Here is a 41,597-nt window from a genome sequence, read left to right as displayed (position 1 = left end):
CGCACACCCCGCGCGACCGCCGCTCCCTCCTGCCGATCTGCCCGGACGTGCGCCAGGGGGCGCACGGCTCCCACGACCCGGGCCACGGCGGGCAGGACGAGCTGCCGGACGGCGTGCCCCCGGCGTCGGGTCCGCGGGTGCTGCGGCGGCGCCTCGGCGGCGGCCCGGTCGCGCCGCTGAAGCTGGCGTCCGGCTGCGACCGGCGCTGCACGTTCTGCGCGATCCCCGCGTTCCGCGGCGCGTACGTGTCGCGCCCGCCCGCGGAGGTGCTGGAGGAGGCGCGCTGGCTCGCCGACCACGGCGTCCGCGAGCTGGTCCTCGTCAGCGAGAACTCCACGTCCTACGGCAAGGACCTCGGCGACCTGCGGGCGCTGGAGAAGCTGCTGCCGGAGCTCGCCGCCGTCGACGGCGTCGAGCGGGTGCGGGTCAGCTACCTGCAGCCCGCCGAGACGCGCCCCGGCCTCATCGAGGCGATCTGCGGCACGCCCGGCGTCGCGCCGTACTTCGACATGTCCTTCCAGCACGCGAGCGGCCCGGTGCTGCGCTCCATGCGCCGGTTCGGCGACCGGGAGCGGTTCCTCGGGCTGCTGGACCAGATCCGGGCGCTGGCGCCGGAGGCGGGCGTGCGCTCCAACTTCATCGTCGGCTTCCCCGGCGAGACCGACGACGACTTCGAGGAGCTGGTGGAGTTCCTGTCCGCAGCCCGGCTCGACGCCGTCGGCGTGTTCGGCTACTCCGACGAGGAGGGTACGGAGGCCGCGAACCTGGACGGCAAGCTCGACCCGGCCGACGTCGCCGCCCGCGTGGAGGAGCTGTCCGGCCTCGCCGAGGAGCTGACCGCGCAGCGCGCCGAGGACCGCGTCGGCTCCGTGGTCCGCGTCCTGCTGGAGGACAAGGCCGACCAGGCCGGGGACGGGGCGCGGGACGGCGGCTTCGAGGGCCGCGCCGAGCACCAGGCGCCCGAGGTGGACGGGACGGTCCTGGTGCGCGGCGAGGGGCTCGCGCTGGGCGACATCGTGGAGGCCCGGGTCGTGGGCAGCGACGGGGTGGACCTCGTCGCGGACGTCTCGTGATCGCCGGCACGCCCGAGCCGGTCGCGGGCACGCCGGATCCGCCACAGGCCGGCGTGTGGAACATCGCCAACGCGCTCACGCTCCTGCGGATCGCGCTGGTGCCGCTCTTCGTCTGGCTGTTCTTCCTGGACGGCACCGGCTGGCGGTTCGCCGCCTTCGCCGTGTTCGCGGTCGCCTCGATCACCGACAAGATCGACGGCGACATCGCCCGGGCGCGCGGCCTCGTCACCGACTTCGGCAAGATCGCCGACCCGATCGCGGACAAGGCGCTCACCGGGGCGGCGCTGATCAGCCTGTCGGCGATGGGCGAGCTGTGGTGGTGGGTGACCGCCGCCATCCTCGTCCGCGAGATCGGCATCACGGTGATGCGGTTCGTCGTCATCCGCCGCGGCGTGATCCCGGCGAGCAAGGGCGGCAAGCTGAAGACGACGCTCCAGGTCTTCGCCATCGGCTTCTACATCCTGCCGGGCCCCCTGGACTACCTGCGCTGGGTCACGATGGGCGCGGCGCTCGTCGTCACGGTCGTCACCGGGATCGACTACGTCGTCCAGGCCTGGCGCATGCGCCGCACGTCCGACGAGACCTCCTGAGCGCCGGCGCGTCGCGAGCCGTCAGGAGGCGGTGAGCTCCTCGCCGACGCGGAGGGCGCCGAGCGCGCGCAGCACGCCGAGCCTTCCGAACATGATCTCGCGGGCGCCGTCGAAGCGCTCCGCGCGGTACCGGGCGAGAGCGCGCAGCGGCTCGGGAGACCGCCGGGCGGTGTCCTGGTCGGTGTTGACGATGACGCACCGGCCGCACGGCCTCACGAGCTCGATGTCCACCTGGTCGCCGCGCAGCCGGGTGACGGAGTCCTCGCCGTAGGGGCCGAGCCCGCGCAGGACGATGTTGGGACGGAAGCGCGCCATCGGGAGGCGGGCGCCCATCCGCCGGTTCAGGTCGTCGAGCGACTCCTCCGACAGCACCGAGACGGGGTAGCCGTCGGCGTACGTCAGGGTGCCGCCGCCGAGCGCGGTGGGGCGCGTCCCGCTGAAGCGGACGAGCCGGCAGGGGAGTCCCAGGGTCTCGGAGAACCAGCCGGCCGCCTCGTCGCCCTGGTCCACTCCCCGGCACGGACGGCGGTGCACGGTGACGTCGCGGGCGGGGCCGTCCACCGCCACGCAGATCAGGGGCGCGGGTGCGAGCGCGGTGTGGACGACGAGCTTCACACCGTCGAACGCGGGATGGAGCAGCGCCAGTTCGGGGACTTCTCGCTGCGACAGATGCCGCCCGTCAGGACGGACGAGCATGAACTCCCGGTCGTGGCGCAGCCCGTCCGGCGAGAGCTCGGCCTCGGCGGCCGGGACCGCCCCCGCGCTCTTGACCGGGAAGACGTTCAGGGCGGCGACAACGGCGATCATGCGTCGGACGTTACGGACCGGCCGGCCGGGCGGCCAGGCGTACGGGCGATACTTGACGCGGATACGTCAGCTTGGAGGCCGAGGGCATGACCGCGCAGGACTTCACCTACCCGGAGGTCGGCGCGACGCGTGACGCCGAACGCCCGGCCGGGTACCGGCACATGCGGCAGCGGACGCTCGTCGGGCGGGGTCCCGCGTCCTTCCGGAACGCCGCGGACGCGGTCATGGAGTTCTGGATGCACCGGGCGCTGCCGGTCCGGGTGGAGGCGTCGGCGCCGCGCGCCGCACCCGGGGTGAGCGTCGTGATCGGGCTGGGCGCCGGGCCGCTGCGCCTGAAGGCGCCCTGCCGGATCGTGTGGACGCGGGAGGAGGAGCGCTACGCCGGATGGGCGTACGGCACGCTTCCGGGCCACCCGGAGTCGGGGGAGGAGTCGTTCGTCGTGCACCTGGACGACGAGGGCGACGTGTGGCTGACGGTCACGGCCTTCAGCCGTCCGGCGACGGCGGCCGCGAGGCTGGCCGGCCCGCTCGGGCGCGTGTTCCAGCGGGCCTATGCCCGCCGCTGCGGAACCGTGCTGCGCCGGCTGGCGCGGGATTAGGTGGGCCGCGGGACCACGCCCACCCCGGTCGTGGCCCCGCGGCCCCGCTTTAGGGGCGCCCCCGCGCTATTCGATTATCCCTGCCGGCGTCCCCGTGCACGAATCGGCGGAATGAGTTTTGACTCACAATGTGACCTGCGCTTCTCGCCATTGTCGGCGGCCGGGGCCGATGACGTGCTGCGACGATGCGCGTCCCGGGCGGCGTCCCGGCCGCGCGCAGCGTCCGGCGCGGTCCGGGCTCGGCGGACATAAACGCGGCCGTCTCTTTTCGCGACGACGGAAAAGCGTTATGCCGGTGGGGCGGGTGTGAAGGCGGGGATCCGGCGGCGTCCTCATTCGGTCGGTTTTTCCGGTGAACCGGCGATCCGCCGGGCCCGTCGCGGGCCCTCGCCGGTAGATTCGGGGATGCTCGCGCGAGGCGGCGGATCCCGCGCGGCGGGGACGGATGGGGACGCGATGCGGGTCGAACTGCTCACCGTGGGGGACGAACTGCTCCTCGGCGACACGATCAACGGGAACGCCGCGTGGCTCGGCCGCCGGCTCGCCGACCACGGCGTCGAGGTCACCCGCAGCGTGGTCGTCGGCGACGAGCTCGACGTGATCGTCGCGGCGGTCGAGTCCGCGCTCGACCGGGCCGACGCGGTCATCACGACCGGCGGGCTCGGCCCCACCTACGACGACGTGACGCGCGACGCCCTCGCCAAGGCGGCGGGCGTCGCCCTGGTCCGCGACCCGGAGCTGGAGCGGCGGCTGCGAGAGCGGGTCGCGCGGGCCGGCCGCGAGCTGCAGCCGATGGCGCTGCGCATGGCGGACGTCCCCGAGGGCGCGCGGCTGCTGGCCAACTCCGCCGGCTCGGCTCCCGGCCTGCGCGTCGAGCTGCCCGGCGGGGTCGCCTACGCGCTGCCGGGCGTGCCGTTCGAGATGCGCACGATCATGGACGAGGTCGTCCTGCCGGAGCTCGCGGAGGTCGCCGGGCTGCCGTCCGTCGCGCGCCGCACGCTGCGCACCGCCCGGCTGTGGGAGTCGGTCATCGCGACCCGCCTGGCCGAGGTGGAGGCGATGGACGGGGTGAAGCTCGCCTACCTGCCCGACCCCGCCGAGGTGAAGATCCGGATCACCGTGGCCGGCCGGGACGCCGCCGGGCGGCTGTTGGACGTGGAGTCGCGCGTCCGGGAGCTGCTCGGCCCGTCGGTCTACGGGGTCGACGACGAGTCACTCGGCCTGGTCGTGCACCGGCTGCTCCTGGAGCGGGGCGAGACCGTCGCCACGGCCGAGTCGCTGACCGGCGGCCTCATCGGCGCCGAGCTGACCGCGACGCCGGGGTCGTCCGGCACCTACGCGGGCGGCATGGTGACCTATGCGACCGACCTGAAGCAGAGGCTGCTCGGCGTGCCGGGCGACCTGCTCGCCGAGCACGGGGCCGTCCACCCGGACGTGGCCGCCGGGATGGCCGCGGGCGTCCGGGACGCGGTCGGGGCGACGTACGGGCTCGCGGTCACGGGCGTCGCCGGCCCCGATCCGCAGGACGGCCGTCCCGTGGGAACGGTCTATATCGGCCTGGCCGGACCTGGAGACTCGCTGACGGTGGTCGGACCGAAACTCCCGGTGCCCGGGACGGGGCCGGAGATCCGTGCGGTGATCCGCCGGATGACCGTCGTGCACGCGCTTGAGCTGCTGAGACGCCGGCTGCTGGGACTTGACGTCGCCGACGTGAGCGGAGAGGCTCGGGCAGATCGGGAAGATCGGGGCTGATTACAGCGTTACGTTGCGAGCGAACACGAAATCAACGGTCTGCCACCGCCGCCGCCAAGGCGGGTACGGTGGAACCGGCAGATGGTCCGAACTGAGGGAGGGAGCGAGACGATGGTCCTGCTTCGCCAGCTGCTCGGTGACGTACTGCGGCAGCTGCGGCTGCGCCAGGGACGCACCCTCCGTGAGGTGTCCGCGGCAGCGCGGGTGTCACTCGGCTACCTCTCCGAGGTCGAGCGGGGTCAGAAAGAGGCCTCTTCGGAGTTGCTGTCCTCTATCTGCAAGGCCCTGGGCGTCCCGCTGTCGCATGTGCTGAGGGAAGTCGCGGATCAGCTTGCCCTCGCCGAGCTGCAGCACGAGCCCGTCATGGCGGGTGCGCCGGAGCACGAGCGCATCTCCGCCGAGAGCATTCCGGAGACCCCGGAGGAGATCACCGGCGAGCTTCGCGCCGACATGGTCGCCGCCTGACCGTTTCCGGCGCGTTCATGCCCCGACCCGGGGTCGCGGGTGTGCGCGGCCTCACGGCATGAACTCGGCATTCCCGGGGAGCTTCCCGTGTTGTAACGGATAACCGTAACGATGCGGAAGGAGCCCGTTCATGGCGTCGGTCAAGAGCCCGCTCAACGACGCGGCACTGAAGGCCGCCGGGGACGCTTTGCAGGGCGCTCTCATCGATCTGATCGATCTCGCTCTGGTCGCCAAGCAGGCGCACTGGAACCTCACCGGACGCAACTTCAAGGTCGTCCACGAGCACCTCGACGAGATCGTCGCGCTGGCCCGCAGCGGCCAGGACGACGTCGCCGAGCGCGCCGTGGCGATCGGGGCGAACCCCGACGGCCGCGTGCGCACGGTCGCCGACCGTACGACGATCCCGCAGCTGGAGGCCGGCTACCTCGCCGACGACAAGGTCGTCGCCGCGATCACCGACATCCTCGCGCAGATCATCGCGCGGTTCCGGGAGCGCATCGAGGCGACCGACGAGCCGGACCCGGTGACGCAGGACCTGCTCATCAGCATCACCGCCGAGCTCGAGAAGCAGCACTGGATGTTCCAGGCGCAGACCTGACCCACCGGCGAAGACCCCGGCCCGCCGCCCGGCGAGGACCGGGGTTTTCTGCGTTCCGCCCCGATTTGATCCGCGATCTGCGGATTATGAGGGATGCACGCACTCTCCCGAGCCCTGCCGCTCGCCGCCGCCCTGCTCGCGCTGGCCGCCTGCGGCTCCGGAAGCGACGGCGCGGGCCGTCCCTGCACGATGATCGGATCCGAGGCCGGCGTGAACCTGGTCGTCCCCGACGGCTCGCGCGTCGCCGCCGCCTCCCTGCGGGCGTGCTGGAACGGGACGTGCCAGGACCCCCGGATCGAGCTGGCGCCGACCTCGAAGGCCGTCTCGACCGGCTGCGACGGCGACGGCCCCGACGCCGTCTGTGGCGCCTCCGCGTCGCCGGACGGCGGCAAGTCGGGCTTCGCGCGGCTCCCCGGCCTCCCCAAGGAGCCCGTCGACATCACCCTCAAGCTGCGCGACGCGAAGGGCCGGACCTCTCTCACCCAGCGCCTCGACGTCACACCGAAAGCCACGTTCCCCAACGGCCCCCACTGCGGCGAAGGCCCCCCGCAGGTGGTGCTGACCGTGGCGAACGGGCGGGTGACCGTCCGCTGATCAGAGATGCGCCAGGACGGTCTCGGCGAACTCGACGGCGAGCGGGCTCAGGGCGTCCCAGCGGCGCGCCGCCCATCCGGCGGTGAGCGGCGGCAGCTCCGGGATCGGAACCAGCCGGACGTCTCCCGGCCCCGCTCCCCATCCGGGCAGCGCGGGCAGGATCGCCTGGCCGAGGTCCAGTTCGGCCAGCAGGAGCGCGGTGTCCCAGTCGGCGACGCTCGTGGTGGACGCGAGCCGCACTCCGTGGCGTTCCAGATGCATCTCCAGATGGACGCGGGACGTCGAGTGCGCGGGCAGTTCGATGTAGCGGATCGCGGCCAGTTCGCCCAGCGCCACGGACGCCCGCGAGGCGAGCGGATCGTCCGCGTGCACGGCGAGCACCCACGGCAGCTCGCACGACGCCCGCTGCTCGACGCCCTCCAGCGCCGGCCCGATCGTCACCCACGCCAGATCCGCCGTGTGCGACCGGACCGCCTCCAGGCACCGGCGGCTCGACCCGGCGGTCTCGAACTGGAGCGCCGCGTCGGGGTGCCGATCCCGGAACTCCGCCACCCCCGCCGCCATGAAATGCCGCACGGTCGTGGCCCCGGTCGCGACCCGGACGGTGCCCCCCACCCCCCGCCGAAGATCGTCGAGCTGGCGCAGCGCGGCGTCCAGCCCGGCGATCCCCTCCCGCGCCGCCTCGTGAAGGACGCGTCCCGCGCGGGTCGGAGCCACCCCGCGCGGCCGCCGCTCCAGCAGCACGAGCCCGGTCTCGCGTTCGAGCCGCTTGACGTGCTGGCTGACGGCCGACTGGCTGCACGACAGCTCCCGCGCCACCGCGCTCAGGTTCCCCGCCGCACAGACCGCTACGAACACACGGAGATCGTCCAAAGTCACCCACCCAAGCTAGACCTTGGAGAGGCCCAACAAAACCCGAGAATTGACTTGGAACACGGACCGGCGCAGGCTCTGCGCAAGGGCGCAGGATCCGGCGACCCGGAAAGGCGGCGACCCGCCCTGGGCTCTCAGGGGGCAGGGCGGGCGCCGACCGGCTGGCAGTGCGGGCACCAGAAGGTCGCCCGCTCATCCTGCTCCGCCCGCTCGATCCGCGTTCCGCACCTGCGGCACGGACGTCCGGCGCGCCCGTACACCCAGTGCTCCCGGCCGCGCCCCAGCTCACCGGTCGTGATGTGGCCGTGCCGCTCCTTGTTGGCCTCCAGAAGGCGGTGAGAGAGCTGCACAAGCCCCAAGATGTCGGGAATGTTCCGCACGGCGGTCCACGGGTTCACGCCCCGCAGGAACAGAACCTCGGCCTTGTAGACGTTGCCGATTCCCGCGACCCTCGTCTGGTCGAGCAGCGCCTCCCCGATCGCCCGCTCCGGCTCCTCCGCCAGCCGCGCGACGGACTCGGCCGCCAGCTCCGGCCCCCACGCCGGATCGAGGAGGTCCGGCCCGAGGTGCCCGACCGCCGCGGCCTCATCGTCGGTGCGCAGCAACTCGACCACCCCCAGCGAGTACCCGACCGCCTGCCACTCCGCGTTCGCCAGCACGAGCCGCACCCGGTGGTCGCGCGGCGGAGGCCCGGCCCTGCGGATCTGCCAGCGCCCCTCCATCTTCAGGTGGGTGTGGACGGTCAGCCCGCCTTCCACCCGCACCAGGAGATGCTTGCCGCGCGAGACCGCGTCCAGGACGGTCCGTCCGCGCAGGTCGACCGTCGCGTACCTCGGCACACGGAAATCCGAGCGCGTCAGCACCCGCCCCTTCAGCGCCTCGCGCAGGCGCCGGGCGGTCAGCCAGACGACGTCGCCCTCGGGCATGTCAGATCAGGGAGGGGCTTTCCCAGGCGGACGGGTCCTCGGTCAGTTTCTGGACGGACGGCGGGAGCTCGCCGGCGGCGATGTGCGCGAGCGTGACCTGCTCCAGGATCGACCGCTCGCTGGCGCGCAGCGCGATCCACACCTCCTGCAGGGACCGCGCGGGCCCCTCGTACCCCACGTGCTCGGGCCGCTCGCCCCGCACGCCGAGCAGCGGCCCGTCGATGGCGCGGATGATGTCGGCCATCGAGATCCGCTCGGCCGGACGCGCCAGCCAGTAGCCGCCCTCGGGCCCCCGCTGGCTTCGTACGAGCCCAGACCGCCGCAGCTGGCCGAGGATGTTCTCCAGGAATTTGGGCGGTATCTGCTGGGCCTCGGCGAGCTGGACCGCGGTCACCGGATGGCTCCCGGCGACCGCCAGCTCGGCGGAGGCGCGTAGCGCGTAGTCGACCCGGGCGGACAATCGCATATTCGCATTATCCCTTGCCGATAGGACCACTTCGGTTCCCGGCGCCCCTCCCGCCAACCCCGAAGCACGGCGCACCGCCGGAACCGGGCTCTTGTCCGGCGATGCGCCGTGGTCTAGAAGGCCACGCGGTCACCCCACACCCCCCGCGCGCCCCAGCACCCCCAACTGCACCAACCTCAACCACCACCGCAACCACGCAACAACCTCAGCCGCCACCGCAAACCCCGCAACGACTTCAGCCGCCACCGCAAACCCCGCAACGACTTCAGCCACCACCGCAACTACGCCAACAACCTCAGCCGCCACCGCAACCCCGCAACAACCTCACTGGTTGCGATCGCGTCCGAAGGCAGGTTCGAGCGAAGCGAGAACCTGATCGCGAAGCGAGCCGCCAAGGCGAGTCGGAGCGATGCAGCGATCGCCCGCATTTTTCGACGATGGAGGGCCGTCAAGGCCCGAAGGAGGAGAAAAGGCAATCAACACAGTCCCAGTAGTTCGGCGGCTGCTTGGGCGTTGGCGGCGGCGGCGCCGTAGGTGGCCATGTAGACGGCGGAGCGGGGGCGCCAGACGGGGAGGCCCATCTCGACGACGACGGTGTCGGGGCGGGCGGTGAGGAGGGCGGTGGTGAGGGCGCGCTGGCCGGCGTGCCGGTGGGCGTCGCGGAGGACGATGACGAGACCGCGCCCCTTGGCACGGTCCAAGACACGTTCCGCCGTCCCGTCCGCGCCGTCGGCCTGGACGGCGTCGGGCGCCCACGGGCGCAGGCCCCAGGGCGTCGGGCCGACCGCGATGTTGCCCGTCGACTCGGTCTCGACGACCAGGGGCGCCGCGGTCCAGCCGGGCAGCGCGCCCGTGACGCGGACGGCGCGGCGGGCGGCCTCCAGGCCGGCGGGCCGGTCGACGGCGGCGGGGCTGTGCCCGGCGAGCCATTCCCTGAGCAGGCGGGTGCGCTCGGCCGCGTCGGCCAGCCTGGCGAGGGGGAGGCGCCCGGCGCGGACGGCCTCGTCGATCGCGGCGAGGGTGGCCTCGACGGTCTCGGCGTGCTCGCGGGGGCCGAGGCACAGCAGGTCGGCGCCCGCGACGAGGGCCCGCACGGATGCCTCCGGGATGCCGATGGCGCCGCTAGCGCCCTGCATGTCGAGCGCGTCGGTGACGATCACGCCCTGGTAGCCGAGCCGCTCGCGGAGCAGGCCGGTGATCGCCTCCGGGGAGAGGGTGGCCGGCGCCCCGTGGGTGATGGCGGGCAGGTTGAGGTGCCCGGTCATCACCGCGCGGGTGCCGGCCGCGATCGCCGCCCGGAACGGGACGAGCTCGCGGCGGTCCAGCAGGTCCAGGTCGGCGTCGACGAGCGGGATCCCGAGGTGGGAGTCGTCCACGGTCGCGCCGTGGCCGGGGAAGTGCTTGGCGCAGGCGGCGACGCCCGCCTCCTGCGTGCCGGTGACGGCGGCGGCGGCGTGCCGCGCGACCAGCGCGGGGTCCGAGCCGAACGAGCGGGTGCCGATGACGGGGTTGTCGTCGGCGGTGTTGACGTCGACCGACGGCGCGAAGTTGAAGTTGACGCCGACCTCGGCCAGTTCGGCGCCGAGCGACCGGTAGATGCGGCGGGTCAGTTCGGGGTCGTCGACGGCGCCGAGCGCGGCGTTGCCCGGGTAGGGGCTGCCGGTCGTGTGGCCGCCGAGGCGGGTGACGTCGCCGCCCTCCTCGTCGATCGTGATGAAGGGGTCGCCGGCCTTGCGCATCTGCGCGGTGAGCGCGGCCAGCGCCTCCGGGCTCGGGACGTTGCCGGTGAGCGCGAAGAGCGTGACGCCGCCGAGGCCGGCCTCCAGCTCGTCCAGGACCCAGTGGGGCGCGGTCGCGCCGGGGAAGGACGGGAGCAGCGTGCCGCGGGCGAGCCGGGCGATCTCGGCCGTGGTCGCGATGTCGTCGGTCGTCACCCCTTCACCGCCCCGGCGGTGAGCCCGGACACCATGCGGCGCTGGACGATCAGGAAGAAGGCGATGACGGGAATGGTGAGCAGCGTGGACGCTGCCATGATGGGCCCCCAGGCGTTGCCGCTGCGGCCGAAGAAGAACTGCAGCATGATCGGCAGGGTGTACTTGGTCTGGTCGTCCAGGAACGTGAACGCGAAGATGAACTCGTTCCAGGCGGTGATGAAGGAGAAGATGCTGGTCGCCACCAGGCCGGGCGCGACGAGCGGGAGCATGACGCGCAGGAACGTCCGGACGGGGCCCGCGCCGTCGATGGCGGCGGCCTCCTCCAGCTCGCGGGGCACCGCGGCGACGAAGCCGCGCAGCATCCAGATCGCGAACGGGACGGCGAACCCGATGTAGACGATGACGAGGCCGGCCAGGCTGTTCAGCAGGTCCAGCTGCTTCAGGTCCAGGAACAGGGGGATGACCAGCGCCTCGCACGGGACCATCTGCACCACCAGCAGCATGATCAGGAAGGTGGTGCGGAAGCGGAACCGGAAGCGGGCGACGGCGATCGCGGCCATCAGCGAGAGCAGCCCCGACACCAGGACGGTGACGAGCGCCAGGATCGCGCTGTTGCGGAAGTACTCCCAGAAGGAGACCTCGGCGATGCCGCCGTTCAGTACCAGGTCGAAGTGCTCCAGCGTCGGATGGGACGGCAGCGGCTTCGGCGTCGTGCTGAAGATCTCGGTGTTGGGCTTGAACGCGGTGGAGGCCATCCAGAAGACGGGGAACACCGCGATCGCGAAGACCAGCAGGCCCGTCCCGTTCAGCAGCAGCTTGCGCGGCAGGCGCCTCATCGGGTCTCCCCCTGACGGACCATGACCCGCACGTAGAGGGCGGTGACGACGAGCAGGATGAGCGTGAGCACGAGCGCGATCGCCGAGCCCATGCCGAGTTTCGGATTCAGCGAGCCGAACGCCTCGGAGTAGCCGTACAGCGACAGGTTGAACGCGTCGCGGTTGGCCATCCCGGCCATGATGAACAGCTGCGTGAAGACCTTGAAGTCCCAGATGATCGACATGACGACCAGCACGAGGAAGATCGGCTTGAGCATCGGGTAGGTGAGGCTCCAGAACGTCCGCCACGGTCCGGAGCCGTCGACCCGGGCCGCCTCGTACAGCTCGCCCGGGACGCTCTTCAGCCCGGCCAGCACGGACACCGCGACGAACGGGCACGCCTGCCAGACGACGCACACGGTGAGGACGGTGTAGGTGGACAGCGGCGTGGCGAACCAGTTGTAGTCGCTCCAGCCGCCGCCGACCAGGAAGTTCGGCAGCAGGTCCAGGCACCAGTTGACCAGGCCGCCGGTGGTGCCGAACAGCCAGCTGAAGATGATCGCGGCGGTGACCGGCGGGGTCGCCCAGGCGACCATGACGCCGCCGGCGACGAAGCTCGACATCCGCTTGCCGAGCTTGTTGAGCAGCAGCCCCACCAGCGTCCCGACGACCAGGGTCAGGGACACCGCGACGACGGCGAACAGCACGGTGTGCCGCAGGGTCTGCCAGAAGAACGGGTCGTTGAAGATCTTGTCGAAGTTCTCGGTCCCCACCGTCTCGGCCGGCTCGCCGCGCAGCTGGCGGTTGCCGACCTTCTGGAACGACATGACCCCGATCTGGATCATGGGCCAGAACATCAGGACGGCGATCACGAGCACGGTGGGCGCGATCAGCAGGTAGGGCCCGAAGCGGGGCCTGCGGCGGGGGCGCGCCCGGCCGGACGTTCTCCGGCCGGGCGCTCTCCGCACCGCGGGAGCGGTGTCGAGCATGGACGTTCCGATCAGCCGGGTACTACGGGTTCAGCAGCGTGTTGGCCTGCTCGTTCGCCTTCTTCATCTCCTCCTCGGCGGACTTGCCCTGCATGATCGCCTTGACGGCGTTCGGCAGCACCTTCTTGGCCTGCTCGAACTCGCCCCAGCCGGCGCTGATCGGCGGGAACTTGGTGTTGCCGGCGATCGAGGTGAAGACCTCCAGCTTGGGGTCGGAGAACTTCACGTCCGACCGCATGGAGGAGAAGCCGCTGTAGTCCGCCCAGATCTTGGCGTTCTTGGCGTCGTTCAGCAGCGTGATGTAGTCGAAGGCCGCGCTCTTGGCCTTGCTGTCCTTCCAGACCGCGAGGTCGGAGCCGCCCGCCATGACCGGGGCGTTGCCGCCGGTCTTGCTCGGGATCGGGAAGACGCCCCACTTGTCGGCGTTCTTCTCGGAGATCTTCTTCATCTCCTTGAGCGCCCAGCTGCCGTCGACGTACATGCCGAGCTTGCCGAGCGCGAAGTCGCGCTGCGGGCCCTCCAGCTCGTTCTTGCCGACGTACTTGGCGGGCGCGACCTTCTCGGTGGTGACGAGCCCGGCGTAGTACTTGACCGCCTCGACCGCCTGCGGCTGGTCGAGCTGGCCCTTGAAGCCGCCCTTGCCGTCGTCGACGGCGACCTCGCCGCCGTTGCCCCACACGAAGCTGAGCAGCGCGTTGGTCTGGTCGCTCGGGATGCCGATGCCGGGGACCTTCTTGGCCTCCTGCACCTTCTTCGCGGCGGCGGTGAGGTCCGCCCACGTCTTCGGCGGCTGGATGCCGAGCTCCTGGAACCAGTCCGTCCGGTACCAGACGCCGCGGACGCCGCCGTACCACGGCACCGCGTAGGTCTTGCCGTCCGCGGTGTCGTTGCCGAGCGCGGTCTTGTTCAGCGTCTTGCCGTCGGCCCAGCCCTTGAACTCGTCGGTGATGTCGGCGAGGCTGCCCTGCTCGATGTGGGACTGGACGTCGGTGTTGCCGAGCTCGGTGACGTCGGGGCCCTCGCCGCCGGCCGCCGCCTTCTGGAAGGTGGTGGCGACCTGCGGCCACGGCACGTACTTGACCTGGACGTCGGTGTTCGGGTGCTTCTTCTTGAACTCGGCCTCGACGCCGTCGAGGATCTTGGTCTGCTCGGGCGTGCCGTCGCCCATCATCCAGACCTTGAGCTGCGCCGGGTCCTTGCCGTCGCCCGCGTCGCCGTCCTTGCCGTCGCCGCCGCAGGCCGTGGCGGCCAGGGCGATCGCGGCCGTCACGGCCGCAACCTTGATGTACTTCACTGGGGGTTCCTTTCCGGCATCGCCTCGCGCGGCCTTGTGGCCTGCGGTGCGAGTGGAGACGGCGCGGACCCTTTAGGGTCCCAGCCATGCCCCTCTCGCGTTCGCATCGCTCGCGGGCGCCCTGCTCGCCAGTCCGCGCTCTGCGAGCGCCCCCGACCCGGGGTACCGTGCCGGTCGGCGCTTGGGCGTAAACTAACAAGAAACTTTCCTAAACAAAACTGCTCGTTAGCGGATTGAGACATCAGGGGTCGCAATGGCAAGACGCCCGGGAACGCCGAGGCTGCTGCGTGAGCTGAACGACCGCGCGGCGCTGGACCTGCTCGTCGAGCAGGGCCCGCTCACCCGCGCGCAGATCGGCGAGCACACCGGGCTGTCGAAGGTGACCGCGTCCCAGCTGCTGTCACGGCTGGAGGAGCGCGGGCTCGTCTCGGTGGTGGGGGAGCAGGCCGGGGGGCGGGGCCCCAACGCCGCACTCTATGCGGTCGTCCCGTCCAGCGCGTACGTCGCGGGCCTGGAGGTCGGGCCCGACGGGGTGACGGCCGGCGTCGCCGACATCACCGGCCACATCGTCGCCCAGGTGACCGTGGACCCCAACGGCGCCGACGACCCCGTCAAGATGGTGCACAGCGCCGTCGTCAAGGCGTGCCGCTCGGCCAAGGTCGCGGTGTCGAAGCTGAGCGCGTTCGTCATCGGGACGCCCGGCGTCGTCGACCCGCGCTCCGGCGACGTCCAGTTCTCCTTCGACCTGCCCGCCTGGCACGAGGGCGTCCTCGCCGCGCTGCGCACCGACCTGCGCCGCCCCGTGACCATCGAGAACGACGTGAACCTCGCCGCGATCGCCGAGCGGGCCTACGGGGCCGCCCGCGACGCCGACGACTTCGCGCTCATGTGGCTCGACCGCGGCATGGGCCTGTCGGTGATGCTGGGCGGACGGCTGCACCGCGGCCGGTGGGGCGGCGCGGGGGAGATCGGCTACCTTCCCGTCCCCGGGGCGCCGCTGCCGGTCGGAGCCGCCCGGCGCGCCACGCAGGACGAGGGGGTCACCGAGTCGACGACCTGGGGGATCCCGACCCTTGCCGGCGGCTACGGGGCCCTGGTGGGCGCCGACGCGGTCCGAGCCCTCGCCCACCAGCACGGCATCGCCGAGCCGACCGCCGTGGACTGCGTCCGCGCGGCCGCCGCCGACGAGGACCGCGGCGGGCCGTTCCTCGACGAGCTCGCCGACCGCATCTCCTACGGCGTGACCTCGGTCAACATCGTCCTGGACCCGGGGCTCATGGTGCTGTCGGGCAGCCTCGGCCGGGCCGGGGGGCGGCCGCTGGCCACCCGCATCGAGTCGATCGTCGGCCGGATCAGCCCGACCCGCCCCGCCGTCGCCGTCACCGGCGTGAAGGGCAACCCCGTCCTGCGAGGCGCCCTGCACGCGGCGCTGGAGCAGGCCCGCGACGACGTCTTCTCGGCCGCGGGGGCATCGTAGGAAGGCGCGTCGGCGAAGCGGGAAGCGCCCGCGCCCGGCGGGCGCGGGCGCTTCCCGATCGCGCGGTGGACCGTTCCCCTACTTGGCGGACGCCGCCGCGACGGCGACCTCCGGATGACGCCGAGGGTCGTTCAGCGCGCGGTCGATGACGGTCTGGCTGATGATCTGACGCTTGCGCCGGAGAGCGGCGGCCTTGCGTGCCGTAGGTGTCATGCCGAAACCCCGTTCCGCGGTGGCGCTTTCCCCTGGGCCACCGCAAACCCCGTGATGCGGCCATGCTCTCAAACGAAAGGGCCGGGGGGTATCCGCCCGAGGAATGAATTCGAGGTCAGACCAACAGCGGAGGCCCGCCCTGGACAGTCCCGGGCCCGGCGCGCTGAGATCATGGGGAACGCCGACTTCTACCCGCCCGTTGGGGGAACCGTGAGCGACGAACCGAGGGGACTTCATGGCGCTGCGTGACCGTCTGCGGCGCCTCGTCCAGAAGCCGGGAAGCGTCGATCTCGCGCCGCTGCGCGCCCTGGTGGACGAGGCGGCGGCGCGCGAGTCCCGCGTCCGGGAGCTGCCGGACGCGGAGCTGACCGCCGCCGCGTCCGCCCTCCGCCGGAAGGAGGACCTCGCGGAGCTGTGCGCCCTCGGCCGGGAGGCCGCCCGGCGGACCCTGGGGGAGCGGCCCTTCGACGTGCAGCTCCTCGGAACGCTCGCGATGCTGTCGGGGCACGTCGCCGAGATGGCCACCGGCGAGGGCAAGACCCTGGCGGGCGCCCTGGCGGCGGCCGGGCACGCGCTGCGCGGCCACCGGGTCCACGTGATGTCGGTCAACGACTACCTGGCGCGGCGCGACGCCGAGTGGATGGGCCCGCTCTACGCGATGCTGGGCGTCACCGTCGCCTGGGTCGGCCAGTCGTCCACCCCCGCCGAGCGGCGCGAGGCCTACCGGGCGGACGTGACGTACGCGCCGGTCAGCGAGGTCGGGTTCGACCTGCTCCGGGACCGGCTCGCCACCGGCGCCGCCGACCTCGTGCTGCCCGAGCCGTCCGTCGCGCTGATCGACGAGGCCGACTCGGTGCTGGTGGACGAGGCCATGGTGCCGCTCGTGCTCGCGGGCGCCGCCGACCTCGACGCCGCGGATCCGCGGCACGCCGACCTGGTCCGGCGGCTGCGCCCCGGGCTGCACTACGCCACCGACGACGAGGCGCGCAACGTCCAGCTCACGGCGGCCGGGGCGCGCGAGGTGGAGCGCGCCCTCGGGCTCGACCTCTACGCGCCGGAGAACCTCGCCGCGCTCACCGCCGTGAACGTGGCGCTGCACGCGGAGGTCCTGCTGCACCGCGACGTGGACTACATCGTCCGCGACGGCGCGGTGAAGCTGGTCAGCGAGTCGCGGGGCCGGGTCGCCCTGCTGCAGCGCTGGCCGGACGGCCTGCAGGCGGCGGTCGAGGCGAAGGAGGCCCTGGACGCCTCCCCGAGCGGGGAGATCCTCGACTCGATCACCGTGCAGGAGCTGATCGGGCGCTATCCCGTCCGGTGCGGCATGACGGGCACCGCGATGGCCGTCGCCGGGCAGCTGACCGAGTTCTACTCGCTGCCGATCGCGGTCGTCCCGCCGAACCGGCCGTGCGTCCGCGAGGACGAGCCGGACCGCCTCTACGCGACCGCCGCCGACAAGGAGGTCGCGATCGTCGAGGAGATCGCCGCCGCGCACGCCGAGGGGCGTCCGGTGCTGGTCGGGACGGGCGACGTCGCCGAGTCCGAGCGGCTGGCCCGCCGGCTGGCCCGCGCCGGGCTCGACCGGGTCGTCCTCAACGCCAAGAACGACGCCGAGGAGGCCGCGATCATCGCGGAGGCGGGCGCGTACGGCGCGATCACCGTCTCCACCCAGATGGCCGGCCGGGGCACCGACATCCGGCTGGGCGGCAGCCCCTCGCCGTCCGCCCCGGGCACGGCCCCGGCCGAGCGGGACGGCGCCGACCACGACCGGGTCGCGCGCGCCGGCGGCCTGCTGGTCATCGGGACGGGCCGCTACCACAGCAGCCGCCTGGACGACCAGCTCAGGGGCCGGGCCGGACGGCAGGGCGACCCCGGCGGCTCGGTGTTCTTCACCAGCCTCCAGGACGACCTCGTCACCCGCTACGCGCCGGACGAGGAGTCGACGGCGCCCGCCGGAGACGACGGGCTCATCACCGACAAGGGCGCGCACTGGATCGTCGGCCACGCCCAGCGCGTCGCGGAGGGCGTCGACCTGGAGCTGCACCGCAACACGTGGCGGTACAACCATCTGATCGGGCTCCAGCGGCGGGAGGTGCTCGCCGAGCGCGACGCCGTCCTGCACGGCGACGCCGCCGACAAGGCCATGGCGGCCGACGCCCCGGACCGGCACGCCGAGCTCACCGCGATCGCGGGCGCGGAGGCGGTGGCCGGCGCCGCGCGGCAGATCGTCCTGTACCAGCTGGACCGCTGCTGGGCCGAGCACCTGGCTTTCCTCGCCGACCTGCGCGAGGGCATCCACCTGCGGTCGCTCGGCCGCGGCCTGGACCCGCTGGTCGAGTTCAACCGGGAGGCCGTCCCGGCGGGCAAGCGGCTCCTGTCCGACGCGCGGAAGCGGTCCGTGGCCGCCTTCGAGGCCCTCACCGCCTCCGAGGACGGCGTCGACCTCGACTCCGCGGGGCTGAAGCGGCCGTCGGCGACCTGGACCTACCTCGTCCACGACAACCCGTTCGGGTCCCTGGACGAGCGGGCCCTGCGCGGGCTGATCAACATGTTCAGGGGGCGGCGGCGCTGAGCTCCCGGGGCACGATCGCCTCGGCGGCGGCGCGGGCGAGGGCCGCCGCGTCGCGGACGCCGGCCACGCTGAAGGCCACGATCGCGCCCTCGTGCAGGATGAGCAGCTGGTCGGCCAGCACGCCGTCGCCCACCAGGCCGGCGTAGAGGGCGCGCACCCACGCCTTCTGCTCGGCGGCCGCCCCGTGGACCGGGTGGGACGGGTCGGGCAGCTCGGCGCAGGCGTTCACCATCGAGCATCCGCGCCCGCACTCGGCGGCCATCCACTCGCCGAGGGCGTCGAAGGTGGCGAGCACCCGCTCGCGGGCGCCGCCGGCCTCGGCGATCCGGCCGGTCGTGAAGGCGCGCCACCGCTCGTCGCGGGCCCGCAGGTAGGCCAGGATCAGCGCGTCCTTCGAGCCGAACCGGTCGTAGACGGTCTTCTTCGTGACGCCCGCCTCGGCGGCGATCAGCTCCATGCCGACCGAGCCGATGCCGCGCTCGTAGAACAGCTCGCTCGCGGCCTGGAGGACCCGCCGGGCGGCGGGGGTGAGCGGCCGGTCGTGCGCGGACATCTCGGCTCCTTCCTCCGGGGGTGACTCGGAGTATACATACCGGTATGGCTACGTTGTAGGTATACCGGTATGTATACCTCGGGAGGGCCAGTGGACATCCGCCGATCGGACGCCCTGCTGGGCGCCGCGTTCGTCGTCATGTGGAGCTCCGGGTTCGTCGGCGCCGAGCTCGGCACCCGCAGCGCGCCCGCGAGCGCGCTGCTGGCCTGGCGGTTCGTCATCGGCGCGGGCGCGCTCGGCATCTGGCTGCTGTGGCGCCGCCGCCGGATCCCGCCCCGGGACCTGGCCCTGCACGCCCTGATCGGGACGCTGGGGCAGGTCGGCTACCTCTCCGGCGTGTTCCTCGCCGCCGAGCACGGCGTCGTGGAGGGCGTCAACAGCCTGATCACGGCATTGCAGCCGCTCGTCGCGGTCGCGCTCGCCGCGCCCCTGCTCGGCGAACCGGTCGGCCGCCGGCAACTCGCCGGGTTCGCCGCCGGTCTCGGCGGCGTCGCCCTCGTCGTCGGCGGCGACCTGAGCGCGGACGCCCCGGCCTGGGCGTACGCGCTTCCCTTCGCCGCCATGCTCTCCCTCGTCGGCGCCACCCTCGTCGAACGCCGCACGCGCCCCTCGCTGGAGCTCCCGGAGGCGCTGGCCGTCCAGGCCGGCGTGAGCGCCGTGGTGTTCTCGGGCTTCGCCGGCGTGGACGGCTCACTGGTTCCGCCGGCCGACCCCGCGTTCTGGACCGCCATCGCCATCCTCGTCGTGCTGGCGATGTTCGGCGGGTACGGGCTGTACTGGGTCAACGTCCGGCGCACAGGGGTCGCGCGCGTGTCCGCCCTGCTCTACCTGACACCGCCCACGACGATGCTGTGGGGATGGCTGATGTTCGGCAGCACGCTCACCCTGCCGTCACTCCTGGGCGTGCTCGTATGCGCCGCCGCCGTGACCGTCGCGCTTCGGGGCTCGGGCGGTCAGGAGCGCAGCCGCAGCCCGCGAGGCGTGGGATGGAACCCGGCCGACTCGAGCGCGGCGGCCAGCGGGGAGTCGCCGATCGCCTCGCCGTCGGCGCGCTCCACGGTCAGCTTGCCGAGCGCCCCCTCGCGGACGGCCAGGGCGAGCGCGTCGACGGCCGGCTGCAGGACGCCGGGATCGTCGTCCCAGGTCAGGAGCGTCCGCCCGCCGCGCTCGACGTAGAGGACGAGGCGCCCCTCGACCAGGACGACGAGCGCGCCGGCCTTGCGGCCCGGCTTGTGGCCGCTGGCGACCTCGTCGGCGCGCTCCGGCCAGGGCAGCGCCGCGCCGTACGGGTTGGCGGGATCGGCCGCCGCGAGCACGAGCGCGCGGACCGCGGGTTTGCCGGGCGTCTCCCAGAGGGCGGAGATGTCGTCCGGTGCGGCGGCCGCCGCCGGGCGGAGCGCCCGGAGCCGGTCGACGGCGCCCGGCAGCGCGAACTGGGCGGCCCCCAGGCCCTCGACGAAGTAGCCGCGCCGGCAGCGCCCCGTCTCCTCGAACGCGCGCAGGACCGGGTAGACGGCGGAGAAGCCGCCGGGGGTGCGTTCGGCGGCGACGGCGCCGCGGATGACGATGCCGTACCGCTCCAGGAGCGCCTCGGCGAGCGCGTGGGAGCGCAGGGTCGCGGCGGCCTCGCTCTCGGGGAGCGGCCACCAGCGTCCGGCGACCGTGGGCGGACCCGTCCGGGACGGCAGGACGGGACGTCCGCGGCGCGTCGTCCGGGAACGGTGCGTCGGACGGCCCGACCCGAGCGCGGACCGCAGCGGGGCCAGCGTGTCGTTGGTGAGGTGGCCCGCCCAGACGAGGTCCCACACGGCGGTGACGAGGTCGGCGTCGTTGGCGGTGGCCTGCTTGTTCACGCGGTCGGACAGCGTCCGGAAGAACAGCGCGCCGCCGTCGCCGAGGGCGTCGAGGACGGCCTGGTGCACCGGCGTGAGCGTGATCTCGGCCGGGGCCGGCATGAGCAGCGGGGCGGTGTCGGCCAGGTACAGCGCCACCCAGCCGTCGCCGCCCGGCAGCCCTCCCTGGCCCGCCCACACGACCTCGCCGGCCGAGGTCAGCTCGTCGAGCATGGCCGGGGTGTAGCCGGGCACCCGCGACGGCAGGACCAGCGACTCCAGCGCGGAGGCGGGGACCGCCGCGCCCTGCAGCTGCTCGATCGCCTGGACGAGCGCGTCGATGCCCCGCAGCCGCGACCCGCCCGAGATGCCGTGCCAGACCGGCAGGAACCGGCCGAGCGCCTCCGGCGGGGACGGCTCGACCTCGGCGCGCAGGCGCGCCAGGGAACGCCGCCGGAGCATCCGCAGCACGCCGCTGTCGCACCACTCGGTCGTCAGCGGGCCTGTCACGGAACCGACCGGGAGGAACTCCCCCTCGACGACCCGGCCCGCGCCCGACAGCCGCCGCAGCGTCTCGACGACCACGGCGACGCCCAGCCCGAAGCGCGCGGCGGCCTCGGCCGCCCGGAACGGCCCGTGCGTGCGCGCGTACCGGGAGACCAGGTCGCCGAGCGGGTCGTCGACCGGTTCGAGGAACGCCTCCGGCACCCCCACCGGCAGCGGCGCGCCGAGCGCGTCCCGGAGCCGGGCGGCGTCCTCGATGGCGGCCCAGCGCTCCTCCCCGGCGATCCGCACGCGGATCGCCCGCCGTGTCGCCTCGAGCTCCGCCAGCCACCGCGACACCTGGACCAGCACCCCGCCCGGGACGGGCTCGCTGACCGCGGCGGTCTCTTCGTCACCCGCCGTGGCCGCGGTCTCGTCCGGTGGGGCGCCGAGGCTCGCGGGCAGTGTGCGCTCGGCCGCTTCGGCCGTGCTGAGGGGGCCGAGCGTGCGGAGGAGGTCGGCGACGCCCTCCATGTCACGGGCCCGGCGGTCGGAGGCGAGGCGCTGGAGTTCGCGTTCGGTCTCGGCGACGGCGTCGGGATCGAGCAGCTCGCGCAGATCGGCCTGGCCGAGCAGTTCGGCGAGGAGCGCCGAGTCGAGCGCGAGAGCCTGCGCGCGGCGCTCCGCGAGGGGCGAGTCGCCCTCGTACATGAACGCGCCGACGTAGTGGAACAGCAGGGAACGCGCGTAGGGGGACGGCTCGGAGGTCTCCACCTCCACCATGCGGACCTTGCGTCCGGACAGGTCGCGCATGAGCTGCACCAGGCCCGGGACGTCGAACACGTCCTGCAGGCACTCGCGCATGGTCTCCAGCACGATCGGGAACGACGGGTACTTGCTCGCCACGGCCAGGAGCTGCGCGGCGCGCTGGCGCTGCTGCCACAGGGGCATGCGCTTGTCGGGACGGCGGCGGGGGAGCAGCAGCGAGCGCGCCGCGCACTCGCGGAACCGGGCGGCGAACAGCGCCGACCCGCCCAGCTCGTCGACGACGATGCGCTCGATGTCGTCGGCGTCGAAGACGGCGAGGTCGAGGCCGGGGGGCTCGTCCATGTCCGGGATGCGGATGACGATGCCGTCGTCGGCGTGCATGGCCTGAGCGTCGACGCCGTACCGCTCGCGCAGGCGGCCGGCTATGGCGAGCGCCCAGGGAGCGTGCACACGAGCGCCCAGCGGCGAGTGGACGACCATGCGCCAGTCGCCGAGCTCGTCGCGGAACCGTTCGACGACCATCGTGCGGTCGTCGGGTACGTGACCGGTGGCCTCACGCTGCTCGGTCAGGTAGGAGACGAGGTTGGCGGAAGCCCAGTCGTCCAGGCCGGCCGAGGTGACGCGCTCCTGCGCCTCCTCCTGGGGCAGCCGGGCCAGCTCGCGGGTGAACGAACCGAGCGCGCGGCCCAGTTCGGCCGGACGCCCCAGCGTGTCGCCATGCCAGAACGGCAGCTTGCCGGGCTGGCCCGGGGCGGGGGAGACGAGCACGCGGTCGGGGGTGATGTCCTCGATCCGCCATGAGCTCGCACCGAGGACGAACACGTCGCCCACGCGCGACTCGTACACCATCTCCTCGTCGAGTTCGCCTACGCGCGACGCCTTCTCGCCGACGAGGAACACCCCGAACAGGCCGCGGTCCGGAATCGTCCCGCCACTGGTCACGGCGAGCCGCTGGGCGCCCGGACGGTCGCGCAGCACGCCGGTCACGCGGTCCCAGACAAGACGGGGACGGAGTTCGCCGAACTCGTCGCTGGGATAGCGCCCGGCGAGCATGTCCAGGGACGCCTCCAGCGCCGACCGGGGAAGCGTGGCGTAGGGGGCGGCGCGCTTGACGAGGGATTCGAGGTCGTCGACCGTCCACTCGTCCATGGAGACCATCGCGACGATCTGCTGGGCCAGGACGTCGAGGGGGTTGCGCGGGTACCGGAGCTCCTCGATCTCGCCGCCGCGCATGCGTTCGGCCACCACGGCCGTCTGCACGAGGTCGCCCCGGTACTTGGGGAAGATGACGCCCTTGGACACGGCGCCGACCTGGTGGCCGGCGCGCCCGACCCGCTGGAGCCCGTTGGCGACCGACGGCGGCGACTCCACCTGGACGACCAGGTCCACCGCGCCCATGTCGATGCCCAGCTCCAGGCTGGACGTCGCCACGACCGCGGGCAGCCGGCCCTCCTTCAGGGCGTTCTCGATACCGGCCCGCTCCTCCTTGGAGACGGAGCCGTGGTGCGCCCTGGCGATCTCCGTGGGCGCCCCCTTGGCGGCGCCCGCCTGGGCCATCGTCGCCGCGGGGGAGTGGTCCTCCGGCAGGGGCTCGCCTGCGGCGCGCTCGTAGGCGAGTTCGTTCAGCCGTCCGCACAGCCTCTCGGCCAGGCGCCGGGAGTTGGCGAACACGAGCGTCGAGCGATGCGCCTGGATCAGGTCGAGCAGGCGGTCTTCCACGTGGGGCCAGATGCTGCGCTGGCGGGGGTCGGGCGTCCCCGAGTCGTCGACGAACCGGCCGACCTCGCCCATGTCCTCCACCGGGACGACGATGTCGAGCTCGAACACCTTCTCCGAAGGCGGCTGGACGACGGCGGCGGGCCTCGGCCCGCCCAGGAACGCCGCCACCTCGTCCGCGGGGCGGACCGTCGCCGACAGGCCGACGCGCTGGGCGGGGCGTTCGAGGAGCGCGTCCAGCCGTTCGAGGGACAGCGCGAGATGCGCGCCGCGCTTGGTGCCCGCCACGGCGTGCACCTCGTCGACGATGACGGTCTCCACCCCGCGCAGCGACTCGCGCGCCCGCGAGGTGAGGATCAGGAACAGCGACTCGGGCGTCGTGATCAGGATGTCGGGCGGCCTGACGGCCAGGCGGCGGCGCTCGTCGGCCGGGGTGTCGCCCGACCGCATGCCCACGCGGACGTCCGGCTCGGGCAGGCCGAGGCGCCGCGCCGCGTGGCGGATGCCGGTCAGCGGGGCGCGCAGGTTGCGCTCGACGTCGACGGCGAGGGCCTTCAGCGGCGACACGTACAGGACGCGGCAGCGGTGCAGGGGGTCTTCCGGAAGGGCTTCGGTGCCGAGCCGGTCGAGGGACCACAGGAAGGCCGCCAGGGTCTTGCCGGACCCGGTGGGGGCCACGACCAGCGTGTTGTCGCCGCCGGCGATGGACTCCCACGCCCCGGCCTGCGCGGGTGTGGGTGCGGCGAAGGCCCCGGTGAACCAGGCGCGGGTCGCCGGGGAGAAACGTTCGAGCACGTCACCGCCCATGTCGCCATACTGCCTTGCGGGTCGGACAGAATGCGCGGGCGTGGCGCGGCTCACACGGAGGAGCGAAGCGAACCGGGGGGTGCGGGGGGCGCTCCTCCCCGCGGGAACTATTGTAAGCAAGCGCTTGTATGGTCATGGTGGAGCGGGCAGGCCCACGTTCCGCAAGGGAGTAGCGATGCCTTACGTCCTCCTCGCCCTGGGCGTCCTGTTCGCCCTGACGGCGGCCAACGCGTACGCCCCGCGGCGCAGCCCCGGCCTCCTCACCGCGAGCTTCTTCGCGGGCTGGCTCACGATCGAGCTGGCACCGCACGTCCTGGTCACCGGGGCCGCCGCCGCGGCCCTGGCCGCGGCCTTCGGGGGACTGGAAGGCTGGGCGGGCTGGACCGGGCTCGCCCTGGCGGTCCTCGGCATGGCGGGCGTCGCGGCCACCCTCGCGGCTTCCCGCCGGACGGTCGTCACCCTCCGGGACAGCGGCGCTCCCCTCGAACTGGACCCGGAGGGCGCGCCGCGCTACCCGCTCGGACACCTGATCGTCCCCCCGCTGTGCCTGGTCCCGCGCAAGGGCGTCCGCGTCGAACGCAACGTCGTGTACCGGCAGGAAGGCCGCCTGCGCCTGAAACTGGACGTCTTCCGTCCCGCGGCCGAACGCGCCGACGGCGAGCTGCGCCCGGGGCTCATGCAGATCCATGGCGGAGCCTGGGTGATCGGCGACAAGCGCGAGCAAGGGCTGCCGCTGCTCAACCACATGGCCGTCCAGGGATGGGTCGGCTTCAACGTCAACTACCGGCTCAGCCCGCGCGCCACCTGGCCGGAGCACCTGATCGACCTGAAGCACTTCGTCGCCTGGTACAAGGAGCACGCCGAGGAGTACGGGGCAGACCCCGACTTCCTGTGCGTGACCGGGGGGTCGGCCGGAGGGCACCTCACCGCGATGGTGGCCCTGACCGCGAACGTCCCCGAATTCCAGCCGGGCTTCGAGGACGCGGACACCACGGTGCAGGGCGCGGTCCCCTTCTACGGCTTCTACAACTTCTTCGAGCCGGGAACGTTTCCCCGACCCTTCGGCACCACCCGCCTCATGGAACGGATGGTCGTCAAGCAGCCCTTCGCGGAGAACCAGGAGGCGTACGCCAAGGCGTCCCCGGTCACTTACGTCCGCGAAGACGCGCCGCCCTTCTTCGTCATCCACGGGAGCCGCGACTCGCTCATCCCCGTGGTCGAGGCCCGCCGATTCGTCGAGCGGCTGCGGGAGGTCTCCGACTCGCCCGTCCTCTACGCCGAGATGCAGGGCGCCCAGCACGGCTTCGACGTCTTCCCCTCCTACCGGACGGCCCGGGTCATCGAAGGCGTCGAACGGTACCTGACGGGCCTGCACCGCCAGTACCGCCAGGGCCGCGCCCCCGAGGTGCCCGGCGAGGTGACGCGGTCCCTGGGAGAACCATCCGTCGGATAGCGTGGGACACGTGCGGCTAACACTCTTCTGGGATCGGATGAACCAGCAGTTCGGCGAGCACTACGCCGAGAGCGTGGCCAAGGACTACGTCATGGCCGAGCTGGGCGGCCGCACCATCGAACAGGCCCTCGCTGAGGGTGAATCCGCCAAGAAGGTCTGGCAGGCGGTCGTGGCCACCTTCGACGTCCCCGCGACCCTGCGCTAGGGCCGTCTACAGCGCGATGCGGTGCGGGACGAAGGACGACGTGTCGTCGGTGATGAGCCCGGACGTCTCCCTGATACCGATGCCCGCGGCCCCGTCGTGGACCACCCACGCGCCGAGCACGGGGTGTTCGCCGTCGAACTCCGGCAGCGCGCAGAACTCCTGGAAGACGTACCCCTCCGCGCCGTAGTCGCCCTGGGTCCGCTGCTCGGAACCGTCCGGCGTGACGATGCGCATGCTCGCGCCCTCCCGCCCGAGCAGCGGCTTCTGCACATAGGACGTCAGGTTCGACGGAGTGTTGAGGTAGGTGGGCAGCAGGTTGGGGTGGCCGGGGAACAGCTCCCACAGCAGAACGAGCAGCGCCTTGTTGGAGAGCACCATCTTCCAGATCGGCTCTATCCACGACGTCGGCGTCCCCGGGATGTTGCTCCCGAACGGCTCGGCGACGATCCACTCCCAGGGGTAGAGCTTGCAGAGCGTCCCGATCGCTTGCTCGTCGAGGTCGACGAAGCGTCCGCGCGCGGGGTCCCAGCCGATGTCCTCCATGGCGATCGCCACGCCGGGCAGGCCCGCCTCCTCGGCGGTCTCCTGCATGTAGGCGATCGTCATGACCTCCTCGCCGGTCTCGTCACCGGTGGTCCAGGCGAAGTGGACGGGCCCGCCGCCCACGGTGGGCGCCAACTCCTTCCAGCGCGCCACGAACCGCTCGTGGATGGAGTTCCACTGGTCGTCCTCGGGGTGGGTGTCCTGCAGCCAGTACCACTGGACGACGGAGCTCTCCACAAGCGCGGTCGGCGTATCGGCGTTGTACTCCAGGAGCTTGGCGGGCCCCTTGCCGTCGTAGCGCAGATCGAACCGCCCGTACAGGTGCGGGTCGCCGCGCCGCCACGACTCCTCGATCAGGGGCGCCACCCAGTCGGGGATGCCGAGGACGTGGTAACGACCGGTGGACACGACGTGCTCCACCACGTCCAGGCACATCCGGTGCAGTTCCTCGACGACGCCTTCGAGGGCCAGGACCTCGTCCATGTCGAAGACGTAGTGCACGGACTCGTCCCAGTAGGGCCGGGTCAGATGCTCGGGGTGCGCGGTGCGGTGGAAGGCCAGGCCGTGCGCCTCGACCTTCTCCGCCCAGCCCTCGCGCGGCGCGGAACGGACTCGGCGCACGGGTCAGCTCCCGCCCCGGCCGCCGCCGCCGAACCCGCCCCGGCTCAGCGTCCGCCCGCCACTCGACTTGATCTTCCCCTCGGGACGGTACTGGCTGCCGCCGGACACGAAGCCGGACCGGCTCTTCCCGCCGTAGTACCAGAAGTAGCGGTTGTAGGCGTTGTTGGCCCCGTCGTCGATGTCGCCGGCGTTGCAGTTGTCGTCCGGGACGACCTTGTAGCCGCCCTTGCCCTTGGCCGGCGCGTTGCGGTCCACGCATCTCGCCGTCGTCGAACCGGAACCGCAGGCGACGAGGGTCAACGACAGGGCGCTCACCATCCCCACCTTCACGGCGCGGGAGCTGAGCCGGCGAGTGGGCTCCTGAGGGGGCAAGGGAACACGTCCTTCTCGCGGAGGGATCGATCGGCGGCCGAGGGCCACAGGTGATGAGACGGCGAAAACCCTAATCCGGTTCGATCACGGCCACATCACCTGTGCGACTGCTATTCGGGCACGGGGAGATGGGCGTAGAGGTCCATCGCGTCCACCGACGAGGGCAGGTCGCTGACCTGGCCGTCGCCGACCTCCACCACGCGCCAGGCGCCGTCCGCGCGGCGGGCCAGGTCGGTGGTGATGAACCGGCACCCCAGGGCGCGGACGGCGGGGGCCACCGCGCCCAGGTCCGGATCGAGCTCCACGCCGGGGCTGTCGGGATGCGGGCCCACCAGAGCGGGTTCGCCGTCCACCCACCACACGCGCGCCTCGCCTTCCTCGTACTGCTCGAACTCCCGCACGACGAGGCCGCCGGCCAGATGGTCGTCGCGCAGCGCGACCATCTTCGCCGCGATGTCGTGCAGTTGCGCGAGGTTCTTCACGTCGGGGACGAAGCACGCCTCTTCCCACTCGTGCTTGCACGACTTCACGTAGTCCTTGACCACACCGGGCCCGCCGCGCAGCGGCCTGACGAGCTCACCCAGCTCGGCGAGGGGACCGGGGTCCTGGCCGGTGCCGAGAGGGCGCCAGACGCTGTGCGGGGTCAGCCCCGCGAACGTGTCGTGCCATCCCGGCAGCTCGTGCGCGCGGCGGTAGTCGTCCGGATGCGTCAGGAGCACCGTTCCGCGGCGCTTCAGGGCGGCGGCCATCGCGCCGTACTCCTCCGCCGAGAGCATCCACCCGCGGTACCAGACCGGGCCCAGGTCGGAGGGCGCCGCGTCGACCGCGTCCTCGACGTCCCCGCGCCGCAGCGCGTCGTGGTCGATGAGTGCGATCTCGCCGTAGTGGTCCCGCACGGCGGCGGCCTCACGGGCGAAGTGGGGGTCAACGCGCCGGGGATGGAGCGGATCGACGCAGAAGAGGACGGTCAGCGTCATGATTGGAACCCTCCGTCAACCCCGCCAGGTTACGGGGTCGAGACCATCGATCGCACGGAGATTCCGCCGCAAATCGGCATGCGGGACGATGATCGAACGGATGTTCGGTAAGCTGGGCGGGTCCCGCGGCGGCGTCATCGGACCGCGCCGCGGTCGAAAGTGTCGGTGGCCCGCCGTAACGTCGCCCTCGACATCGCAAGCAGCGGCCGAGAGCCGACACATCTCAACGAGAAGGACATCTCATGGCAGCGAACGACCGGGAGAAGGCTCTCGAGACCGCACTCGCCCAGATCGAGCGGCAGTTCGGCAAGGGGTCGGTCATGCGGATGGGCGAGGAGGCGCGGGCGCCCGTCGAGGTGATCCCCACCGGCGCGATCTCGCTCGACATCGCCCTCGGCATCGGCGGCCTGCCGCGCGGCCGCGTCGTCGAGGTGTACGGCCCCGAGGGCTCCGGCAAGACCTCCATCGCGCTCCACGCCGTCGCGAGCATCCAGAGGATGGGCGGCATCGCCGCCTTCGTCGACGCGGAGCACGCGCTCGACCCCGAGTACGCCTCCAAGCTCGGCGTCGACATCGACGCCCTGCTGGTCTCCCAGCCCGACACCGGCGAGCAGGCCCTGGAGATCACCGACATGCTGATCCGCTCCGGCGCGATCGACATCGTCGTCATCGACTCCGTCGCCGCGCTGGTGCCCCGCGCCGAGATCGAGGGCGAGATGGGCGACAGCCACGTCGGCCTCCAGGCCCGCCTCATGTCGCAGGCCCTGCGCAAGCTCACCGGCGCCATCAACCAGACCAAGACCACCGCCATCTTCATCAACCAGCTCCGCGAGAAGGTCGGCGTCATGTTCGGCTCCCCGGAGACCACCACCGGCGGCCGCGCGCTGAAGTTCTACGCCTCCGTCCGCCTCGACGTCCGCCGCATCGAGACGCTCAAGGACGGCACCGAGGCCGTCGGCAACCGCGTCCGCGTCAAGGTCGTCAAGAACAAGATGGCCCCGCCCTTCCGCGTCGCCGACTTCGACCTCCTCTACGGCCTGGGCATCAGCCGCGAGGGCGGCCTGATCGACCTCGGCGTGGAGCACGGCTTCGTCCGCAAGTCCGGCGCCTGGTACACCTACGACGGCGACCAACTCGGCCAGGGCAAGGAGAACGCCCGCAACTTCCTCAAGGCCAACCCCGACCTGGCCGACGGCATCGAGAAGAAGATCAAGGAGAAGCTCGGCATCGGCCCGAAGGTCGACAAGGAGGCCGAGCCCGCCGCCGCGGGCGCCGCGGGCGCCGCCGGCGCCGCGCCCGAGCCTCCCGCTCCCGCCCCGGTCAAGGCCCCCGCCGCGAAAAGGGGCGCCAAGGCCGCCAAAACGGGTGATTCCTGACAAGGAATCCTCCGAGACGGGTGACTCTTGACGAAGAGTAAGCGATGATCTCGTATGCAGGGCGGCGGCGCCTTACCCGGCACCGCACGACCGGTGCCCGGAACTTCCCCGATGGCGCCGCCGCTCCCATGGCCTCCGCCCCCGCCGGCTCCCCGTGACGGCCGCGGGCGAGAACGGCCCAGAGGCGAAGGCGCGCGAGATCTGCCTGCGCCTCCTGTCCGCCTCCCCCCGCACCCGGGCCCAGCTGGCGGAGGCCCTGCAGCGCAAGCACATCCCCGACGACGTCGCCGAACGCGTCCTGGGCCGCTTCACCGACGTCGGCCTCATCGACGACGAGGCCTTCGCCCAGGCATGGGTCCAGTCCAGGCACGCCGGCCGAGGCCTGGGCAAGCGGGCCCTCGCCGCCGAGCTCCGCCGCCGGGGCGTTGCCAACGAGACCGTCAACGACGCCGTGGAGACCCTGGACCCCGACCAGGAGGAGCAGACGGCCCGCGCCCTGGTCGCCCGCAAGCTCCCGTCCACCCGAGGCGCCGACCCGGCCAAACGCATGCGCCGCCTGGTAGGCATGCTCGCCCGTAGGGGCTACTCACCCGCCCTGGCCTACCGAGTGGTCAAGGAAGCCCTGGCAGAAGAGGGCACCGACCCCGAAGCCCTCCCAGCCCCTCCCGACTGACCAACCCGCCACACCGCACCAGGCACCGAAGAAAACACCGCCACCCCGCGGCGGGACGGGGACACTGGGGAGCGGGAGGCGTCCTCGGGCCGTTTCCCAGCGCTGGAGCGGTCCGCGTGACCGTCAGCCGTAAAGAGCTTCACCCCCGAGAGTCTCCCCACTCCTGGTCGGCTGACCGGCTCGTTGCGTCTCGCAGGGGCCCACGGAGGGCCTCGGTCAGCGGTGGCACCGACCCGAAGGATCTGCTGCCGGTGGTGACTGACCGGCCGGGTGGGTCTTGCGGGTGGGAGCGACACGCCGGGGGTGGTGGGGCGGTGTCCGGAAGGGGGCCGGAGGCGGGGGCGGGTGACGGTGTGATGGTGCAGGTCGGAGCGGGGGACGGGGGTCAGGGGAGGCGGTAAGGAAGGAGTCACGCCGACGTTCGGTTAGTCCGGAATGCCCGTCGTTTGCTTGCTCATTACCTCTGTGCCGCTTACCGTTACGGCAGTGAGGAGTTACTCCGCGTCTCGCGGATTGCCATACGACCGAGCACGTTCCAGCAGCTGAGAGGCATAAAGGACAGCTTCGTCGACCGGATTCGGCCGGATCGCCGGGGCGCGCCGCCGCGCCGTCCCGCGATGTCGTGCATCCGCGCGCGCGAGTAAGTCCTCGCTAGGCAGGGCCTGTACTCCGGACGGGCCCGCGGCGAGGAAGGATCTGCCTCATGGAGAGCGTCCTGCTGGGTGCAGCGCTGCTGGTGACCCTGGTCGCTCTCGTGATCGTTCTGGTGCGGCGCCCCGGCACGCCCGGGAGGGCCGCGGCCGAGATGGCCCGGGCGCAGGGCGAGGCGGACGAGATCAGGGAGAGGGCCGCGAAGGACGCGCGGGCCGTCCTGGAGAAGGCCGAGCGTGAGGCGCAGCAGGCCGCCGCCGCCGGGCGCGCCGAGCTCGACGAGGAGGGCAGGACCCTCCGGGACGACCTCCGCACCGTCCGGGAGGACCTGGAGCGCCGGGAGGCGCGGCTCGCCGAGCGGGAGCAGCGGCTCGACACCGAGGTGCGCCGCCTGGAGGAGTGGCAGGGGCGGCTCGCCGAGACCAAGAAGGCGCTGGAGGCCCGCGGGCAGGAGCTCGACGGCATCGCCGAGGAGCGCCGCAAGGTCCTGGAGCAGGCGGCCGGGCTGACCGCCGAGCAGGCCAAGGGCGAGCTCGTCGCGGCGATCGAGAACCAGGCGAAGCGGGAGTCGATCCCGATCGTCCGGGAGATCGAGAACGCGGCCAGGGCGGAGGGCGACAAGCGCGCCCGCAAGATCGTGACGCTGGCGATCCAGCGGGTCGCCAGCGAGCAGACGGCCGAGTCGGTGGTGTCGGTCCTGCACCTGCCGAGCGACGAGATGAAGGGCCGCATCATCGGCCGCGAGGGGCGCAACATCCGCGCCTTCGAGACCACCACGGGCGTGAACCTCATCATCGACGACACGCCGGAGGCGGTTCTGCTGAGCTGCTTCGACCCCGTGCGGCGCGAGGTCGGGCGCCTGACGCTGGAGAAGCTCGTCCTGGACGGCCGGATCCACCCGCAGCGGATCGAGGAGATCTACGAGCGCAGCCGCAGTGACGTCGAGCAACTGTGCGTCCGCGCCGGCGAGGACGCCCTGGTCGAAGTCGGGATCGCCGACATGCACCCGGAGCTGATCGCGCTGCTCGGCCAGCTGCGGTACCGGACGTCCTACGGGCAGAACGTGCTCAAGCACCTGATCGAGTCCGCGCACATCGCGGGGATCATGGCGGGCGAGCTGCGGCTGCCGGTGGAGGTCGCCAAGCGGTGCACGCTGCTGCACGACATCGGCAAGGCGCTCACGCACGAGGTGGAGGGCAGCCACGCGCTGATCGGCGCCGAGATCGCCCGCCGCTACGGCGAGCACGAGGACGTCGTCCACGCGATCGAGGCGCACCACAACGAGGTCGAGGTCCGGACCGTGGAGGCCGTGCTCACCCAGGCCGCCGACGCGGTGAGCGGCAGCCGGCCGGGGGCGCGCCGCGAGTCGCTGGAGGCCTACGTCAAGCGGCTGGAGCGGCTGGAGGAGATCGCCCGCGACCGGCACGAGGGCGTGGAGAAGGTCTTCGCGATGCAGGCGGGCCGCGAGATCCGGGTGATGGTGAAGCCCGACGCGGTCGACGACATCCAGGCGCAGGTGATCGCCCGCGACATCGCCAAGCAGGTCGAGGACGAGCTGACCTATCCCGGCCAGATCCGGGTCACGGTCGTCCGGGAGTCCCGGGCGATCGAGTTCGCCCGCTGACCGGCCGCGATCCGGCGACCGGTCGGTTCGATGGGGTTTGGGGGAAATTAAGCGGCCGGTCTGGTGTTCGCAAGCTCCCGCGGTGATGATCAAGTCATTTCCAGGCGGGAGGATTGCGTGAACAGGATCGCCATGATCGGGGGCGGGGCCGTGCTGGCCGCCGCCCTCGCCTTCGCGGGCAGTGCCCAGGCCGCGCCGCAGGCCGCGGGGAAGCGGGCGCACGCAGTGATCGTCGGGCATCGCGGGTCGCCGGGGCAGGCCCCCGAGGAGACGCTCGCGTCCTACCGCGACGGGGTCCGCGACCGGGCCGACGTGCTGGAGGGCGACGTGCAGCTCACGGCCGACAAGCAGATCGTGCTCGTGCACGACGACACCCTCGCCCGGACCACCGACGTCGAGCAGGTCTTCCCCGACCGGGCCCCGTGGAGGGTGGGCCAGTTCACGCTGGCCGAGATCAAGAAGCTGGACGCCGGGTCCTGGTTCGACGCCCGGTACGCGGGCCAGCGGGTGCCCACCCTGAAGGAGCTGCTCGCCGTCAGGGACAGGGACACCGGGCTCAGCCTGGAGCTGAAGGCGCCCGCCAACAGCCCGGGGATCGCCACGCTGCTCGCCGGGGAGCTGAACGCGGCGGGCCTCACCGACGGCGGCACGCTCAGGTCGGGGGCCTACCGGGTGCAGGTCCACTCCCGCGACCAGGAGGCGCTCAAGGAGTTCCACGCGTCCGCGCCCAAGGTCCAGCTGTCCTACCTGACCGGCGGGAAGATGCTCTCCGACGACGAGCTGACCGCTCTGGCGGGCTGGACGGTCAGCGTGTACGCCCACCCCAGGGCGACCAGCGCCGACGACGTCAGGCGCGCGCACGCCAAGGGCCTGAAGGTGTTCAGCGACCCGGTGGACAGCCCGGCCGAGGTCTCCATGGGGGCGAACCAGGGCTACGACTGGCTCGCGACGAACTTCCCCGCCACCACCCGGCGGATCCTCGACGGCCGCGGGCCCTTCCCCGGCGCGAACGGCGTCGTGATCGACAGCGTCTTCCCCGACCCGAGCGGCGACGACGCCCAGCCGGAGAAGAGCGAGCACGTGGTGCTGCGCAACACGACGTCCAGGCCGGTCGACGTCAGCGGCGGCTACCTGCGCGACCAGGCGAGCAACCTGATGCGGATCGGCCCCGGATACGTGATCCCGCCGGGCAGCCTGCTGCGCGTCTACGTCGGCCCGGGCACGAACCGCCCCGACGCCTACTACAACGGCCTGACGGTCGGCTTCCTGAACAACACCTCAGGGGACACGGTGTCGTTCTTCCGTGCCGACCACACGCTGCTCGACATCTCCTCCTACATCGTTCCCTGATCAGCCGATCGTGAGGTCGACGGGTTCGACGCCGCGAGGCTCGAACCCGAGGGTCTGGCCGTAGAACGCCAGCTCCGCCTCCAGGCAGCGGATCACCGTGTCGGCCTTGCGGAAGCCGTGCGACTCGCCCTCGAAGGTGAGGTAGGCGTACGGCATCTTCTTCTCGGCCAGCGCCTGCGCGAACCGTTCGGACTGGTCCGGCGGCACGATCGGGTCGCTCAGCCCTTGCAGGAGCAGGACGGGGCAGGCCGTGCGGTCGGCGCGGTTGATCGGCGAGCGCTCCTCGTAGGCGCGCTCGAATCCGGGGAGGGGGCCGATGAGGCCGAACAGGTAGTGGGACTCGAAGTCGTGGGTGCTCTCGGCGAAGCGCTGCAGGTCGCTGATCCCGAAGTAGGACGTGGCGGCCTTGAACACGTCGGTCTGCGTGATCGCCGCGAGCGTCGTCCAGCCCCCGGCCGAGCCGCCGCGGATCGCCAGCCGCGCCGGGTCGGCGATGCCGCCGTCGACGAGGGCGCGGGCGGCGGCGACGGCGTCCTCGACGTCGACCACGCCCCACTGGCGGCGCAGCCGCTCCCGGTAGGCGCGGCCGTAGCCGGCCGACCCGCCGTAGTTGACGTCGATCACGCCGATGCCGCGGCTGGTGAAGTACGCGCGCTCCATGTCGAGCACCGTCGACACGCGCCCGGTGGGCCCGCCGTGCACGAACACCACGTAGGGCGGCAGCTCGTCGTCCGGCCCGGCCGCCTCCGGGTTGGTCGGCGGGAACACGTAGGCGTGGACGGGGCGGCCGAACGGCCCCTCCAGGCGCTCGGCGCGCGGCCGGGACAGGTACGCGACGTCGGGCACCTCGGCCCGCTCCCGGCGCAGCCCCTCCACGCGCCCGGTGGTGGTGTCGACCCGCACCACCGAGGCCGGCAGGTCCGGGCCGCCGGCGATCCCCACGATCGTCGAGCCGTCCGTGGACAGCTGCGGCGCCCAGTGCTCGTAGGGGACCTCCAGGTCGACGAGGTCGAGGGTGTCGGTGTCGTACACGCCGAGCCGCATGTCGCCCTCGCCGTGCAGGACGGCGAGGCGCCCGTCGCCGAGCAGCGCGTACGGCATGCCGCCGAGCTGCCACAGCGGCGCGGCGAACTCCTCCTCGGCCGGGTAGAGCGCCTGCGCGGACTCCCCGTGCAGGCCGACCTGGTAGATGTTCCACCAGCCGGGCCAGTCGGAGATCACGTACAGGGACTCGTCGTCGCGCCAGAGCGGCGCCAGGGCCGACTCGGTGAGGCCGCCCTTGACGGTGCGGGGCGAGACCACCGCGCCGTCCTCGATCGCCGCGACGCGCACCTCGGTGCCGTCCCACGGCATGCGGGGGTGGTTCCACTGCACCCACGCCAGGTGCCCTCCGCCGGGGGACGGCACGGGGCCCGCGTAGAACTGCGCGCCCGAGACCAGTTCGCGGATCGCGCCGGCGTCGCCGGCGGCGCTGCCGTCCAGCGGGACGGCGACGATGGCGCGCCGGATGCCCGTGGCGGGCTGCTCTTCGGCGCCCTGCTCGGCCTCGGGGGTCGTGGGCTCGGCGATGTGGCCCTCGCAGACGCACCAGACCTCCGTCCCGTCCGGGGACAGGACGTAGTCGGCGTACCGCAGGCCCGCCGGGACGGCGGGCTCGGGTGTCAGCGGGTACGGCTTCGGGTCGCCCTCGTCGAGCCGGTGCAGCCGCTGGTCCTCGTAGTTGGAGAACACGACGGACCATCCCGCGCCGGTGCGGACCGGCAGGTAGGACCGGCCGCCGTACTCGTGGACGCGGGTGCGCGCGTCCCACGGGGCCTGCAGCAGCTCGGTGCGATGACCGTCCTTCAGATGGACGACCGTGGCCCGTCCGCCCTCCTCAGGCCGCGTCTCCTGCCACCACACGTCGTCGCCCGCGACGGTGGGGAAGCTGAGGCGCAGCCGGGCGCGGGCGACATCGGCCGCAGAGATGGGTGAAGGCCATGAGCCGTAGGGAAGGGTCGCACGAGCGGTCATAACAGGAATCGTCCCGCATACGGGGATCGGTTGGGGCCATGACGGGCCGTTTGAGCTCGGAAAGATACAAGCTCGTCCCCGGGAAACCCGCCGGTAACATCAGGGTTCGCCCGCCCCGGAGACAGCGGAGGGCGCCGCCGGAGAACGGCGGCGCCCCTCGCGGACGAGCGGATCCGTCAGACGGTCTGCTGGGTCACCCCGACCCCGGCGACGGGAGCGGGGCCGCCCGAGCCCATCGTCTTGGCCTCGGTCTTGCGGCTGCGGCGGCTGCGCCCCTCCAGCCACGTGGCCACGCGGCTCAGCGACATGTTGATCGCGATGTAGATGACCGCGACGACGATGCCGGCCTGGAGCACGTTGTTGCTGTAGTTCGCCGGCACCTGCTTGAAGCCGGCCTGCAGGAACTCGCCGTAGGCGATGATGAACCCGAGCGCGGTGTCCTTGAGCAGGACGACGATCTGGCTCACGATCGCCGGCATCATCACCGTGATCGCCTGCGGCAGCAGCACCAGCCGCATGACGCCGTTCTTGCGGAGCCCGATGGAGTAGGCGGCCTCCGACTGCCCCTTCGGGATCGACAGGACGCCCGCGCGCACCACCTCGGCGAGCACGGAGCCGTTGTACATCGTCAGGCCGAACACGACCGCGGCGAACGCGGGCACGGTGACCGTCCCGGCGTTGATCTCCACCCCGAAGATCGAGAAGAAGTAGTCCACCGAGAAGCGCTGCAGGGTGCCGAACTGGGACTCGGCGATCGCGGGGCTGATCTTGTTCGGGACGAAGAACGCCAGGAAGATCAGGATCAGCAGCGGGATGCCGCGGAAGAACTCCACCACGGCGCCGGCCGGAACGCGGACCCACCAGTGGTCCGACAGCCGGGCCAGCCCGAACACGACGCCGAACAGCAGGGCCAGGACCGTGGCGACGACGGCGGCCTTCAGCGTGTTCATCAGGCCGGGCAGGAGCAGGTGCCTCCACACCGTCCACTTCAGGAACGGCGTCCAGAGCTTCTCCTCGAACTGCCCCTTGTCGCTGAGGCGCCAGATCAGCGCGGCCATGACGGCCGCGAACACGACCGACACGACGGCGGTCAGGACCGCGTTGCGCACCCGGGCCCGGGGGCCGGGGATGTCGAAGAGAACGGTCGCTTCCTTGCTCATCGCGCCACCGCCATCCGCTTGGCGAGCCAGCCGAAGAAGTATCCGGTCGGCAGGGTGAGGATCAGGAAGCCGATCGACACGCCGAGGAAGAGGGGGATGACCCCGTTGGCGAACGTGGGCTTGTCGATGATCGTCTTGGTGACCAGCGCGACCTCGGCGTAGCTCGCGGCCGCGGCCACAGTCGTGTTCTTGATCATCGCGATCAGCACGCTGCCCAGCGGGGCGATGATCGCCCGGAACGCCTGCGGCAGGATGATCATCCGGAGGGACTGGGTGAAGGTCAGCCCGATCGAACGGGCCGCCTCAGCCTGCCCCAGCGGGACGGTGTTGATGCCCGAGCGCAGGGTCTCGCACACGAAGGCGCCGGTGTAGGCCGACAGGCCGAGGACCGCCCACCAGTAGTAGGTCGTCGAGGAGTTCTCGGAGAACTTCAGCGCGAGGATGTCGTTCAGGCCCAGGCTGCACATCAGCAGCACCAGGGTGAGCGGCGTGTTGCGCACGATGTTGACGTAGCCCGTGCCGAACGCGCGGAGCACCGGAACCGGCGAGACCCGGAAGCTCGCCAGGAGGGTCCCGATGATCAGGGACAGCACCGCCGCGGCGGCCGCGAGGCGCAGGGTCGCCCAGAACCCTTGGAGGATCTCGTCGAAGTTGTCGAAGAACGGGCTGAAGTCAAACATTGCTCAGCTGTTTCATCACGTTCCAGCGGGAGTCAGGCCAGGCCGACGCGTCCCCGGGCGATGCTGGTCGGGGACGCGCCGGCGTGACGGGCGTCAGTCGCGGCCCTGGATCAGGCGCAGCCTTCCATCTGCGGGGCGGTCGTGACGAGCTTGAGCCCGGTGCCCGCGAAGTGCTTCTCCAGCAGGGTCTTGGCCGTGCCGTCGGAGTACATCTGGGAGATGGCCTTGTTGACGGCCTCGCAGGTCTCGGTGTCGCCCTTCTTCAGGCCGACGCCGTACTTCTCGTCGGTGAAGGGGTCGTTGATGACCTTGAACGAGCCCTTCTGCTGGTTGGCGAAGCCGGCCAGGATCAGGTCGTCGGTGCTGACCGCGTCCAGGGCGCCGGACTTCAGCTTGCTCACGCACTCGGAGTAGCTGGAGGCGTCGACCAGCGTGACGCCCTTGATGTTGAGCTTGCCGTCCGGCGGGCCCTCGGTGATGCGGCGGAAGGAGTTGGAGCCGGCCGCCTTGCAGAGCTTCTTGCCCTTGAGGTCGGTGGCCTTCTTGATGCTGCTGTTGTCAGCCTTGACCATCGTGTCCTGGTGGGCGACGTAGTACGGCCCGCCGAAGGTCACCTGCGACTTGCGCGCGTCGGTGATGGAGTAGGTGGCGACCACGAGGTCGACCTGCCCGCCGCCGAGGAACGACTCGCGGTTGGCGGAGGTCGTCTCCTTGAACGTGATGCCGTTCTCGGGGACGCCGAGCGACTTCGCGATGTACTTGGCGACGTCGACGTCGAAGCCGTCGAAGCTGCCGTCGGGCTTCTTCAGACCGAGCGCCGGCTGGTCGAACTTGATGCCGATGGTCAGCTTCTTGTCGTCCTTGGCCTTCTGGACGACCGTCTTGGCCTCGGTCTTCTCGGTGTCGCTGCCGCACGCGCTGAGCGCCAGCGACAGCGCCATCCCCGCCCCGATGAGGGCGCCGAAACGACGTACTCGCATACTCGTCCTACCTCTGCTCTCTGCCGGAGCCCCGCGGCTCAGTGCGTGAGGATCTTTGAAAGGAAGTCCTTCGCGCGCTCGGTCCGCGCGTTGGTGAAGAACTCGTCGGGGGTGTTCTCCTCGACGATCTGGCCGTCCGCCATGAACACGACCTTCTGCGCGGCCCGGCGGGCGAAGCCCATCTCGTGCGTGACGACGATCATCGTCATGCCCTCGCGGGCCAGTCCCGTCATGACGTCCAGGACCTCGTTGACCATCTCCGGGTCCAGCGCCGAGGTGGGCTCGTCGAAGAGCATCACCTTCGGCTTCATCGCGAGGGAGCGCGCGATCGCGGCGCGCTGCTGCTGCCCGCCGGACAGCTGCGCGGGGTACTTGTGCGCCTGGTTGGCGATGCCGACCCGGTCGAGCAGCTCCATCGCGTGCTTCTGCGACTCCTGCTTGCCCTGCCCGCGGACCTTCACCGGCCCGAGCGTGACGTTCTCGAGGATCGTCTTGTGGGCGAACAGGTTGAACGACTGGAACACCATGCCCACGTCGGCGCGGAGCCTCGCGAGGTCCTTGCCCTCCTTGGGCAGCTCCTTGCCGTCCACGAGGATCGTGCCCTCGTCGATCGGCTCCAGCCGGTTGATCGACCGGCACAGGGTCGACTTACCGCCGCCGGAGGGGCCGATGACGACGACGACCTCACCGGAGTTCACGGTGAGGTTGATGTCCTTGAGGACGTGCAGCTCGCCGAAGTGCTTGTTGACGTGCTCGACTACGACGAGCGGCCGGCCACCTGCGGCGGCAGGCTCCGGGGTGGAGTCCTCCGGCCCGGTCTTGGTGAGCTCGGGCCCGCTTTCGCTGTCCGTCATGGGCACGGACTTTATGTCATCGCCGGTAGTGCCCGAGTTGCCGCGCGGTACCGATACGATCACGAATACCCACGTCGGACGGGGTTCGGTCGTGGCGGAGAGTGATCATAAAAGGCGGCGGCGGGGTGCGCCGCCCGTTCCGCCATGTCCCGCCGGGCCCGTAACCTGGATGACTGTCATGAGTGCGCCAATGGAGACGGCTCCCCGTACGTACGAGATCCGTACCTACGGGTGCCAGATGAACGTCCACGACTCCGAGCGGCTGTCGGGGCTGCTGGAGTCGGCCGGGTACGTCCGCGCGGGGGAGGCCGAGCCCGACGTCGTGGTCTTCAACACATGCGCGGTGCGGGAGAACGCCGACAACCGCCTTTACGGCAACCTCGGCCACCTGCGCCCCGTGAAGGACGGCCATCCCGGCATGCAGATCGCCGTCGGCGGCTGCCTGGCCCAGAAGGACCGCGACACCATCGTCAAGCGCGCCCCCTGGGTGGACGTGGTGTTCGGCACGCACAACATCGGGTCGCTGCCCGCGCTGCTCGAACGCGCGCGGGTGCGGGACGAGGCGCAGGTCGAGATCGAAGAGTCGCTGGTGACCTTCCCCTCGACGCTGCCGACGCGCCGCGAGTCCCCCTACGCCGCCTGGGTGTCGATCTCCGTGGGGTGCAACAACACCTGCACGTTCTGCATCGTCCCGTCCCTGCGCGGCAAGGAGCGCGACCGCCGGCCGGGGGAGATCCTCGCCGAGGTCGAGGCGCTGGTCGCCGAGGGCGCCCTGGAGATCACGCTGCTGGGCCAGAACGTCAACGCCTACGGTTCGGGCTTCGGTGCCCTGGCCGGCGCGCCCGACGAGGTCCGCGCGATGACCGGGGGCGGGCAGTCGGCGTTCGCGGGGCTGCTGCGGGCCTGCGGCGGCGTCGAGGGCCTGGAGCGGGTCCGGTTCACCTCCCCGCACCCGAAGGACTTCACCGACGACGTGATCGCCGCGATGGCGGAGACGCCGAACGTGATGCCGTCCCTGCACATGCCGCTGCAGTCCGGTTCGGACGCGGTGCTGCGCGCGATGCGCCGGTCGTACCGGCAGGCGCGCTACCTCGGCATCATCGAGAAGGTCCGGGCCGCGATCCCGGACGCGGCGATCACCACCGACATCATCGTCGGCTTCCCCGGCGAGACCGAGGCCGACTTCGAGGAAACCCTGCACGTGGTGCGGGAGGCCCGGTTCTCGTCGGCGTTCACGTTCCAGTACTCCAAGCGCCCCGGCACCCCGGCGGCGACCATGGACGGCCAGCTGCCGAAGCAGGTCGTCCAGGAGCGCTACGAGCGGCTCGTCGCCCTGCAGGAGGAGATCTCCTGGGCGGAGAACCGCAAGCAGCTCGGCCGGACCCTGGAGGTCCTGGTCGCCGAGGGCGAGGGCCGCAAGGACGAGGCGACGCGCCGGCTCTCCGGGCGGGCGCCCGACAACCGGCTCGTCCACTTCGGCGTGCCGGAGGAGCCGGTCCGCCCCGGCGACATGGTCACCGTCGAGATCACCTACGCCGCGCCGCACCACCTGGTCGCCGACAAGCCCGCGCTGGGCGTCCGCCGGACGCGCGCCGGCGACGCGTGGGAGGCGCGGCAGGGCGGAGGCGGCGGGGCCGGCGGCGTGTCGCTGGGCATGCCGTCGATCGGGCGCCCGGCCCAGCCCGCCGCGTCCGCGCCGGGCTGCTCGACCCGCCCCTGAACCGCGGTGTGATCGGGCCGGTCTAGGACGGCGGCCCGCCCGTGCCGCCGGGCTGGTCGCCCGCGCCGCCGGGCTGCCCGCCCGTCCCGCCGGGGTGCTCGCCCGCGGCGCCGGGGCGGCCGCCGGTCTCGCCGGGCTGCCCGCCCGTCCCG

General features: G+C 72.1%; 35 protein-coding genes and 1 pseudogene. 17 read left to right on the top strand and 19 right to left on the bottom strand.

Going from position 1 to position 41,597, the window contains the following annotated elements; translation table 11 throughout:
• Together ABWI04_RS21985 and pgsA are read left to right on the top strand one after the other, a co-directional pair.
• Positions 1–1,073 (top strand): MiaB/RimO family radical SAM methylthiotransferase (locus ABWI04_RS21985; RefSeq protein WP_353833613.1); only part of this gene is annotated, 1,073 nt, incomplete at its 5' end.
• Positions 1,070–1,663: a CDP-diacylglycerol--glycerol-3-phosphate 3-phosphatidyltransferase gene (gene pgsA / locus ABWI04_RS21980; protein WP_345174265.1), complete on the top strand. Its 594-nt coding sequence runs from the start codon at positions 1,070–1,072 to the stop codon at positions 1,661–1,663. The genes ABWI04_RS21985 and pgsA, both read left to right, overlap by 4 nt.
• A gap of 21 nt (positions 1,664–1,684) precedes the next feature.
• On the opposite strand, the gene ABWI04_RS21975 is transcribed toward pgsA, so the two are convergent.
• Positions 1,685–2,470 (bottom strand): MOSC domain-containing protein, encoded by a 786-nt coding sequence (locus tag ABWI04_RS21975; protein ID WP_353833612.1) that lies wholly within the window; start codon positions 2,468–2,470, stop codon positions 1,685–1,687.
• Positions 2,471–2,556: 86 nt separating this feature from the next.
• On the opposite strand from ABWI04_RS21975, the gene ABWI04_RS21970 reads away from it, so the two are divergent.
• From ABWI04_RS21970 to ABWI04_RS21950, 5 genes are all read left to right on the top strand, one after another.
• On the top strand, positions 2,557–3,069 hold the full coding sequence (locus ABWI04_RS21970; protein ID WP_353833611.1) for a DUF1990 domain-containing protein: 513 nt from the start codon (positions 2,557–2,559) through the stop codon (positions 3,067–3,069).
• A gap of 456 nt (positions 3,070–3,525) precedes the next feature.
• Positions 3,526–4,821, top strand: a complete 1,296-nt coding sequence (locus tag ABWI04_RS21965) for a CinA family nicotinamide mononucleotide deamidase-related protein (protein ID WP_353833610.1) — start codon at positions 3,526–3,528, stop codon at positions 4,819–4,821.
• Between the two features lie 111 nt (positions 4,822–4,932).
• Positions 4,933–5,286, top strand: a complete 354-nt coding sequence (locus ABWI04_RS21960; protein ID WP_089313015.1) for a helix-turn-helix domain-containing protein — start codon at positions 4,933–4,935, stop codon at positions 5,284–5,286.
• Between the two features lie 130 nt (positions 5,287–5,416).
• Complete coding sequence (locus ABWI04_RS21955; RefSeq protein ID WP_345174272.1) at positions 5,417–5,884, top strand: Dps family protein; 468 nt, start codon at positions 5,417–5,419, stop codon at positions 5,882–5,884.
• 93 nt (positions 5,885–5,977) lie between these two features.
• Positions 5,978–6,478: a hypothetical protein gene (locus tag ABWI04_RS21950; protein ID WP_345174274.1), complete on the top strand. Its 501-nt coding sequence runs from the start codon at positions 5,978–5,980 to the stop codon at positions 6,476–6,478.
• Here ABWI04_RS21950 and ABWI04_RS21945 read toward each other — a convergent pair whose 3' ends face one another.
• From ABWI04_RS21945 to ABWI04_RS21915, 7 genes are all read right to left on the bottom strand, one after another.
• Positions 6,479–7,357 (bottom strand): LysR family transcriptional regulator, encoded by an 879-nt coding sequence (locus ABWI04_RS21945; protein ID WP_345174276.1) that lies wholly within the window; start codon positions 7,355–7,357, stop codon positions 6,479–6,481.
• 128 nt (positions 7,358–7,485) lie between these two features.
• Positions 7,486–8,277, bottom strand: a complete 792-nt coding sequence (locus ABWI04_RS21940; RefSeq protein WP_353833609.1) for a DNA-formamidopyrimidine glycosylase family protein — start codon at positions 8,275–8,277, stop codon at positions 7,486–7,488.
• 1 nt (position 8,278) lies between these two features.
• A complete protein-coding gene (locus ABWI04_RS21935) occupies positions 8,279–8,743 on the bottom strand; it encodes an RrF2 family transcriptional regulator (protein ID WP_345174280.1) in 465 nt (154 codons plus the stop codon).
• A 476-nt stretch (positions 8,744–9,219) separates the two neighbouring features.
• On the bottom strand, positions 9,220–10,677 hold the full coding sequence (locus ABWI04_RS21930; protein WP_353833608.1) for a glycoside hydrolase family 3 protein: 1,458 nt from the start codon (positions 10,675–10,677) through the stop codon (positions 9,220–9,222).
• On the bottom strand, positions 10,674–11,513 hold the full coding sequence (locus tag ABWI04_RS21925) for a carbohydrate ABC transporter permease (RefSeq protein WP_345174285.1): 840 nt from the start codon (positions 11,511–11,513) through the stop codon (positions 10,674–10,676). The genes ABWI04_RS21930 and ABWI04_RS21925 overlap by 4 nt, the downstream gene beginning before the upstream one ends.
• A complete protein-coding gene (locus ABWI04_RS21920; RefSeq protein ID WP_345174288.1) occupies positions 11,510–12,481 on the bottom strand; it encodes a carbohydrate ABC transporter permease in 972 nt (323 codons plus the stop codon). Before ABWI04_RS21920 ends, ABWI04_RS21925 begins: the two co-directional genes overlap by 4 nt.
• 22 nt (positions 12,482–12,503) lie before the next feature.
• Positions 12,504–13,775 (bottom strand): extracellular solute-binding protein, encoded by a 1,272-nt coding sequence (locus ABWI04_RS21915; protein WP_345174291.1) that lies wholly within the window; start codon positions 13,773–13,775, stop codon positions 12,504–12,506.
• 253 nt (positions 13,776–14,028) lie between these two features.
• On the opposite strand from ABWI04_RS21915, the gene ABWI04_RS21910 reads away from it, so the two are divergent.
• Positions 14,029–15,252, top strand: a complete 1,224-nt coding sequence (locus ABWI04_RS21910) for an ROK family transcriptional regulator (RefSeq protein WP_345174292.1) — start codon at positions 14,029–14,031, stop codon at positions 15,250–15,252.
• A 78-nt stretch (positions 15,253–15,330) separates the two neighbouring features.
• Here the strand turns inward: ABWI04_RS21910 and ABWI04_RS21905 are convergent, their stop codons facing one another.
• Complete coding sequence (locus ABWI04_RS21905) at positions 15,331–15,465, bottom strand: hypothetical protein (protein WP_258938661.1); 135 nt, start codon at positions 15,463–15,465, stop codon at positions 15,331–15,333.
• 235 nt (positions 15,466–15,700) lie between these two features.
• Here ABWI04_RS21905 and secA2 point away from each other — a divergent pair, with 235 nt between their 5' ends.
• On the top strand, positions 15,701–18,034 hold the full coding sequence (gene secA2, locus ABWI04_RS21900; protein WP_353833607.1) for an accessory Sec system translocase SecA2: 2,334 nt from the start codon (positions 15,701–15,703) through the stop codon (positions 18,032–18,034).
• On the opposite strand, the gene ABWI04_RS21895 is transcribed toward secA2, so the two are convergent.
• Positions 18,015–18,587: a TetR/AcrR family transcriptional regulator gene (locus ABWI04_RS21895; protein WP_353833605.1), complete on the bottom strand. Its 573-nt coding sequence runs from the start codon at positions 18,585–18,587 to the stop codon at positions 18,015–18,017. The genes secA2 and ABWI04_RS21895 overlap by 20 nt on opposite strands.
• A gap of 69 nt (positions 18,588–18,656) precedes the next feature.
• On the opposite strand from ABWI04_RS21895, the pseudogene ABWI04_RS21890 reads away from it, so the two are divergent.
• A pseudogene (locus ABWI04_RS21890) lies at positions 18,657–19,463 on the top strand (DMT family transporter); the annotation flags it as partial.
• A 77-nt stretch (positions 19,464–19,540) separates the two neighbouring features.
• On the opposite strand, the gene ABWI04_RS21885 reads toward ABWI04_RS21890, so the two are convergent.
• Entirely contained in the window at positions 19,541–24,193 is a 4,653-nt protein-coding gene (locus ABWI04_RS21885; RefSeq protein ID WP_353833603.1) for an Lhr family helicase, read from the bottom strand.
• Positions 24,194–24,368: 175 nt separating this feature from the next.
• Between ABWI04_RS21885 and ABWI04_RS21880 the strand changes: the two genes are divergently transcribed.
• Together ABWI04_RS21880 and ABWI04_RS21875 are read left to right on the top strand one after the other, a co-directional pair.
• Complete coding sequence (locus tag ABWI04_RS21880) at positions 24,369–25,646, top strand: alpha/beta hydrolase fold domain-containing protein (protein WP_353833602.1); 1,278 nt, start codon at positions 24,369–24,371, stop codon at positions 25,644–25,646.
• Positions 25,647–25,656: 10 nt separating this feature from the next.
• Positions 25,657–25,851 carry a DUF3046 domain-containing protein gene (locus ABWI04_RS21875; RefSeq protein ID WP_345174304.1) on the top strand — a complete coding sequence of 65 codons (195 nt, stop codon included), beginning with the start codon at positions 25,657–25,659 and terminating at the stop codon, positions 25,849–25,851.
• 6 nt (positions 25,852–25,857) lie between these two features.
• Here ABWI04_RS21875 and ABWI04_RS21870 read toward each other — a convergent pair whose 3' ends face one another.
• From ABWI04_RS21870 to ABWI04_RS21860, 3 genes are all read right to left on the bottom strand, one after another.
• Complete coding sequence (locus ABWI04_RS21870; protein ID WP_345174305.1) at positions 25,858–27,015, bottom strand: glutathionylspermidine synthase family protein; 1,158 nt, start codon at positions 27,013–27,015, stop codon at positions 25,858–25,860.
• A 3-nt stretch (positions 27,016–27,018) separates the two neighbouring features.
• Positions 27,019–27,387 carry a hypothetical protein gene (locus ABWI04_RS21865; protein WP_345174308.1) on the bottom strand — a complete coding sequence of 123 codons (369 nt, stop codon included), beginning with the start codon at positions 27,385–27,387 and terminating at the stop codon, positions 27,019–27,021.
• A gap of 110 nt (positions 27,388–27,497) precedes the next feature.
• Positions 27,498–28,364: an ATP-grasp domain-containing protein gene (locus ABWI04_RS21860; protein WP_345174310.1), complete on the bottom strand. Its 867-nt coding sequence runs from the start codon at positions 28,362–28,364 to the stop codon at positions 27,498–27,500.
• A 242-nt stretch (positions 28,365–28,606) separates the two neighbouring features.
• Between ABWI04_RS21860 and recA the strand changes: the two genes are divergently transcribed.
• From recA to ABWI04_RS21840, 4 genes are all read left to right on the top strand, one after another.
• Entirely contained in the window at positions 28,607–29,740 is a 1,134-nt protein-coding gene (gene recA, locus ABWI04_RS21855; protein ID WP_353833601.1) for a recombinase RecA, read from the top strand.
• A gap of 154 nt (positions 29,741–29,894) precedes the next feature.
• On the top strand, positions 29,895–30,413 hold the full coding sequence (locus ABWI04_RS21850) for a regulatory protein RecX (protein ID WP_345174315.1): 519 nt from the start codon (positions 29,895–29,897) through the stop codon (positions 30,411–30,413).
• A 703-nt stretch (positions 30,414–31,116) separates the two neighbouring features.
• A complete protein-coding gene (gene rny / locus ABWI04_RS21845; RefSeq protein WP_345174318.1) occupies positions 31,117–32,688 on the top strand; it encodes a ribonuclease Y in 1,572 nt (523 codons plus the stop codon).
• A 117-nt stretch (positions 32,689–32,805) separates the two neighbouring features.
• Complete coding sequence (locus ABWI04_RS21840) at positions 32,806–34,038, top strand: glycerophosphodiester phosphodiesterase family protein (protein ID WP_353833600.1); 1,233 nt, start codon at positions 32,806–32,808, stop codon at positions 34,036–34,038.
• Here the strand turns inward: ABWI04_RS21840 and ABWI04_RS21835 are convergent, their stop codons facing one another.
• The 5 genes from ABWI04_RS21835 to ABWI04_RS21815 form a co-directional block, all read right to left on the bottom strand.
• Positions 34,039–36,051, bottom strand: coding sequence for a S9 family peptidase (locus tag ABWI04_RS21835; protein WP_353833599.1), 2,013 nt, complete (start codon positions 36,049–36,051; stop codon positions 34,039–34,041). It abuts the gene before it with no gap.
• Positions 36,052–36,227: 176 nt separating this feature from the next.
• Positions 36,228–37,211: an amino acid ABC transporter permease gene (locus ABWI04_RS21830; protein WP_345174324.1), complete on the bottom strand. Its 984-nt coding sequence runs from the start codon at positions 37,209–37,211 to the stop codon at positions 36,228–36,230.
• Positions 37,208–37,891: an amino acid ABC transporter permease gene (locus ABWI04_RS21825; protein WP_345174326.1), complete on the bottom strand. Its 684-nt coding sequence runs from the start codon at positions 37,889–37,891 to the stop codon at positions 37,208–37,210. Before ABWI04_RS21825 ends, ABWI04_RS21830 begins: the two co-directional genes overlap by 4 nt.
• Before the next feature lie 110 nt (positions 37,892–38,001).
• Complete coding sequence (locus ABWI04_RS21820) at positions 38,002–38,871, bottom strand: glutamate ABC transporter substrate-binding protein (protein ID WP_345174328.1); 870 nt, start codon at positions 38,869–38,871, stop codon at positions 38,002–38,004.
• A 38-nt stretch (positions 38,872–38,909) separates the two neighbouring features.
• Positions 38,910–39,725 (bottom strand): amino acid ABC transporter ATP-binding protein, encoded by an 816-nt coding sequence (locus ABWI04_RS21815; RefSeq protein ID WP_345174329.1) that lies wholly within the window; start codon positions 39,723–39,725, stop codon positions 38,910–38,912.
• A gap of 178 nt (positions 39,726–39,903) precedes the next feature.
• On the opposite strand from ABWI04_RS21815, the gene miaB reads away from it, so the two are divergent.
• Positions 39,904–41,445, top strand: coding sequence for a tRNA (N6-isopentenyl adenosine(37)-C2)-methylthiotransferase MiaB (miaB, locus tag ABWI04_RS21810; protein WP_353833598.1), 1,542 nt, complete (start codon positions 39,904–39,906; stop codon positions 41,443–41,445).
• Positions 41,446–41,597: the final 152 nt, after the last annotated feature.

The sequence above is a fragment of the Actinomadura sp. NPDC000929 genome, from assembly GCF_040492065.1.
Lineage (GTDB): Bacteria > Actinomycetota > Actinomycetes > Streptosporangiales > Streptosporangiaceae > Spirillospora > Spirillospora verrucosospora.
This window is presented reverse-complemented; position numbering and strand designations above follow the sequence as displayed.

What these genes read in the sequence shown, in the direction of transcription:
- ABWI04_RS21975 (WP_353833612.1), bottom strand. Translation starts at nt 2,470, where the DNA reads ATGATCGCCGTTGTCGCCGCCCTGAACGTCTTCCCGGTCAAGAGCGCG.
- ABWI04_RS21970 (WP_353833611.1), top strand. Translation starts at nt 2,557, where the DNA reads ATGACCGCGCAGGACTTCACCTACCCGGAGGTCGGCGCGACGCGTGAC.
- ABWI04_RS21965 (WP_353833610.1), top strand. Translation starts at nt 3,526, where the DNA reads ATGCGGGTCGAACTGCTCACCGTGGGGGACGAACTGCTCCTCGGCGAC.
- ABWI04_RS21960 (WP_089313015.1), top strand. Translation starts at nt 4,933, where the DNA reads ATGGTCCTGCTTCGCCAGCTGCTCGGTGACGTACTGCGGCAGCTGCGG.
- ABWI04_RS21955 (WP_345174272.1), top strand. Translation starts at nt 5,417, where the DNA reads ATGGCGTCGGTCAAGAGCCCGCTCAACGACGCGGCACTGAAGGCCGCC.
- ABWI04_RS21950 (WP_345174274.1), top strand. Translation starts at nt 5,978, where the DNA reads ATGCACGCACTCTCCCGAGCCCTGCCGCTCGCCGCCGCCCTGCTCGCG.
- ABWI04_RS21940 (WP_353833609.1), bottom strand. Translation starts at nt 8,277, where the DNA reads ATGCCCGAGGGCGACGTCGTCTGGCTGACCGCCCGGCGCCTGCGCGAG.
- ABWI04_RS21935 (WP_345174280.1), bottom strand. Translation starts at nt 8,743, where the DNA reads ATGCGATTGTCCGCCCGGGTCGACTACGCGCTACGCGCCTCCGCCGAG.
- ABWI04_RS21925 (WP_345174285.1), bottom strand. Translation starts at nt 11,513, where the DNA reads ATGAGGCGCCTGCCGCGCAAGCTGCTGCTGAACGGGACGGGCCTGCTG.
- ABWI04_RS21920 (WP_345174288.1), bottom strand. Translation starts at nt 12,481, where the DNA reads ATGCTCGACACCGCTCCCGCGGTGCGGAGAGCGCCCGGCCGGAGAACG.
- ABWI04_RS21910 (WP_345174292.1), top strand. Translation starts at nt 14,029, where the DNA reads ATGGCAAGACGCCCGGGAACGCCGAGGCTGCTGCGTGAGCTGAACGAC.
- ABWI04_RS21905 (WP_258938661.1), bottom strand. Translation starts at nt 15,465, where the DNA reads ATGACACCTACGGCACGCAAGGCCGCCGCTCTCCGGCGCAAGCGTCAG.
- secA2 (WP_353833607.1), top strand. Translation starts at nt 15,701, where the DNA reads ATGGCGCTGCGTGACCGTCTGCGGCGCCTCGTCCAGAAGCCGGGAAGC.
- ABWI04_RS21895 (WP_353833605.1), bottom strand. Translation starts at nt 18,587, where the DNA reads ATGTCCGCGCACGACCGGCCGCTCACCCCCGCCGCCCGGCGGGTCCTC.
- ABWI04_RS21885 (WP_353833603.1), bottom strand. Translation starts at nt 24,193, where the DNA reads ATGGGCGGTGACGTGCTCGAACGTTTCTCCCCGGCGACCCGCGCCTGG.
- ABWI04_RS21880 (WP_353833602.1), top strand. Translation starts at nt 24,369, where the DNA reads ATGCCTTACGTCCTCCTCGCCCTGGGCGTCCTGTTCGCCCTGACGGCG.
- ABWI04_RS21860 (WP_345174310.1), bottom strand. Translation starts at nt 28,364, where the DNA reads ATGACGCTGACCGTCCTCTTCTGCGTCGATCCGCTCCATCCCCGGCGC.
- recA (WP_353833601.1), top strand. Translation starts at nt 28,607, where the DNA reads ATGGCAGCGAACGACCGGGAGAAGGCTCTCGAGACCGCACTCGCCCAG.
- rny (WP_345174318.1), top strand. Translation starts at nt 31,117, where the DNA reads ATGGAGAGCGTCCTGCTGGGTGCAGCGCTGCTGGTGACCCTGGTCGCT.
- ABWI04_RS21835 (WP_353833599.1), bottom strand. Translation starts at nt 36,051, where the DNA reads ATGACCGCTCGTGCGACCCTTCCCTACGGCTCATGGCCTTCACCCATC.
- ABWI04_RS21830 (WP_345174324.1), bottom strand. Translation starts at nt 37,211, where the DNA reads ATGAGCAAGGAAGCGACCGTTCTCTTCGACATCCCCGGCCCCCGGGCC.
- ABWI04_RS21825 (WP_345174326.1), bottom strand. Translation starts at nt 37,891, where the DNA reads ATGTTTGACTTCAGCCCGTTCTTCGACAACTTCGACGAGATCCTCCAA.
- ABWI04_RS21820 (WP_345174328.1), bottom strand. Translation starts at nt 38,871, where the DNA reads ATGCGAGTACGTCGTTTCGGCGCCCTCATCGGGGCGGGGATGGCGCTG.
- ABWI04_RS21815 (WP_345174329.1), bottom strand. Translation starts at nt 39,725, where the DNA reads ATGACGGACAGCGAAAGCGGGCCCGAGCTCACCAAGACCGGGCCGGAG.
- miaB (WP_353833598.1), top strand. Translation starts at nt 39,904, where the DNA reads ATGAGTGCGCCAATGGAGACGGCTCCCCGTACGTACGAGATCCGTACC.